Origin of the sequence: Duganella alba, assembly GCF_009674495.1 — a bacterium.
GTDB classification, from domain to species: domain Bacteria; phylum Pseudomonadota; class Gammaproteobacteria; order Burkholderiales; family Burkholderiaceae_D; genus Rugamonas; species Rugamonas alba.
In genome coordinates this window covers 1-56,948 of the sequence record NZ_WKJN01000027.1, presented here as the reverse complement: position 1 = coordinate 56,948, position 56,948 = coordinate 1, and the positions used below count along the sequence as shown (strand labels likewise).

Below are 56,948 nucleotides of genomic sequence, written 5' to 3'. Positions count from 1 at the left end.
CGCGTGCGATTGGCAACGTGCGCACCTTGTGCCAGCTGTTGAAGGGCAATCCGGCGCACGCCATCGCGCTGCGCAACTACGCGCGCAACATCCTGGCGTCGCGCCGCCACGCCAGCCTGTACACCGAGATCGGCGTGCTGTCGAACGACGGCTTCTTCAGCGAACTGAAAAGCCGCATCGCCTACCGCATCCTGCCACCGGCGCTGGGCAACGATTACCTGAGCGAGGCGCTCGACCAGATCGCCTACAAGCGCACCGACTACATCTGGATGGCGGCCGTGCCGCACGAGGACTGGCTGGCGCTGCTGGATGTGGTACTGCATGCCGAACAGCGCGCCGACGTCCAGCGCGGCGGCAATATCATGCTGCCAGGCCTGCTGGACGCGATCCGCACGCTGTCCTATCGCGTCTGCGCCATCGGCCTGGAGCCGCGCCTGACCAACTTCCATACCGAAATGGAGACCTACGAATCGCCCTTCATGGTGCAGAACTTCGAGGTCAACGCCTACCTGGACGCCTACCACCGCAAGCTGGCCGGCGCCGAAGTCGACATCGACGATGCGCGCCACCTGCTGGTGATGCTGGACCAGTGCGAAACCGTGATCGGCAAGATCCGCAAAAAGGCATTGAGCCAGGGCACCAGCATCGCCCTCACCTATTTGCTGGTGTCGCTGACGCAGAGCCTGGACCGCATGCGCAAGCTGCTGTTCCTGGTCGACGTGCACCTGCCCGGCGAGGAGCACGACAGCGCGCGCCGCCACGCCGCCATCGCGCTGGCGCTGGAACTGATCGCCGCGCACAACAACAAATACATGGTGCGCGATCTGCTGCGCGACAACATCAACCTGCTGGCGCGCAACGTCACCGAAAACGCCAGCCACACCGGCGAGCACTACGTGGCCGACACGCGCCGCGAGCTGGGCGGCATGTTCGTGCAGGCGGCCGGCGCCGGGCTGGTGATCGGTTTCATGGCGCTGTTCAAGATCCTGATGTCCTACCTGCGCGCCGCGCCGCTGGTGGAAGCCTTCCTGTTCAGCATGAACTACTCGATCGGCTTCATGTTCATCCACCTGCTGCACTTCACGGTGGCGACCAAGCAGCCGGCCATGACCGCCTCGCGCATCGCCTCCGGCCTGCAGTCGAAGGATGGCCGCAACATCGACATCGACAGCATGGCCGAGCTGTGCAACAAGGTGATCCGCACGCAGAACATGGCGGTGCTGGGCAACCTGGCGGTGGCGATCCCGACCGCGTGGCTGATCGCCATGGCGTGGCCGCACCTGACCGGCCATCACCTGGTGTCGCCGGACAAGGCCATGCACCTGCTGGCCGACATCGATCCGATCCACGCGCCGACCTTGATCTACGCGGCGATCGCCGGCGTCTGCCTGTTCGTCGCCGGCCTGATCTCGGGCTACTACGACAACAAGGCGCTGTACACGCGCTGGGCGCAGCGTATTGCACAACTGCGCGGCCTGCGCTGGCTGCTGGGCCAGGAACGGCTGGACCGGCTGGGCGTGTACATGGAGAACAATCTCGGCGGGCTGATGGGGAATTTCTTCTTCGGCATCCTGCTGGGCGTGATGCCATTCATCGGCTTCGTGCTGGGCATTCCACTGGATATCCGCCATGTGACGTTCTCGTCCGCCAACTTTGCGACAGCAATTGTTGGACTCGATCACAATGTCAGCTGGGAACTGGTTGTGACTTCTGTGGCAGGTTTTCTTTCCATTGGGACAGTCAATCTGCTGGTCAGCTTCGGGCTGGCCCTGTGGGTCGCATTGCGCTCGCGCCAGGTGCGCTTCAAGCACGGCTGGCAGTTGACGAAAGCGCTGGGCCGCCGGTTCCGGCAAGGGCCGATCTCGTTCCTGTTCGGCTCGTCGGATGATACGAAGTTAATCGAAAAGGCCTAAGATGAAAGCTCCGCGCATGCGTTTCTGGTTCCCCCTCGGCCTCATGTGCTGGGGCTTGCTGGGCGCCTGCGCATCGCTGCCGAATGTGACGGCGCTGGGCGACAAGCTGGAACCGTCGGCCACGCCCACGGTCAAGGGCACGCACGGCGACCTGAGCGACGCGCGCACCAAGGCGCTGCTGGCCAAGCGCTGGTCCAAGGGATCGCTGGATCTGCAGAGCCAGGCATCGCTGGAAGAAGCGGCCACCGGCGTGCCGCTGATCGCCGGCAACAAGACCACGCTGCTGTTCGACGGTCCGCAGACCATGACCGAGATGCTCAAGGCCATCAACGGCGCGCAGAACAACATCAATCTGGAAACCTATATCTTCGACCAGGACGAACTGGGCCTGAAGTTTGCCGATGCGCTGATCGCCAAGCAGCAGGCCGGCGTGACGGTCAATATTCTGTACGACAGCGTCGGCACCATCGGCGTGCCGGCCGAGTTCTTCAAGCGCATGCGCGACGGCGGCATCAAGCTGATCGAATTCAATCCGGTCAATCCGGCCAAGGTCAGCGGCAACGACTGGAAGCTCAACAACCGCGACCACCGCAAGGTGCTGATCGTCGACGGCAAGGCGGCCTTCACCGGCGGCATCAACATCAGCGCCACGTATGCCAAGAGCTCGCTGTTCCGCTCGGCCTCCAAGCCGACCAGCAAGTCCGATGTCGGCTGGCGCGATACCCACATCAAGGTCGAAGGGCCGGCGGTGCAGGCCTTCCAGTGGCTGTTCGTGCGCCAGTGGGCGTCGCAGGACAAGGACGACTTGCGCGAGGCCGACTACTTCCCGAAACCGGTGATCGCCGGCGACAAGGTGGTGCGCGTGCTGGGCAGCGATCCGGGCGGCCAGTTCGAAATCTACAAGGCCTATGCGCTGGCGTTCCAGGAAGCGAAGAAATCGATCCACATCACCTCGGCCTATTTCGTGCCGGACCGGCAGACGGTGGACGCGCTGATCGCCGCCGCAAGACGCGGCGTGGACGTCAAGATCGTGCTGCCGGGCGTCTCCGACAGCGGCCTGGTGTTCTACGCCGGTCATGCGTTCTATGACGACCTGCTGGCGGCCGGCGTGAAAATCTACCAGCTCAAACTGGCGGTGCTGCACGCCAAGACCGCCGTGATTGACGGCAACTGGTCGACGGTCGGCTCGACCAACATCGACACCCGCAGCTTCCTGCACAACAGCGAGCTGAACGTGATTGTCATGGGCGACGCCTTCGGCACCGAGATGGAAAAAGCCTTCCAGGAAGACATGCGCGACTCCAACCTCATCACACTGGAAGCCTGGCGCCACCGTCCCTGGGCCAACCGCATGAAAGAATGGGCGGCCCGCTTCATGGATTACTGGCTGTAAAACATCGGGCTTGGGTTTAGGATTCGGCGGCGAGCGACCAGACGTCGCCGCTGCGGCGGAAGCATTCGGTGTGGACGGATTCGAAGCTGCCCGTGCCTTCCACCCAGCTGTAGCGCTCCACCTGCACATCATCCGGCGCGATCCGCAGCACGTTGAACGCATTCGATTCGCCGCGCCCACGCGTCGATGTCGCAGTGCCGGCCTGCACCACCAGCGCCGCATAGCCGCTGATCTTGTAGCGCTGCGCACTGTTGCCGGCATGACTGGCATGCAGATGCCCGGCCAGCAGCACGTCGACGCCGGATTCGGAAAACGCCTGCATCGCCATCGGCGCTCGATCCACAAGGTCGTCCTTGTCGAAGGTGTCCGGCAAGTCGAAGGGATGGTGGGTGACGATGATGCGCGTATGGTCGGGACTGACAGCGCTCATGCGCTGCCGCATCTGCGCCAGCTGTTCCTTGTTGACGCGGCCATCCTTGAAGGTCAGCGAGCGCGCGGTGTTGATACCCAGTACGGCGATCTCTTCGTCCACGTATTCCGGCGCCAGGTCCAGCGTCACATAGCGCGTGTACTTGCGCAGCGGCGTCAGAAAGCGGCTGGCGACGTTGTACAGCGGGATGTCGTGATTGCCCGGCACCACGATCTGCGGCCCCGGCAGAGTGTCCAGCCACGCGCGCGCGGCCTTGAATTCCTCGGTCTTGGCGCGCTGGGTCAAATCGCCCGACACCACCACCACATCCGGCGCCAGCCGGGTGACCAGCTCCTGCAACGGCCGCAGCAGCGCCTGATCGACGCGGCCGAAATGCAGATCGGATAAATGAACAATGGTGCGCATGCTCTCTCCTAGACCGCCGGCACGATGACGTTCAGCGCCGAGGCCCTGGAACGGTAGCACAGCGGCGGTTTCATCAGCGTTACCTCGCCGTCGGTGGCGACGCGCAGGTGGTGGTGGCGTGTTTCGATCGTCAACGATGGCGCCGTCAGCACGTCAAAGTCGCGCGCCTCGTGCAGCTTGCCGAACAGCGCGTGGGCAGCGTAGCGCAGCAGACCGAGGCGGGTCGGCTTCTGCGCCACGTACAGGCACAGCTTGCCGGTGTCGAGCCGCTCGCGCGCGCCCATGGTCAGCCCTTGCAGGTATTCGTTGTTGCCGATGAAGACAAAGGGCGTGCGGCGCAGATGCTCATCGCCGTTGATCTTCAGCCGCACATTCATGAACGGAAAACGCCGCAGCGCGCCGAACAGCGCGCGGCCGAACGCCGGCCACTTGCCGCGGCCCAGATGGCGCTGCTGCTGCTCGCGGTCACGCACGATGTCGGGATAGATGCCGAGGCTGGAATTGTTGAGGAAGATGCGTCCGTTGACCTCACCCACGTCCACCTTGCCGGTGACGCCGTGCACGGCGTTGGCCACCGCTTCATCCAGCTCCAGCGGAATGTTCAGATCCTTGGCGAAATGGTTCAGTGTGCCCAAGGGCAGCACGCCGAGCCGCGTCTCGGTGCCGGCCAGCACCGACGCCACCGCGTTGATGGTGCCGTCGCCGCCGCCCGCCACCACCACCGGCGCACCCTCGGTCACCGCCCGTTCGGCGCGCGCGATCATCTCCTTGCCGCTTTGCGCCAGCGTGATGTCCGGCTCCACGCCCTGACTGCGGAACTTCTCTTCCAGCGCAGTGGTCCAGCCGCCGCAATATCCCAGCCCGGCGCTGGCGTTGACGATGACGACGATTTTATCCATATTGTTTATACTGTTTTACCCTCGCGCCGGCGGCGCAGCGTGGAGATGGCGGTGATGCAGACGGCCAACCAGGCGACGCTCTCCGCCATGGCCGCCAGCACATCGCTGACATAGTGCGCGCCCAGATAGACGCGGCTGAATGCCACCAACAATACCATCATCAGGCACCCTGCGACTGTTCCCAGGCGCACACTCCACGCCGGCCGGGCGATCACCAGGTAGCTGGCCAGCAGGCCGTAGAAGCAGGTGGCGGCCGTGGTGTGGCCGCTGGGGAAACTGTAGGTGGCCAGGGTCACCAGCGGTTCCTCGAACACCGGCCGCGCACGCTGAAAGAAGAATTTCAGCGCCACATTCAGCACCATCCCGCCCGGCACGGCGAAGGCCAGCGCCAGCAGCCAGTAGCGCGCCTGCGCCCGCCACAGATACCAGGCCAGGCCGCAGAACAGCACGATCATGCCCGCCACCGAGTGCACGGCCGAGATCGCATACATCAGGCTGGTGAGCGGTTCGACGGCGTGGGCGTTGAACCAGTGCGCCACCTGCACGTCCAGCACGGTGATGGCGTCCTGCCCCATCACCGCCTCCGCCAGTTCATGGAATACCAGCCCGGAAACCAGCAGCAGCGCCATGCCCACGGTCAAATGTAAACCGAACTCGTCGCCCGGAGACAGTCTTGCCTCCACGAAATTACGCAATTTGCTGAAAATTTGGTCCTCCGTGCCCGACCGCCGATGAAGTTGGCGTAAAAACTACGAAATAGCGAATTTACTGTTTATTTACACAGTACCTGTTTATTCATACAGTAGTTATGCTATTCTGAACTCCTCGTTAAACACATCTCCAACAAAGGAATTGTCATGAGCACTCTGAATAGCAGCTATGGTTCCCGTTTCGGCCTGGAATACCTCCCTACGTCCTTCATGGTCCGTATGGGCAAGCGCGAAATGATGGTGTGCCGTGACTTCCGCAAGCGCTTCTACGCGGTGAACCCGATCATGGAATGCGACACCGGCGTGCAGGCTGGCCATCTGGAAGTGCTGCTGTTCCGTCGCTGGCTGCTGATCCTGTCGAAGTCGAAGGCGCATTAATGGTTGCCGGTGCCAGTTGCCTCACCCAGTCGCACGACAGGCCGGCCGATGCCGCAGCCTCGTTGGCGCTCCTCACCTGGGTGTGGCAACTGGCGAGCCGACATCCCCATGATGGGACTGGGCTTCATGCCACAGCGTTACAAACAGAACCATCACCACCGGACCGATAAACAGTCCGATCAGGCCCAGGGTTTCCACCCCGCCCAGGATACCGAACAGTACGGCCAGGAACGGCAGCTGCGTCGCATTGCCGATGATGCCGGGCCGTACAAAGTGATCCGCCACGAACAGCACCGCCATGCCCCACCCCGCCACCGCAATGGCGGCTGGAATGGCGCCGCCGACGGCCAGCACAATGGCGGCGCTGACAAACGCCAGCGGTGCGCCGAAGGGAATGATGGCCAGGATGCCGGTCGCGGCCGCCCATAACGCGGCGGACTTCAGCCCGGTCAGCCAGTAGGCAATGCCGATCAACACGCCTTCCGCCAGACCAACCAGCACCAGGCCGTTGACGGTGGCGCGGATCGCGGTCGGAATTTTTTCCGAATACCGCGACCAGCGCTGCTCGCCGAACCAGCGGCTGCCGATGTTCATGATCTGGCGGTTCAGCACTTCGCCGTCCTTGTAAAAGAAGAACAGGCACAAAAACGCCAGACCGAAATCCACCAGCCGGTGCATGAAGCCGACGCCGGCCACCTTGATGATGTCGCTGGCCGAATGGAAGCCGTTGATTTCGCGGTCGGAGAACAAATGCGACAGACCGTGCGGCTGGCTCAGTGTCGCCTGCCACCATTCCGCGATCGAATCGCCGATGACCGGCAGGTGGGCGACAAAGTCCGGCACCGGAACGCCGTCGGTATTGGCGCTGACGATGTAGTTGGCCAGTTCCGGCGCCTGCCGCGCGGCCTGCGCCGCCCCCAGCAACACCGGCACGATGAAGATCGCCGCCACCAGCAAGGTCAGCAAGGCAGCGGACAGGATGCTGTGGCCGATGCGGGCGCGCAGCCGCAAGTACATCGGCCAGGTTGCCACGCATAAAATACCGGCCCACACCAGCGGCGGGAAGAAGCGCTGCATCACGAACGCCGCCAGGACGATCAGCGTCAGGGAAAAGATGGCGCTGAGGATATCGCGCTGGCTTTCGGTCATTTCTCTCTCCCGGTCATTTTTTATTAGCGCTATGGTAAGCGCATTTTGTCGCGGCGCAACCACACCGTAGGCTGATTTCAGGTGTCCTTAAGCTTTCTCGCACTGCGCGCGCAGGAAGTCGCGCAGTTGCAGGACCGTGGGCGTGATCTGTGCGCGGTGCATGCACAGCATGTTGAGCGGCGTCGGCTCGCCCAGCATGTCGGGCAGCAGCACCTGCAGCCGGCCGGCGCGGATGTCGTCGCTGAGGTCGAGCCGCGATTTGTAGGCGATGCCGACGCCAGCCACTGCCCAGCGCCGCACCACGTCGGCGTCATCGGCGCTGCGGTTGCCGTTGACGCGCACCACCTCCGGCGCCGCCTGGGCGTCGCGATAGAAACTCCAGCGGTCGTGAATCACGTCGTCCAGCATGAAGCGCAGGCAGTTGTGCTGCGCCAGGTCGTCCAGCGAAGCGAGCTTGCCGTGGCGCTTGATGTACTCCGGCGAAGCGACCAGCACGCGGCGGTTTTCCGGCGCCAGCGGCAGGGCGATCAGGCTGGAATCCTCCTGCGGGCCGTAGCGGATGGCGATGTCGATCGGCTGTCGGTACATGTCCGACACGCGGTCGCTGATGCCCAGTTGCAGCACCACCTTGGGATACTGCGCCTGGAACTGGTCCAGCCAGCCGACCACCATATTCCGGCCGAGGTCGGACGGCATGGAGATTTTCAGCGTGCCGCCCAGCGTTTCCTTACCCTGGATGAGCGCGTCATGCCCCTCCTTCAGCAGGCGCAGCGCTTCGCGCGCATGACGCAGATAATGCTCGCCCTCCTCCGTCAGGCGCAGCGAGCGCGTGGTGCGGGCAAACAGACGCAGCTTCAGTTCGCCTTCCAGCCGCTTGACGGCGGAACTGGCCAGGGCCGGCGAAATCTCCAGTTCGCGCGCGGCTGCCGACAAGCTGCCGTGGTCGGCAGTGCGGACAAACACGTTCAGATCGTCAAAACGCAGCAATTTTCGTCATTCCTTTGAAAGAGTTTCGCCCCAGGGCGCTTTTTTCGCGCCTGAAAACAAAATATGATACCTGCATCATAACCACACCGGAGCATTCCATGAAAGCCATTGCTTACCGTAAGTCTCTCCCTATCGAAGATGCCGAATCGCTGATCGACGTTGATCTGCCGGCGCCACAGGCCAGCGGCCGCGACCTGCTGGTGGAAGTGCGCGCCATTTCCGTCAATCCGGTGGACACCAAGATACGCCGCAATGTGGCGCCGGCCGACGGCCAGACCAAGGTGATCGGCTGGGATGCGGCGGGCGTGGTGAAAGCGGTCGGTCCTGACGTCACCCTGTTCAAGGTCGGCGATGAAGTCTGGTATGCGGGCGATCTGACCCGCGCCGGCACCAACAGCGAACTGCACCTGGTGGACGAACGCATTGTTGGCTTCAAGCCGAAAAACCTGGATTTCGCCCAGGCCGCCGCGCTGCCGCTGACCACCATCACCGCGTGGGAACTGCTGTTCGACCGTCTGGCGGTGAGCCGCGACGCCGGCGCCACCCAAGGCAAGTCGCTGCTGGTGATCGGCGCGGCTGGCGGCGTGGGATCGATTCTGGTGCAACTGGCGCGCCAGTTGACCGGCCTGACCATCATCGGCACCGCTTCGCGTCCGGAAACCGGCGAGTGGATCAAGCAGCTGGGGGCGCATCACGTGATCGACCACAGCAAGCCGCTGAATGAAGAGATCGCGCGCCTGGGCCTGCCGCCGGTGACCTACGTGGCATCGCTGAACCAGACCAATCACCATTGGCCGGCGATCAGCGAGCTGGTGGCGCCGCAGGGCAAGGTCGCGCTGATCGACGACCCGGCCGCCATCGACGTGCGCACGCTGAAGCGCAAGAGCGTGTCGCTGCACTGGGAATTCATGTACACGCGCTCGATGTTCCAGACCGACGACATGCAGCAACAGCATCAGCTGCTGAACGACGTGGCCACGCTGGTGGAAACCGGCGCGGTGAAGACCACGCTGGCGGAACGCTTCGGCAAGATCAACGCCGAGAACCTGAAGCGCGCGCATGCCCTGCTGGAAAGCAATCGCGCCAAAGGCAAGATTGTTTTGGAAGGCTTCTAAGCCCTTGCTGCATGGGCCGTGGCGGCATCCGCCTGGGCCCGCAGCAGCGCCAGCACCGCGTCGTCGTGGCGCGTCAACGCTTCCTGCATGCGGCTGGCCGAGGCGCAGGAAGCGTCCAGAATTTCCATGAACGCGGTCTGGCGCCGCTTCAGCGCGGCCGAGTCATAGCCCAGCTGGTCGAACATGCGGCCGATGTCCTCGCAATAATCGCGCAGTTCCAGCATCGTGCCCTTGGTGTATTCAATATCGGTGCGCATGCTGCGGTCCAGGTCCAGCATCTCCATCTTTTCCTGCGCCACCGGCGACGCTGCGCAGATGGCCGGTCCCCAACGGTCGAACTTGCCGCGTATGCGTTTGATGCGCGCGATTTTCTGATCCAGCATGCGACAGTAATGCCAACTCAGCCACCACACCGGCAGGCGCGCGACAAAGCGCGGCAGGCCCGCCGTATTCAGATTGCGCTCAAGTTTTTGGACAGCGGCGACCAGGCGGCGCGCGCTGGCTCCGGTGGGAAGGTGGGACATGACGGTAGCTCCTCTGAGGGTCCAGTGAGCTACAGTAGCCGCCGCATCAAACACGGGATTTGATGCGGCTTAAACTGGATGCGGATTTTTATGTCGAAGTTTTACGCAACATTGCCTTGATGCCACGCAAACCCTGGCGGATGCGGGCTTCGTTCTCGATCAGGGCAAAGCGCACGTACTCGTCGCCATACTCGCCGAAGCCGATGCCCGGCGAGACGCAGACCTTGGCCTCGGCCAGCAGCAGCTTGGCGAATTCCAGCGACCCCAGATGGCGATACGCGTCCGGAATGCGCGCCCAGATGTACATCGAGGCTTTCGGCTTGTCGACCGGCCAGCCGGCTTCGACCAAGCCTTTGTGCAGCACATCGCGCCGGCTCTGGTATTGCGCGCAGATCTCGCTGACGCAGCTCTGGTCACCCTCCAGCGCGGCGATCGCCGCCACCTGCACCGGCGTGAAGCTGCCGTAGTCGTGATAGCTCTTGATGCGCGCCAGCGCCGCCACCAGTTCCTTGTTGCCGACCATGAAGCCGACGCGCCAGCCGGCCATGTTGTAGCTCTTGGACAGCGTGAAGAACTCCACCGCGACGTCGCGCGCGCCCGGCACCTGCATGATGGACGGCGCTTTCCAGCCGTCGAACACGATGTCGGCATAGGCCAGGTCGTGCACTACCAGGATGTTGTGCTGCCGCGCCAGCGCTACCACGCGCTCGAAGAATTCCAGCTCCACGCACTGCGCGGTGGGGTTCGATGGGAAGCCGAGGATCATCATCTTCGGCTTCGGATAGCTTTCGCGCACCGCACGTTCCAGCTCGTCGAAAAAATCGACGCCGGGCGTCATGCGCACCGAGCGGATATTCGCGCCGGCGATCACCGCGCCCCAGATGTGGATCGGGTAGCTGGGATTGGGCACCAGCACGGTATCGCCCTGGTCCAGCGTGGCCAGCATCAGGTGTGCCAGGCCTTCCTTGGAGCCGATGGTGACGATGGCTTCCGAGTCCGGATCGAACTCGACGTCGTAGCGCGTCTTGTACCAGCGCGAGATGGCGCGGCGCAGGCGCGGAATGCCTTTGGAGGCCGAGTAGCCGTGGGTGTCGGGCCGTTGCACGGTGTCGACCAGCTTGCTGACGATGTGCGGCGGCGTGGCGCCGTCCGGATTGCCCATCGACATATCGATGATGTCTTCGCCGCGACGGCGCGCCGCGAGCTTGAGCTCGGCGGTGACATTGAAAACGTAGGGAGGCAGGCGATCGATGCGCGCAAAGCTGCGCGGAGTTTGGGTGTCAGTCATGGATATCTCACGTAAGCGCCCGGAACCGTCCGAGCGACGTCGATGCAGATGCATCGGGATCGATACTAGACGATCCCGTCCATGTCTGGCAAGGGGCTTACCTCAACTTCAGGCGGCGGCTTGTTTTTCCTGTTCGCTGAACCACTCGAACAAAATCAGGCCGATGATGGACGCCACCGGCATGAACAGTATCGAGATGACGACCCACAGCACCGGCGAACGATCAAGCCGCTTGGCTGCCATGGCGATGAAGAACAAATGCAGCACCAGGCAGACGAAAATTCCCATGCCGGCGGCGATGATCAGCAGCAGTGACTGGCTGGTGTACTTGAACATCGGCGGCAGGAACGACGCCACGCTGATCATCCACAGTACCAGCGTGACGGTGGCAGCGGCGATCGGTTGTTGAGCACGAGCGACTTGCATAGCACCTCCATAAAGAAGCGCTTATGCTGCCATGAACTCGTTGCAAAAGCAATAAGTCTGCTATTTGTAGGCGGGAACCTGGACGACAATCGGCGTCGGCGGAGCCGGCGGCGCTTTGGGTACGGCGTTGTTCAGTACAAAAGTCATGACAGTGATCGCCGCGACGGCCGAGCCGAAAATCATGCCGACCACCCATTTGATGATGGTCGCGCTCATCTCTGCCAGATCAGCCTTGGTGACCATATTGGCCTCAATGTGATCCAGCCGCGTTTCTATCTTCGACAAACGTTCGATAACGTTGACGAACATTTCGTCGTGCTTGTCAAGGCGGGCTTCGATATCCATGACGATTCATCCTACGCCGCGTCCGGCGGCTCAGGCAAGCTGAACCGGTTTGAGTTAGCGCAAGGATGTGAGCGCGGAGGCGGTAACGATGGCGGCGATGGCCAGCCATTGCGTCAGTGTCAGTTGCTCGCCCAGCACCACCATGCCGGCCAGCGCACTGAGCGCCGGTGCGGCGCTGCTGAACATGCTGAAGGTGCGCGACGACAGCGTGCGCATCGACACCATTTCCAGCGTGTATGGCACCGCGCTGGACATCAACGCAATCGCCACACCAACCAGCAGAAGCGAAGGCGTCAGCAACAGCGCGCCGGCATGCGCCACGCCAATCGGCACAATGAACAGCGACGCCGCCAGCATGCCCCACGCCACCGACTGCCCGCCCGACATGGCCGACACGCGCTTGCCGTAGACGATGTACAAGGCCCAGCACACCGCCGCCGCTGCCGCATAGGCGACACCCACCGGGTCCAGCTGATCGACGTGGCCATGAATCGGCAGCAGGAAATACAAGCCCACCGCTGCCAGGCCCACCGCCACCAGATCGCGCGGACGATGCGAGGACAGCACCGCCACCGTCAGTGGCCCCGCCACCTCGATCGCCACCGCCACACCCATCGGAATCCGGCTGAAGGCGCGATAAATCATCAGGTTCATCAGCCCGATCACCGAGCCGTAGATGGCGACGTTGACCACCTGCTTGACGGTCAGCGGCGTGCGCCACGGACGGAAGATCAGCAGCATCACCAGCGCCGAAATGCCGACGCGATACGCCGTCACACCCTCCACGCCGATTCTCGGGAACAGATGCTTGGCGATCGCCGCCCCGACGTTCAGCGACAGCTGGCTGCATAGCAGCGCCAGCCCCGCCAACAGGGGATTGCCGGCGGGATGCTTATCCGATTCGGTCATCTTATTTCGCCGCCAGTTCCAGCTTCACGGCGACCGGCTTGCCGGCTTCGCTCTCCGCCGCGACCGGCGCGGCCGCCGTCGCCGCGGCGCCAGCTTCCTTCAGCACTGCGACGATTGCTGCGGCACGTTGCGCGCCCAGTTGCGGCAACGCGTCCTTGGCCAGCGGCTGATTCTTCTCCAGGCGCGCCTGCAGGTCGCCATAAAACGCCGTCGCGTCCGCCACCTGCGGCTCGCCCTGCACCATCTTGCCCAGACGTTGCAGCACCGGCAGCTTCTTCTGCGCGGCGCCCGCGTCGGCAGCGCCGTTGGCGGTTTCGGCGGCCTTCTTCAGCTTGTCCAGTTCCGGCGCGCCGAAGCGTTCAGCGTACAGGTCACGCAATGCGGTGCGCACCTTGCGCTGACCGATATCCAGCGGACCTGGCTGCTCGCCGGCAGCCAGCTTGATGTCGGCCTTGGCCAGCACCGCTCGGCGCAGCGCTTGCTGACGCAGGGCCGCGCCATCATTGGCCTCGCTGTACAGGCCCGGTACGGACAGCTTCAGCTCCGGTTTCTTCTGCAAAATCTTGGCGACCTGCGCCAGCTTCTCACGCTCCGGCGGCAGCACGATATCGCTGCCGGCATCGAACTCCACCGCTTCCAGCTTGTCGCCGCTGACGCCGAACAGATTGCCCAGCGCGCGGAACGGCGACGTCACGATCCTGGTCATGATGTTGCCGATCGCCTTCCACACCACCGCGCCATAGCTGAACGACGGATCGTTCATATTGCCCGACACAGGCACGCCCAGGTCGATACGGCCGTTGCTGTCCTTGAGGATGGCCAGCGCCAGTTCCAGCGGCAGCTTGAGCGCATCCGGGCTATCGATGCGTTCGCCCAGCGTCAGGTTGTCGAGCACCACCTGATTGTTGCCTTCCAGCTGGTTGTTGCGTACCTTGTATTGCAAGTCCAGCGAGATCTTGCCTTCGGCGATTTTGTAGCCGGCAAACTTCATGCTGTATGGCGAAGCGGACACCATGTCGATATTCTTGAACACCACGTTCAGATCGGTGTTGTCGGCTGGCGCAAACGGATTCAGCTGGCCGCGCACGCGCGCCAGGCCGTAATCGTCGACACGACCATCAAGCTCGATCTGGCTGCGCGCATCGCGCTTGGATGACAGGCCGGTGATCACGCCGTTCAGCTCATAAATCTTGGCGCCGAATTGCGGACGCAGGCTCAAGTCGGTGAAGTCCAGCTTGGCATCCTGCAAGCGCACGCGGCGCACACGGACCGGGAACGGTTCGCTGGCCGTCGCAGCCGTTTGCGCGCCAGGAGCCGATGGCGCGGCCGGCTGTTCCACCAGCAGGCGCTGGGCATTGAAGCTGCGGTCGTTTTCGATCATCAGAATCGCATTCGGCTGCACCACGCGCAGCTCGGCCACATCCAGCAGGTCCGGTTTCAGGCTCAAGACCAGCTTGTCGGCGCCTACCGATTTCCAGTGGGCGAAGCGGTCGTTGTCCAGTTCGTTCAGCGACAGTTCGGCCACTTCGAACGAGCCGTCGTAGCGCAGCGATGGATCGTTCTTGCTGCCGCCGGCGCCGGTGCGCAAGCGGCCTTGCGCGTTGATGGCGCCATCGGCGATCTTCAGCTTGACGTATTTGCCCAGCAGCGGTTGCACCGGCGCCAGCGCCAGCTTGGTCAGTTTCAGGTCGGTGTCCACCGCGCCGCTGGCCGGCACCACTTTGCCCTTGGCGACCAGTTGGCCGCCTTCACGCAGGCCGACGCCGCCTTCGAACGCCAGCGGCTTTTTCAGGTCGGTGCCGGCGTCGCGCACTTTCAGGTTGAAGTCCTGCAGATTGATCTTGATGCCGGTGCTGGCATCGTCAAAGCGCGCGCCGAACTTGTTCAATTCGACAGACTTGACGTTTGCGCTCCACGCCGGCGTGTCGGTGCTCGCCGAAGCCGGGGCGGCCGCGTTGCTGCCCGACTTCGGCAGTGCGTTCAGGAACAGGAACTTGCCCTTGGCGTCGCGCGACAGATCCAGCTGGCCGCCATCCGCATACAGGCGTCCGACGCTGGCCTTGCGCGCGTCCAGATCCAGCGTCGCCTCCTCGAAGCCGATACGCGACAGCTTCAACGGCGCTTGCGAACCGCTGTTCAGCGACAGGTTATCCATCGAAAAATCGGCATCGGCGATATTCAGTTTCGCGCCATCCAGCTGCAAGGCCAGTTTCAGCTTGGCGTTGTCGGTACTGACCTTGAGTGCCGGACTGACCGTCTGATCGAAATAGCTGACAGCCACCGCATCCAGGCCAATCTGCTTGAATTGCAGCTTCCAGCCGCCATCCTTGGCCGGCGCAGGCTTGGCCGCAGCGGGCGCAGCCGGCGTCGGCAGCATCAGATTGGCGACATCCAGCTCTCCCACCGCATCACGCCGCACCGCCAGCGCGCCGCCGTTCAGTTGCAGGCTGCCGACCAGCACCGACTGCTTCAGCAAGTCCACGCCCACGTCGCCGACGATCAGCTGCTTCAGCTTCACAAACGGCGCATCGTCGCCACGTTTCAGCGACAAATCGCTCAAGGTCAGGCCGGCGCCGCTCAGGTTCGCATTCAGCTTGCCATCCTTGTAGCCGAACTGGTACGGCAGATTGGCCGACAGCTTGCCATCCGCCACCACGATGCGCGAAAACGACTTCAGATATGTCGCAATGCCCGGCAAGGCCACCTTGTCCAGCGTCAGCACGCCGCTGCCGCTGATCGGATTGACCGCAGCGACACCTTTCCAGTGCAGCTTGCCGCCGAGTCCGGCATCCGCACTCAACGTGTAGTCGCCGTTCTCGTCCGGTAGCGTGCTCAGGTTATTTAGCGCAAAGGTGATGGGCGTAAAAGTATCGTCGTAACCGGCGTGCTTGTCGTGCATGGCGACCTTGCCGCCGTCGAGTGCGAAATGCTCGATGATCAGGCGCGGCATGCCGCTATCCTTGTCGTCCTTCTTGTGCTTGTCCAGCGTCGCCAAAAACTCGGCGATATTGAACTTGCCATCCTTGGCAATCGCCAGCTGCACCGCTGGCTGCGTGATGCGGATCTCGGCAAAACTGAAGGCGCGGCGGAACAGCGAACGCCATTGCATCTCCACCGCCAGGCCGCCGACCGCGAACAACGGCGCGCCATCGGCCTCGGTCAGGCGCACATCCTGCGCTTCCAATCGCAGCGTGAAAGGATTGAAGCTGAGCTGACCGATGCTGGCCTTGCGCTCCAGTTCGGTCTCGGCATACTTGGGCAGCTGGCTTTTGATCACGCTCGGCAACAGCCAGGCCCCCGCCAATGCATACACACCGACGGCGCTCGCCGCACCTATGCCCCACCGTTTCCAACGTATTGCCATACCCAGCCAGCCTTCACTATTTTTATGTAACAAGCAACAGTATAATCGATGCCATGAAAGCCGAACTCGAACCCTTCCACGCCATCGCCATCAGCAAACAGGCTCACGCCCTGAAAGCCGAGGGGCGCTCGATCATCCACATGGAATTTGGCCAGCCGTCCACCGGCGCGCCGAAGACCGCCATCGCCAGGGCGCACGCCGTGCTGGACGCCGAAAGCATGGGCTACTGGGAAAGCGCGCCGCTGAAACAGCGGCTGGCGCAATTCTACGACGAACGCTACGGCGTAAAAGTCGATGCCGACCGCTTCATCCTGACCTGCGGCGCCTCGCCGGCGCTGGTGCTGGCGCTCAGTTCGATGTTCTCGCCGGGCGATCGCATCGCCATGGCGCGTCCCGGCTACGTGGCCTACCGCAACACGCTGAAGGCGCTGCACATGCAGCCGGTGGAAATCGCCTGCGGCGCCGAGGTCGGCTTTCAGCTGACCGCCGCCGCCCTGGCCGCCGTCGAGCCGGCGCCGCAAGGCGTCATCATCGCCTCGCCCGCCAATCCGACCGGCACACTGATCAAGGCCGACGAGCTGAAGGCCATCACCGAAGTCTGTCGCGCACGCGGCATCCGCATCATTTCCGACGAGATTTACCACGGCCTGAGCTACGTCGAGCCGGCGCAAACCATCCTCGCCCACGAACCGCAGGCGCTGGTGGTCAGCAGCTTCTCGAAATATTTCAGCATGGCCGGCTGGCGCCTGGGCTGGCTGCTGGCGCCGCAAGAGCATGTCGAACGCGCGCAAGCCTATTGCGGCAACCTGTTCCTGACCGCGCCGTCATTAAGCCAGCACGCCGGCCTGGCCGCCTTCGACGCGCTCGATGAACTGGACGGCCACATCAGCGTCTACCGCGAAAACCGCCGCCTGCTGCTGGCCGCGCTGCCCGAGCTGGGCCTGACCACGGTGGCGCCGCCCGATGGCGCGTTCTACATCTACGCCAGCATCGCCCACCTGACCGACGACAGCCTGGCCTTCTGCAAGCGCCTGCTGCAAGACACGGGCATCGCCAGCGCACCCGGCATCGATTTCGACCCGGTCGACGGTAAATATTTCATCCGATTCAGCTTTGCCGTCTCCACGGCGGAAATCGAAGAAGCCATCCGCCGCCTGAAACCCTGGTTCGCGGCCCAATCCAGAAAGGTCTGACCATGCGCCTCTCCTCCCTGCCCCGCTACGCTGCTTTGATTGCCGTTGTGATGCTTGGAGGATGCGCTACCCAGCCGCCGGCCGAGCAGGCGCTAGACGCCGAAATGCAGCGCCTGATGAGCGCCGCCAAAGTCCCTGGCCTGGCCGTGGCCGTCATCAAGGACGGCAAGGTCAGCTACACCCAGGCCTACGGCTACGCCAACGTCGAAAAGCAGCAACCGCTGCGCACCGACACCATCATGTACGCCGCCTCGCTCACCAAGGCCGTGTTCGCCTACACGGTGATGCAGCTGGTGGACGAAGGCGTCCTATCGCTGGATGCGCCGCTGCCCACGCTGCTGAACAAGCCGCTGCCCGATTATCCGAAATATGCCGACCTGAAGGACGATCCGCGCTGGCAGCTACTGACGCCACGCATGCTGCTGTCCCACACCAGCGGCCTGCTCAACTGGCGCTACATCAACGATAACGGCAAGCTTGATTTCAAGTATCCGCCCGGCAGCCGCTACGTCTATTCCGGCGAAGGCCTGAACATCCTGCAAATCGCGGTGGAAGAACGCACCGGCATCGCGCTGGAAACGCTGATGCAACAGCGCGTGTTCGACCGCTTCGGCATGCGCGACACCAGCATGGTCTGGCGCGACGATTGGGCCGGACGCGAAACCACCCACTACGGCAAGGACGGCACCGTTATCCCGCACAAGCGCCGCAGCGATGCGCGCGCGGCCGGCTCCATGGACACCACCATCGGCGACTATGCCGCCTTCATGGCCGGCGTGCTGCGCGGCGAAGGCTTGTCGCCGGCCTCGTACAAGGAAATGCTGTCGCCGCAGATGGCCATCGTCTCGCTGCAACAGTTCCCTTCGCACTGGCCGGGCGACACCGACTTGTGGCGCGGCATCGGCTTGTCGATCGGCCTGGGCTGGCCGCTGTACAACTCGCCGATGGGACCGGCGTTCTTCAAGGAGGGAGCGGACGATGGCACCAACAACTTCGCGCTGGGCTTCCGTCAGCAGCGTGACGGCATCGTGTTGTTGAGCAACAGCTCGAATGGGAACAGCATGTTCCTCCCCGCCGTAGAGTATGTCTACGGCAAGACTTGCCTGCCGTGGTTCTGGATGAACTACATCCCCTACGACAAGCCGGAACTGATGGGTTTGAACATGCGGAAACACCCGGTGCTGAGCGCCGGGTGTGGCCGTTGAGTCAGGCTATTGCTCGGTCATGCCGCGCAGGTTTTCGATATCGGCCACCGCATGTCGCCAGGCGATTTCCGGATCGTAGACCGGCGCTGACTGCAGACCCAGCTGTATATCCTTGAGCACTTTGTTGCCCAGGGATATCTTGTAGCGCAGCGCCGTGTACTCCACGTCGTAGGTCTGTTTCAGACCTTGCTTACGGGTATAAGTTTCGTGAGAAGCAGGCATATATCCTCCTTGTTCAAAACGTCTGAACAGGATAGCACCAACTCACACTTCCGGCATTTTTGCGATCAGCTTATCGAGCGTGATCGGATAATCGCGCACCCGCACGCCGGTGGCGTTGTAGACCGCGTTGGCCACCGCCGCCCCCACGCCGCAAATACCCAGCTCACCCACGCCCTTGGCTTTCATCGGTGAAGAGATCGGATCGGTCTCGTCGAGGAACACCACTTCCTGGTGCGGAATGTCGGCATGCACCGGCACTTCATAGCCAGCCAGGTCGTGATTGACGAAGAAACCGGCGCGATGGTCAACCACCAGATCTTCCATCAGCGCCGCGCCGACGCCCATGGTCATGGCGCCGATTACCTGACTTCGCGCCGATTTCGGATTCAGGATACGGCCCGAGGCGCACACCGCCAGCATGCGCCGCACGCGAATCTCGCCGGTGGCCGCATCGACGCCGACTTCGACAAAGTGCGCGCCGAAGGTCGATTGCTGGTATTTCTTGTCCAGATCGCCGTACTCCATCGTATCCTCGCCCACCAGCTCGCCGTTGGCGGCGGCCTGCGTCAGCGGGAAGGAACGGCCATCGGCACGCACCGCGTTGTTGGCAAATTCGGCTTGCACCGGGTCCAGCCCCAGCTTCTGCGCCGCCAGTTCGCGCAGCTTGACGCAGGCCGCGTACACGCCGGCGGTCGAACTGTTGCCACCCCACTGCCCGCCCGAACCGGCCGAGACCGGGAAATCCGAATCGCCAAGCTTGACCACCACCTTGTTCAGCGGCACGCCCATCATCTCCGCAGCGGTCTGGGCGATGATGGTGTAGCTGCCGGTGCCGATATCGGTCATGTCGGTCTCCACCGTCACCACACCCTGATTATCCAGCCGTACGCGCGCGCCGGACTTCTGCACCATGTTGTTGCGGAAGGCCGAGGCCATGCCGATGCCGACCAGCCAGCGACCATCGCGCATCTTGCCCGGCTGCGGATTGCGCTTGTCCCAGCCGAAGCGCTGCGCCCCGAGACGCAGGCAATCGACAAAGCGCCGCGTCGAGAACTTGCGCTCGCGCTTGGCCGGATCGACCGTGGTGTCGTTGATGATGCGGAAGGTGACCGGGTCCATCTTCAGCTTTTCGGCCATCTCGTCCATGGCGATTTCCAGCGCCATCAGGCCCGGCGCTTCGCCGGGCGCGCGCATGGCGTTGCCCTCGGGTAGGTCGAGCACGGCCAGGCGCATCTTGGTCATGCGATTCGGGCCGGCGTACAGCAGCTGCGTTTGCTGCACGGCGGTTTCCGGTTTGCCGTCCGGCAGATCGCCGGACCAGCTTTCGTGAGCAATGGCGCTGATCTTGCCCTCGCGCGTGGCGCCGATGCGCAGCCGCTGGATGGTGGCCGGCCGGTGCGTGGTGTTGTTCATCATTAGCGGACGCTGCAAGGCCACCTTGACCGGCCGCTGCACGGCCTTGGCGCCCAGCGCCGCCAGCAACGATTCGGCGCGCAGGAACAGCTTGCCACCAAAGCCGCCGCCGATGTATGGCGATACCAGGCGCACGTTTTCCTTGGGAATGCCTAGCGTCTTTGCCATGTCGCCACGGCCCCAGGCGATCATCTGGTTGGCGGTCCACAGCGTCAGCTTGTCGCCTTTCCAGCTGGCGATGGACGCGTGCGGCTCCATCATCGCGTGCGACTGATCGGGCGTGGTGTAGGTGGCGTCCAGCTTGACCGGCGCGGCGGTGAAAGCGCCGTTGAAGTCGCCGACTTTCTTGTCCTTGGCGTCCTTGTCGTCCGGCTCCTTGGCCTTGTCTTTCACCTTGGCCAGGTCGTAAGAGCCCTGCTCCTTGCTGTACTTGACGTTGACCAGCTGCGCGGCGGCGCGCGCCTGCTCGAAGGTCTCGGCCACCACCAGCGCAATCGCCTGGTGGTAGTGCTGGATCTCCGGTCCGCCCAGCAGCTTGGCGGTGTTGAAATCGCCCTTGGTCAGCTTGCCCGCATTGTCGGCGGTGACGATGGCCAGCACGCCCGGTGCGCGCTTGGCGGCGCCGGTGTCGATGGACGTGATGCGGCCCTTGGCAATGCCGGCGCCAACCACGTAGCCGTAAGCGACATTGTCGAACTTGTGCTCGTAGGCGTAAGGCGCGGTGCCGGTGGTTTTGTGCGGTCCATCGATGCGGTCGGTGGCGTGGCCGATGATCTTCAGCTGATCGATGGGATTGGTGGTGGCGGGAGTGGCAAATTTCATGTTGTTAGCCTTTCTTCACATCAGCCAGCACCGAGGCCAGCGTGCGCTGCACCAGCGGCACCTTGAACGCGCTTTCGGCGCTCGGCTTGGCGCCGGCCAGCAATTGTTCGGCAACGGCCTTGGCGCCTTGCGGCATGCTGGCATCGGCGGCCGGCACGCGCCACGGCTTATGGGCGACGCCGCCCAGGGCCACGCGGCCGCTGCCGTCCGGCAGTACCACGGCGGCTACCGAGATCAGCGCGAAGGCATACGAGGCACGGTCGCGCACCTTGCGGTAGACGTGCACGCCGCCCAGCGGCTTGGGCAGGACGACGCCGGTGATCAGCTCGCCCGGCATCAGGGCGTTCTCCACGTTGGGCGTGCTGCCTGGCAGCCGGTGGAAGTCGGCAATCGGAATGGTGCGCGTGGCGCCGTCGGGCTTGACGGTCTCCACGGTGGCGTCCAGCAGCTGCATGGCGACCGCCATGTCGCTCGGATGCGTGGCGATGCAGGCGTCGCTGGCGCCGAGGATGGCGTGGTTGCGGCTGTAGCCGCCGATGGCAGAACAGCCGCTGCCCGGCTGCCGCTTGTTGCACGGCTGGTTGGTGTCGTAGAAATACGGGCAGCGCGTGCGTTGCAGCAGGTTGCCGGCGGTGGTGGCCTTATTGCGCAGCTGGGCCGAGGCGCCGGCCAGCAAGGCGCGCGACAGCACGGCGTAATCGCGGCGGACGCGCTGGTCGGCCGCCAGGTCGGTGTTGCGCACCAGCGCGCCGATGCGCAGGCCGCCGCCGGAAATGGCTTCGATCTTGTCGAGCGCCAGGCCGTTCACGTCAATCAGATGTTGCGGAGTTTCAATCTCCAGCTTCATCAGGTCCAGCAGATTGGTGCCGCCGGCGATGAACTTGGCGCCGGGCGTGCGCTGTGCCGCTGCGGCGGCCTCGGCGGGCGACTGTGCGCGCTGATAGGTAAAGGCTCTCATGCCGTTCTCCCCGCCACCTCGGTGATCGCATCGATGATGTTGGAGTAGGCGCCACATCGGCAGATGTTGCCGCTCATGCGTTCGCGCAGTTCGGCTTCGTTCAGCAGCGGCTTGGCGTTCAGGTCGACGCTGACATGGCTCGGGATGCCTTGCTTGATTTCGTCCAGCACGGCGACGGCGGAACAGATCTGTCCCGGCGTACAGTAGCCGCATTGGTAGCCGTCGTGCTTGACGAAGGCGGCCTGCATCGCGTGCAGGTTGTCGGGCGTGCCGAGGCCTTCGATGGTGGTGACTTTGCCGCCTTCGTGCATGACGGCCAGCGTCAGGCACGAATTGATGCGACGGCCATCGACCATCACCGTGCAGGCGCCGCACTGGCCGTGGTCGCAGCCTTTTTTGGTGCCGGTGAGATGCAGATGTTCACGCAAGGCATCGAGCAGCGTGGTGCGCGTGTCGACTTCCAGTGTCTGCTGTTTGCCGTTGACCTGGAAAGTGAATTTGGTGATGGAAGGTGGTGGCGTGGTTGCAGGTGGGGCTGTTGCGGACTGGGCTTCCGCCGCTCGCAGCGGCATCGCTGTTGTCGTTGCGGATAGCGCACCTGCAATCAATAAATTACGCCGAGAAACACTGATATCGCTAAGATCGTTCATGTCGTCGCATCCTCTTGCCTGTAGGGGTAGACCTTATAGTAAAGGCGTTACGACTTCAGGTTAAACACGATTGACACGCTCGGCGCGGAGCGCAAAATGACTAAATGGGAACCTACATCAACGCCAGGCTGGAAGCGGCGATCGAGAGAATGAACGGCGAAGCCCGCGCGCACCAAATCGCAACGGACGCCCGCTTGAAGGAACTCAACCAAACAATCGAGCACGGCCTGTCGTCAATGAATACCCGAATCACCCAAGCGGAAAATAATTTCCAGCATGGTTTGCAGTCCGTTCGGGAAGAAGTCAACACCAAGCTCGCGCAAATGGAAACCAACTTCCACCGCAGCCTGAACGACGCCATTAAATGGATGATCGGCACAATGGTTGGCTTGACGGCAATCTCGGTCACCGTCACGTCAGTCCTATTTCTTCGCCTCGCACCGAAAGACGATGTTACTGCGCGCCCAACCGCACAATTTGTCGCAAAAATTGACAAACCTAATCACATTAGGAAATAATCATGCCATATTAGTTTATGGTTAGATTATGCCCCGAATTGGATTAACGCCCGACCAGCTGGTCGATGCGGCAGCCGCGCTGGCCGATGAGATCGGCTTTAGCGCGCTGACGCTCACGGAACTGGCGCGACGCTTCGACGTCAAGGTCGCCAGCCTGTATGCGCACATCAAGAACGCCGACGACCTCAACACGCGCGTCGCCCTGCTGGCCCTGAACAAACTGGCCGACCGCGCCGACGAAGCCGCCGCCGGCCGCGCCGGCAAGGACGCGCTGGTCGCCGTCGCCAACGTCCACCGCGACTTCGCCCGCGCCCATCCCGGCCTGTTCGAAGCCGCCCGCTACCGCCTGCAAGCGCCGCTGCCGGAGAACAACGGCGGCATCCGCATCTCCCGCGTCACCCGCGCCATCCTGCGCGGCTACGCCCTCAACGACACCGAAGCCACCGATGCCATGCGCCTGCTCGGCAGCGTCTTCCTCGGCTACCCGATGCTGGAACTGGCCGGCAGCTTCAGCCACAGCCAGCCCGATGCCCAACACTCCTGGCTGCGCAGCCTCGACGCGCTCGACGCCATCCTCAAGAACTGGCCCAAGGACACCCAATGATCCACCACAACCTCATCCACGGCGCAGTCGACATCGAACAAACCGCAGACGGCCTGCTGCCCTACCGCCTGCCCGCATGGGCTCGCGCGCAATGCCCGGACCCGCAACTGGCGATGGCCGCCGCCCAGCCATCCGGCGTGCGCCTGGTGTTTCAAACGACAGCGACAAGCATCGAACTCGACACGCTGCCCACCAAGCGCGCCTACGCCGGCATGGCGGCACGGCCGGACGGCGTGTACGACCTGTACATCGACGGCAAACTGTTCCGCCAGGTCAGCGCAGCCACCGGCAAGACCATGCACATCAACATGGCCACCGGCGCCTCCACTATCACGCCGGGCACGCCGCAGACACTGCACTTCAGCGATCTGCCCACCGGCGACAAAACCATCGAGATCTGGCTGCCGCACGACGAAACCACCGAACTGGTGGACCTGCGCGCCAACGCCGCCATCACGCCAACCACCTCCGGCAAGCGCCGCTGGCTGCATCACGGCAGTTCGATCAGCCAAGGCTCGAATGCGGCCAGCCCTTCCGGCATCTGGCCAGCCGTCGCGGCGCGCCAGGCCGGCATCGACCTGATGAATCTCGGTTTCGGCGGCAACGCCCTGCTCGATCCGTTCACCGCGCGCACCATGCGCGACCTGCCGGCCGACCTCATCAGCGTAAAAATGGGGATCAATCTGGTCAACACGGACCTGCTGCGCCTGCGCGCCTTCGTTCCTGCGGTGCACGGCTTCCTGGACACCATCCGCGACGGCCATCCGACCACACCGCTGCTGCTGATCTCGCCGGTGTATTGCCCGATCCACGAAGACACGCCCGGCCCCTGCCTGTTCGACCTGCCGGCGTTGAGCGAAGGCCGCCTGCTGTTCCGCGCCGCCGGCAGCCGCAGCGACATCCGCCAGGGCAAGCTGACGTTGCGCATCATCCGCGAGCAACTGCAAGCCATCGTCAAGCAGCGACAGGCGAACGATCCCAAGCTGCACTACCTGGACGGCACTGAACTCTACGGCGCGGCCGACAACGCCCGCCTGCCGCTGCCGGACGAACTGCATCCGGACGCGGCCACGCATCAGCTCATCGGCGAGCGCTTCAACCAGCTGGCCTTCGCATCCGGTGCATTTGTCAGGAACGCTTGCTGATGCCGCCGCCCATCGCCACGATCGACTTCAGCAGCGCGTCTTCCACGTCGCGCAGCGTGACCGGCTTGGTCAGGTGATGGTCCATGCCGGCGTCGCGGCTGCGCGCACGGTCCTCCTCCATGCCCCAGCCGCTTAAGGCGATGAGATAGGTATCGCGTAGCGCCGGCTCGGCCCGTAACAAACGCGCAAGATCGAAGCCGTTGAGATGCGGCATGCCCAGGTCCAGCACCGCGATCTCGGGCAGGAACGCAAGCGCCGCCGCCATCGCCTTCGGCGCCTCGGTCACCACGCTGGTCACGTGGCCCAGCTCCTGCAACAGCAGCGACAGCGTTTCGGCGGCATCCTCGTTATCATCGACAATCAGGATGCGCAGCGCGCGCGCTTTCGCCGGCGCGCCATCGCTACCGTCGTCCTCCGCCACGTTCGTCGTGGACGCCATGATCGGCAGCCGCAGCGTGAACACGGCGCCCGGCTTGCCGCCGGCACTTTCGACCTCGACGCTGCCGTCGTGCATCTCCGCCAGCCGTTTCGCCAGCGCCAGGCCGACGCCAAGGCCGCCCTTGGAGCGTTCGGCCGAGCCATCCACCTGCGTGAACAATTCGAAGATGCGCGGCAGCATGGCCGCCGGAATGCCGATGCCGCTATCGATCACGCGCACCACCACCTCATCGCCAATCACCTCCGCGACCAGTTCGATATCGCCGCCCGGCGGCGTGTACTTGGCCGCGTTGTTGAGCAGGTTGCTGATGATCTGCGCCACGCGGGTCATGTCGGCATTCAGCCAGACCGCCGTGCCGGGCAGCGTGATGGTGAAACGGTGATTGGCCGCGCTGATCAGCGGCCGGCTGGTTTCCACCGCGCTGTCGATCACCGCGCTCAGCTGCACCCGCGCACGCTTCAAGTTCACCATGCCGCGCGAAATGCGGGATACGTCAAGCAGGTCGTCGATCAGGTGCACCATGTGATGCAGCTGGCGCTCCATCATCGGCAACACGCGCTGCGCCTGCTCGGGCTTGCCGATCTTCAGCACCGCCAGGCCGTTGCGGATCGGCGCCAGCGGATTGCGCAACTCGTGCGCCAGCGTGGCCAGGAATTCATCCTTGTAGCGGTCCGCCTCCACCAGCTTGCGCGCGTGGTGCTGCAAGGCTTCGGCGGCGGAATTGCGCTCGATCAGGTCGGCCGCCTGGCGCGCCACGATATCGATCAGGCGCAGGTCGCGCTCCTGCGGCTCATGGCTGCGCGTCCAGTGCGTGGTGATCATGCCGACCAGGCGGCCGCTGCGCGTCAGCAACGGCGTCGACTGCGCCGCGCGCACGCCGGCGGCGCGGAAGGCGATCAGATCGTCGCTGCCGGAGATGTCGCCCCAGGACTCGAAATCCGGCACCACCACCCGCTGCGACTTCAGCAGCGCGTGGCCGCAGGTGGTGGCGCGGCCGGGATGCACCCATTGCCAATAGCTGACCGCTTCATCGTTCAGGCCGCGCGTGGCGATCAGTTGCAGCTCGCCGCGCGCTTCGTCGTAGCGCTGGATGCTGCCGAAATCGGAACGCATGATCAGCGTGGCGGCATCCACCAGTTTCTGGAACAGCTCGCCGACATTGTGCTCGTCCACCAGCATGGCGCTGATGCCGTGCAGCAGGCGCGCGTCTTCCAGCTCGGCTTCCAGTTGCAGCTGGATCTCGTCGCGCATGCGCAAGGCGTGTTCCAGCTCGCGCTTCTGCGCCTCCACCACGGCCAGCGCCTGGCTCAGTTCAGCGGTACGTTCATCGACGCGCTGTTGCAGCGCAGAGTCAGGGCGATCCTGGTTTCCGGTATGTTGGGCGTCCATATTCTTCAGTATTGCGATTCGTTGTACGGTTCTCAAGCCCTATTATGCATCATGCATTTGCTGCGACATGTTCTGTCGCAACGCCTTGGACAATGCTCTCCTCACCAAGGAGAACAGATGACGCAATGTCTTACCGAATCGCCTTCCCTGACCGATCTGTGGCTGCTGCGCATCCTTGTACCGCTGGGCGGTCATAAGGCGCTGCTTGCCCGTAACGCTTTTTCCAACGAGGCCGTGGCGCGCGCGGCCGGCCTGGGCCGGTGGCTCGATGACGACGAATGCGATTTCGATGCCGCCGCCATCCGCGACCAATTGCGGCAGGCGCATCGCGCGGCCGAAGCGCGGCGCGACGGCGCGACCACGCCGGCGGTCCTGACGGCCAACATGACGCGGCTGGCGGCCCTGGTCGACCTGTCGCCCAGCGACTGCCGCATCCTTGAATTCGCCATCCTGCTGCACAGCGACCGCATTCTCGACGACTGCGCCGACACGCTTGGCGCGGTCGATCCGCTGCGGGTGGCCGACACGCTGGCCCACCTGCTGGCGCTGGAAGCGGACGACGTGCACGCCTCGCTCAGCCCACAGGGCGTGCTGGCCAAGTCCGGCCTGCTGGCGCTCGACGCCAACGCCGGCTTTCACCTGGGCCAGCGGCTCGACCTGCCGACCAGCCATTTCGCCAACCATATCGTGGCCTACGACGCCCATCCGCTGACGCTGCTGCGCGACACCATCGGCCTCAGCGATCCGCCACGGCTGACGCTGGCCGACTTTGGCCACCTCCAGCAGGCGCTGGCCATTTTGCGGCCCTATCTTGCGCAGGCGCTGGCGGCCGCGCGCGCCGGCGTCAACGTGTTCATCCACGGCGCGCCGGGCACCGGCAAGACCGAACTGGCGCGCGCCCTCGCCGCCGACATCGGCTGCGAGCTGTTCGAAGTGGCCAGCGCCGACGCCGAAGGCGATCCCGTCAACGGCGAACGGCGCCTGCGCGCCCACCGCGCCGCACAGCATTTCTTTGGCCGGCGCAACGCCCTGATCCTGTTCGACGAAGCGGAAGACGTGTTCAACAACGGCGACGGCATGGGCGGCCGCAAAAGCATCGCCCAGCGCCGCAAGGCATGGCTGAACCGCACGCTGGAACACAACAAGGTGCCGACGCTGTGGCTGTCGAACGCGATCGACGGCGTCGACCCGGCCTTCCTGCGCCGCTTCGACATGGTGATCGAAATGCCGATCGCGCCGCGCGCCCAGCGCGAGCGCATCGTGCGCGCCGTGTGCGCCGACCTGCTCGACGAGCGCGCCATCGCCCACGTCGCGGCCGCCACGACGCTGGCGCCGGCCGTGGTGAGCCGGGCCGCCGAAGTGGTGCGCAGCCTCGGCGACAAGCTCGACCAGCCGGGCGCCAGCCGCGCGGTGCAATGGCTGATCGATCAATCGCTGCAGGCGCAGGGCCAGGCGCCACTGCGCCTTGGCGACGCCAGCCGCCTGCCGGCCGAATACGACGCCGCGCTGCTCAACGCCGACACCGACCTGCCGCAACTGGCCGACGGCCTGCTGCACAGCCGCTCCGCCCGGCTGTGCCTGTATGGCCCGCCCGGCACCGGCAAGACCGCCTACGCGCGCTGGCTGGCCCAGCACCTGGACCAGCCGCTGATGCTTTACAGCGCCTCGGACCTGATGTCGAAGTGGGCCGGCGACAGCGAAAAGAAAATCGCCGCCGCGTTCCGCGATGCCGAGCGCGAGAACGCCGTGCTGCTGATCGACGAAGTCGACAGCTTCCTGCAGGACCGCGCCCGGGCCCGGCAGTCGTGGGAAATCACGCTGGTCAACGAAATGCTGACCCGCATGGAAGCCTACAGCGGATTGTTCATCGCCTCGACCAACCTGATGGACCACCTCGATCCGGCCGCGCTGCGCCGCTTCGACCTGAAAATCTGCTTCCACTATCTGCGGCCCGAGCAGGCGCAGGCCTTGCTGGAACGCTACTGCGCCAACCTGTTCCTGACCGCCCCGGCGGCCGACGCCGTCGCCCTGCTGCGCCGCCTGCATGCGGTCACACCGGGCGACTTCAGCGCGGTGGCGCGGCAACACCGCTTCCGCCCCCTCGCCGGTGCAACGGCGTTTGTGCAGGCGCTGGCGCAGGAATGCAAGCTCAAGGAAAAGACGGCGGCGGCGATCGGCTTCCTGACCTGAACCGGCCGGGGTGTCATGCGATGTCGCAAAAAAAATTCCAACCAGAAAGATAATCGCTATAATTAATGGATCAATCAAGGCAGGGCACTTCATGCAAAAGTACGATGGCGCTATTGTGTATTCCCCGACCGACCTGACGACCTACGTCGGCAGCCCTTTCGCCAGCTGGATGACGCGCTTTGCGCTGGAACATCCGGACCGCGTGCCGCCGGCCGATGCGCCGGACGGACTGATGACCCTGCTCGCGGAGCGCGGCATCGCGCATGAAACCGCCAAGCTCGCGGCGTTCCGCGCCAGGGGCGACAGCATCGCCGAAATTCCCACCCGCGGGCCGCGCGCGGACCGCGCCGCCGCCACCCTCGCCGCCCTGCGCGGCGGCGCGGACATCATTTATCAGGCCTACCTGGAGTTGCCGCCCTTTGCCGGCGTGGCCGATTTCCTGGTGAAGACGCCGGGCGCCTCGGCGCTGGGCGGCTGGCATTACGAGATCTGGGACACCAAGCTGGCGTCGAAAGTCAAGCCGGATTACCTGCTGCAAATGTGCTGCTACGCCGAGATGCTGGAGACCATCCAGCAGCGCCTGCCCGCCACGCTGACGGTGGCGCTGGGCAGCGCCGAGGACGTGCCGTTCCGCACCGAAAACTACCTGGCTTACTACCAGTGCATCAAGGCCGATTTCCTTGCCGCGCAGGCGCGCTTCGACAGCGCGGCGCAGCCTGACCCGGCCGACTCCGACGACTGGGGCCGCTGGTCCGAGTACGCCGCCGGCCTGTTGCTCGACCGCGATCACTTGGGCCGGGTGGCGACAATACGCAAGAGCCAGATCGGCAAGCTCAAGGCGGCCGGCGTGACCACCCTGCGGCAACTGGCGGAACTGCCGGACGGCTTCGCAGTCAAGGGACTCGACACGGAAACGCTGGCCAGGCTGCGGGCCCAGGCCAGCCTGCAACACCGCAGCGCCGGACAAGCCGTGCCGCTGTATCAGCTGTTGACTACCGAAGGTCAGGGCTTGTGGCTGCTGCCGCCGGCCTCGCCGCAGGATATTTTCTTCGACATCGAAGGTTTTCCGCTGGACAAAGACGGCCTCGAATACCTGTGGGGCAGCACCTATTTCGACGCCGACGGGCAACGCCAGTTCATCGACTTCTGGGCCCACGACGCGGCGCAGGAAAAGCAGTGTTTTGCCGACTTCATCCACTGGGCTTACGCGCGCTGGCAGCGCGATCCCGCCATGCACATCTACCACTATGCGAGCTATGAGATTACCGCCTGCCGGAAACTGATGGGGCGTTACGGCATCTGCGAAATGGAGGTGGACCAGCTGCTGCGGCACAACGTGTTTGTCGACCTGTACAAGGTCGTCAAGGGTGCGCTGCTGGTCGGCGAGCCGCGTTATTCGATCAAGAATGTCGAACACCTGTATCGTCCCAAGCGCAACACGGAAGTGGCCAACGGCGGCGATTCCGTGGTGGTGTACGACGCCTGGCGCAGCCAGTTCGCGCACGACCACGGCGGCCGGCCGCCCACGCCGGATGCCTGGAAAACCGAACCGGTCCTGGCCGACATCCGCGCCTACAACAAGGACGATTGCGACTCCACCCAGGAACTGGTGGACTGGCTGCGCCAACAGCAGCAGGCCAGCGGCATCGTCTTCGCCAACCAGGGCGGCGACGAGGCCGATGCCCCGCAGGCGCCGCCGCCCGTCTCGCCGCTGCGCGCCGCCTTGCAGGCGCGCGCCGCGGCCGACCCGGTGGCGGCAACGCTGGCATGGCTGCTCGAATTCCATCGGCGCGAAAACAAGCCGATGTTCTGGCGCCTGTTCGACCGCCTCGGCAATACCGACAGCGAACTGTTCGACGACCTCGACTGCATCGCCGGCTGCCAGCGCACCGAACGCGCGCCGTTCAAGGGCAAAGCCAGCGAGCGCAATCTCACCTACGAATACCGCTTCGATCCCAACCAGGAATGCAAGGGCCTGACGGGCGACTACTTCGTGCTGGACGCGGCCCAGAGCAAGGTCACGGTGTCCAGCGTCGACACCACGGCCGGACTGCTGCTGCTCAAGGCCAAAGCCGAACCGGCGCCGCGCATCACCTTGATTCCGAATGAGTACATCAATCCGGAACCGATTCCCGGCGCCATCGAACGCGTCGCCCAGCGCTACCTGGCCCACGACGCCGCCGGCGACACCGCCATCCTCGACTTCCTGCGGCGCCAGCCGCCGCGCATCGCCGGCCGCGCGCCCGGCGCCGCCGTGGTCAGCGGCAGCGGCGCCGGGCGCATGGCCGGCATCATCGCGGCGATCTCCGGCCTGCAATCGTCCTGCCTCACGCTGCAGGGACCGCCGGGCACCGGCAAGACCTATACCGCCTCGCACGTGATCGCCGCGCTGATGCGGCAAGGAAAAAAGTCGGCATCAGCAGCAACAGCCATAAGGCCATCAACAACCTGCTGATCCGCAGCGCCGAAGTGTGCCGCGACCAGGGCATCGACGCCGCCTTCGCCTGCACCAAGCCCACCGACGAGGCGCTGGCCGGGCTCGGCGTGCAGGTACTCGCCAACCAGGGACTGGCGGAATGGGTCCAGCCCGGCTGCGTGGTGGGGACCACCGCATGGGGCTTCTGCCGCGCCGACCTGGAGCGGCAGTTCGACTACCTGTTCGTCGACGAGGCCGGCCAGGTCAGCGTCGCCAATCTGGTCGGCATGAGCGGCGCCGCCCACAATCTGGTGCTGATCGGCGACCAGATGCAGCTGGGCCAGCCGACCCAGGGGACGCACCCGGGCGAGAGCGGCCTGTCGACGCTGGATTACCTGATGGGCGAACAGGCCACCATCGCCCCCGAGCGCGGCATTTTCCTGGACACCACGGCGCGCATGCATCCGGCCGTCAACCAGTTTATTTCCGCCGCGGTCTACGAGGGCCGCCTGCAAGCGGCTGCCGGCACCGAGCGCCAGGTGGTGCGCGTGCCGGCCGGCTATGCCGGGCCGCTGGACCGCGAGGCCGGCATCGTCATCGTGCCGGTCGCACACCAGGGCAACAGCCAGGCCAGCGACGAGGAGGTGGAAGCGATCGCCGGGCTGGCGGCCGAACTGCTGGGCCGCACCGTGGTCGACAAGCACGGCGCCGAGCGCCTGGGCGGCTGGGACGACATGCTGTTTGTCGCGCCCTACAATTTCCAGGTCAACAAATTGAAGGCGCGCCTGGCGCGCCTGCCCGGCGGCGCCAGCGCCAAGGTCGGCAGCGTGGACCGGTTCCAGGGTCAGGAAGCGGCGATCGTGTTCGTGTCGATGTGCAGCAGCGACGCCAACGATGCGCCGCACGGCCTGGACTTCTTGTTCGACACGCGCCGTCTCAACGTCGCGGTATCGCGCGCCCAAAGCCTGGCCGTGGTGGTGATGCACCCGGGCCTGGCCAGCACCAGGGTCAGTACTCCCGAGCAGATGGGCAAAGTGAATCTGCTGTCCCGCCTGTATCGCGGGCGCTAGGCGGCGCGGTAGGCCTGCGCCATGTTGTCGATGGTGGCGCGCATCTGCGCGCGCAGCTCGGCCGGCCCGCGCACTTCCACGCCGTCGCCGAAGCCAAGCAGCCACCACAGCAGCGCCTTGGTGCTCGGCACGCTGGCCACCAGGCGCAGGCGGCCGTCCGGCAACGCCGTGAGGGTCTGCTGCGCGCTCAGCGGCGTCTCGTACAAATGCTTGCCCGCCACCGCCGAGAACACCGCGTCGAGCTCGATCGGCGCGCCCGTCACCACCCCCATCTGCCCCTGCGCGATGTAGTCGTCGATGTCGAAGGTCGGACTCTTGCGCGCCGGTTCGTACAGCATCTCCGCCGCCACCACGCGGTGCAGCGCAATGGTGCGCACGTCGGCATAGTCGGCGAACAGGCAGACCAGATACATCAGCGGACCGCGCTGGACGATGGCCAGCGGATGCACCACCGGATAGGTGCTTGGCTCGGCCGCATCCTGCTTGCGATAGCGCAGCGCCAGCTGGCGTTCCTGCATCAGCGCCTCGTACACGGTGCGCTGGCAGACCGGGTCCATGTCCGGCGCCAGCAGCGGCTGCATCGGCTGCACGGTGCGGATCTTGTCGAGCCAGGAGCGCGACGGCGCCGGCCCCTGCGGCGCCGACAGCGCCCGCGCGGCCGACTGGAAGTGCGGCTGCAAGTCGTCGAGCGTGGCCGGCGGCAGCACATGCCGCAGGTGCTGCTCGACCAGCGCCAGCGTCAGCGCCTCCGGCGTGCTCAGGCCGGGCAGATCGAAACTGGCGGCGTCACGCTGCCAGCTCCAGCCGAACGGCTTGTCGCGCGTGTCCACGCACAGCGGGAAGACTTGCGCCAGCTCGTTGAGGTCGCGCTGCACGCTGCGCTCGTGGACATCGAATTCGGCGCGCTGCAGACGGTCCCGCAACTCGCGTGCGGTAATCTTTGCCGGCGCGCGCGGCACCATGCGCAGCATGTGCCATTGGCGCAGCAGGGAGTGTTGGTTGATGGCCATCGGTGTCTGATCCGGGTGAGCGCTGTGTAATCGCATTCTATTGGGAAACAACAGAAAACGGAAGGCTGGCCGGCGCCTCGTTGGCGACGCCATACGGCACATGGCCGGTGGCGACGTGGACGCGCGCGGAATCGCAATGGCCCTGCTGGTCGTCGAAGAAAATATCGGCGCCGAAGGCCTTGAGGAACGGCCCTTTCGGCATGCCGCCCAGGAACAGCGCTTCGTCGATGTTGATGTTCCAGGCGCGCAGGGTGCGGATGGCGCGTTCGTGCGACGGCGCCGAGCGCGCCGTGATGAGGGCGGTGCGCAGCGGCGCCGCGTCCTGCGGAAAATCGGCCTGGATGCGATGCAGCGCCGCCAGGAATTCCTTGAACGGACCGCCCGGCAGCGGCGTGCCGGCTTCGGCCAGTTCGTTGGCGGCGAAGGCGGCCAGGCCGCGTTGCTTGTAGATGCGCTCGGACACATCGGAGAACAGCACCGCGTCGCCATCGAAGGCGATGCGCAGCTGGCCGCCGGCGCCCTCGCCCTGCCCCGACGACGGCAGGATGGTGGCGGCGGCATAGCCGGCGTCGATGGCGGCGCGCACATCGCCGGCGTCGGCCGACAGGAACAGGTGGGCGCCGAACGCGGCCAGGTAGCGCTGCGAACTGGCGCCGCCGGTGAAGGCGGCGCGCACGATATCGAGGCCGCTGTGGCGGATCGAATTGAATATGCGCAGGCCGGTGTCGGCGCTGTTGCGCGACACCAGTATCACTTCCACGCGAGGCCGCTGCGGATCGGGCGTGTTCAGCGCCAGCAGCTTTTGCACCAGCGGAAACGCCACGCCCGGCGCCAGCGGCACGCTTTCATGCGCGCGCTGGTGGGCGCAATAGGCGGCCAGGCCGTCGGTTTCGTAAATATGGTGGCTCTCGTCGAGATCGAACAGGGCACGCGAGGAAATCGCGATCACCAGCTTGTCAGGTACTTGTTGCGTCATGTTTTCTCCGGTGGCGCCGGCACCGCGCCGACAGTCACCACGATACGCGCCCCTGCGACAGATTATGTCGCAGGAGGCAGCCGCGCCAGAAAACCGGCGAACAGCGGCGCGATCGCCGGCAAGGCGTCATTGAGGCGATGATCGCCGTCGAGCAGGTGCAGACTGCAGCGGTGTTGGCGCGCGTAGCGGATGCTGTGTTCCGGCGGCACCACGTCATCTCCCCAGCCATGCACCAGCGCGGTGTGGCCGGCATGCGGCGCGGGCGCCGGCTCGGCGTAGGCGTCAAGAAAAAAAGCCGGCGCCAGCAGGAACAGGCCGGCCGGCCGCAAGGTGGCGCTGGCCCGCGCCGACACATAGCCGCCCATGCTCGAGCCCACCAGCACCAGCGGACGCCCCGCCGCCACCGGATGGGCCAGCAGCTGCGCCACACGGCGCTCACACTCGGCGTGAAAGGTGCCGGACTGCGGCGACGGCAGCCGATAATCGACGCTGAACACTTCCGCGCCCCAGTCCGAAGCCAGCGCGGCCAGCGCCTGGATTTTGCGGCCCCACGGTCCGGACTCCTTGCCATGCGAGAAAATCACGAGCGGCTTCATGCGGTACTCCCTTCGGTGAACACCTGCACGCCAAACAGGCCGTGATGGCGCAAAAAGGCCGAGACGCCCGCCGTCGCCGCCGGACCGGTCAGCGCCGCATCGACCAGAATCTGCTGCAGGCACAGGCCGGGCGTTTCACCTTGCGCGCGCAACGGCAGCGACACATACGGCACCAGCGCGTTCGCGGCAAGCGCGTACTGCACATTGTCGTTGGCGCGCTCCGACAACGGCCGCAGGTCAAGCAGGGTCGCCACCCATTCCTGCTCGGCGGCGCGTTCCGGGTCGCGGTACAGCACCACCAGTTCCATGGCGACCTGGAGAAACGCATCCCAGCATGTGGCCAAAAAACTGTCATGCCGCTCGGCGCCGAACAAGGCCAATGCGTCGACATAGCTGTCTTCGCACGCCGCGCACCAGCGCTCCAGCAAGGACTGCTGTTGCGCGCGGCTGTAAATCGCCCGGGCCAGCCGCAGCGCGCCGCCCGCCGCGCTGGCGTCGCCGCGCACCTCCAGACTGGCGGTGGACAGGCCGAGACGATAACCGGCGGCATTGGCGACTCCCGCATGCAGGCGCAATACAAAGCTTTCGTAACCGGTGGCATTCCCAAGCGCGATGCGCTGCAGATAGGCCAGCACTTCTTCGCAAAAGAAGCGCCGTCCCGCATCGGTGTGGCGGGCCAGGCGGTCCGTGACGAAGGAGCGCAGCCGCGCCATGCCGGCATCGATCTCGGCGTGCATGCTGCTCATGCCGGACAGCACCGCCGGCAACGCGCGTCCGGCGATGACGCCGCGCAGGCCGGCCGCGTCGGTGCTGTAAAACAGCGTTGGCGGCACCTGCGCCGCATCGTCGGCGCGCTGGTCGGCAACAAAGGCGGCGCGCTGCAGCGCCAGACTACCGCGCACCTCATGGAAAATCCCGGAATGAAACAATACTGGCTCCTCGGTCGACAGTGAAGCCGGCATGGTACGGCCGCGTTGCGACGAGCCGCGTCGCAGCGCGCTGCGACATGATGTGTCGCCAGCATCCGGAGAATATCTGTTCCCTTGACCACATGGAGATCAAATGACTTTCGCCCTGTACGGTTTGCTGTACCTGAGCTGTGTGCTGCTGACCTTGGGCATCATGGTGGTGATCGGCTGGTGGCTGCGCTACGCGGTGCTGGTTGGCTACCTGCTGCTGCCGGGCATGATGGTGCTGTGGGGAATCTGGGGGTTTTTCGTGGCCATTCCCATGGGCCTGCTGTTCGACGGCAGCGCTGCCGAACAGCGCATCGTGCGCATTTCGCACTGGCTCAACGATCAGTGCCTGGCCGTGCTGTGGTTCGCCCTGACGCTGCCGTTCAAGGCGTTGAAGCTGGCGGTGGACCTGGCGAGCTGGCTGCTCGGCTAGGACGAAAACGACCCGGCCGGCCAGGGCCGGGTCGCCAGGCTCAGGCTAGAGCCATTTGAAGTACGCAAAGACGCCAACGTAATTCACGCTCTGGTTGGGATAGACGTTCGCCGTCGTGCCATCGCCATACAGGCTTTCACCAGACCAGGTCCAATCGTTGGAACGCCACCGGTCGTAAACGTACTGCACCTTGACGCCCATATTGGGGCGGTAGGCATAGTCGCCGGTCAACTTCAGGCTGGCGTGGCGGTTGGTGATGGTAGGCGCCGAGGTGACGCCGTTGCCCTGCATGCCGAACTCGTTGCGGTCGAGCGACAGCTGGTATTCGGCGCTCAACCGCAGTTTCTCCGACGCCTTGACATTCGCGCCCACGCCGATCGACTTGCCGAGATTGCCGAGATTCGCCGACCACGGCGACTGCGCGACGTTGCCGACATAGCCCATATTGGTTTTCTGGCGCATGTGGGTGTCGTCCTGCGAAATCCAGGCGGTCAGGTTGCTGTCCTCCGACAAGGCGTAGCTGGCGTCGGCCGACAGCAGCACCGCCCGGCCCCGGTCATTGCCAACCGGCGAGCCATTGTAGGCGCCGTATCGGTCCCAGGCGGACTGCGCTATAAATTGCACCGACAGCGCTTCCAGCGGCGTCCAGTCCAGGTTGGCCTTGACCTTGTCGCGCTTGCGGTCCGCCCAGTGAATCGGGTTGATGAAGCTTGGCGTCAGCGTATTGGCCGCACCGCTGTAAAAATCGCTGAAGCCTTTCGCGTACGTGGTGGTGGGCGCATAGACGTCGCCGGTGCGGTTGCTGTGGACGACGCTGACGCTGCCGTTCAGGTTGTCCGCCAGCGAGCGGCGCAGTCCCAGCCGCGCCGACCATTCATCGGTGCTGCGGTGCCAGTCAAGCGATCTGGCGACCGGCAAGGTGCGGTCCACCTGCGTCCAGTCCAAGCCGCCGACAACGCTGAACAGCATGGGCAGGCGATATGTGCCGTCCAGCTTGGCCGAGACGTTGCGGCGCGAGGTGTCGTTGTTGTAGCCGCTGCCGGTGTAGCTCGGCGTCCCGGTGAAATAGCGCAGCAGCGGCGTCTTGTCCTGCCGGTCTTCGTAGCGCAAGTTGGCGTTCAGCGCCAGGCGGGAACTCGGATTGCTCGACAGTCCCATTGTCACCGCCGTGGTGTCCACCCGTCCTTGCAGCGAGGTGGCCGGCAGCCCGGCCCGCAGCGGCGAATAGAAATCGTTGTTCTGCAAACCGCGCGTATAGGAAACCTTGAACAAGCCGCGCGTGGTCGGCGTAAACCTGTAGTTGCCCGACACGAAAACATTGTGCGCCTCATTATCCGGCGCCAGCGACATATTCGGATCGATCGACGCGGAATAGGCGCCGACGTGGCCGGTCACATTGTAATGGTCGCTGTCGTTGGTGAAAAACGAGCCGAGGTAGCCGGCCGACAGCAGCAGGTTCTGCCCCGCGTAGTTGATGGTGGCCTCGATTTCCCGGGTTTTCTGGTTCAGCGGCTCAGTCAGGAACGACAGATGCGAGCCGACATCATAGAAGCCCGTGTTGCGGCTGCCCTGCTTGTCCTCGTTGCGCAAGCGCACCTGCACGCTCAAGCCCTTGTCCAGCACCTTGTCGAAGCCCAGCTTGGTGTTTTTGCGGGTGATCTGCGAGTCATACAGGGTGGTGGGACTGGTCACCGTGTTGACGGTTTGCTGGTAGGTGCCGGCGCCGCCCAACGCCGTGCTGAAGGTCATGGGATCGTAATGCGTCAGCTCCCCGTATTCGAGGAACACGGCCAGATCGCCCTGCTTCTCGTATTCGACGCGGATCTCGCGGTTGTCCAGGCCGAGGTTGCGTGCGTTGAGACGCCACCAGGTGCCGCTGGCATCGTCGCGCGTCTTGATGTCGGCGTCGCCGATGAAATAGCCGCCGCTGGTGTTCTGGCCGGTGTACTCGCCGAAGCGGCGGGCGGTGCCATTGACGTTCGCGGCGCCCACGCTGACGCTGCTTTCAGGACGGATCAGTTTGGCCACCTCGTCGGCATCCTGGGCGGACGCCGGGCCAAACGCCAGCAGCAAGCCGGCGGCCACTGCGGTCAATGGAAGATTGAATGCATAGTTGGTTTTCATGATGTGCGGTCCTTTAGTGCGTCAACGAGCGAACCATGCTGCTGTTCGCGGGGCTGTTGCCACCGTGGATGGTGGTGTGGCAGTTCACACAGGACCGCCCGCCCGTGGCTTCGCGCTGAATCAGCGGCGCTTTCGGGTCCACCGACGCGGCCAGGCCTTGATGGGAGCCAGGCTCATGGCATTCCTGGCAGAGGAACGGCATGCGTTGCTTGAGCATCTTCGGCGTGGTCGAGCCATGCGGGTTATGGCAGATGCTGCAATCCTCGTTGACCGGCTGGTGGCTCCAGAGGAAGGGGCCGCGCTTGTCGGCGTGGCAGGTGTAGCAGGTGTCGACCACGGTGTCGCGCACCATCAGCTTGGTGCCGGCCGAGCCATGCGGGTTGTGGCAATCGGAGCAGGTGACCTTGCCTTCCTTGACGGCGTGACGCGATGGGCGATTGACTTCGGCCCGCTTATCCTTGTGGCAGGTAAAGCATTTTTCCTGCTGGGTGACGCGGTCGCGCACCTTGTCGTGCGCCGTGTGGATCTGGTGGCAGGAAGTGCAGGCCACCGCCTGCTGGTCGTGGATGCTGCCGGGCCAGAACATGCGGTTGCTGCCGCTATGGCAGGCCAGACAGGCGGCATTGCGTTCGCTGGCGGGGGTTTTGGTTTTTTCGCCGAAGACCACACTCGGCTTCGGACGGTTGGAACTGCCGCCTTTGTTGTTCACATGCTCATCGCTGGCGCCGTGGCAGCTGGTGCAGGTCGGCGTCCGGCCATCGGCCTTGGTGCCGTGCTTGGTTTTGCCGATGGAGAGCAGTTTCGGGCTGTCGCTCTCGTCGTGGCATTGCGTGCACCTGGCATCGCCCCTGAGCACCAGGTCTTTGTCCGTACCGAGTGTGGGCGTGTCAGCCGCGTAGGCCGGCATGATCGCCGCCAAGCCGGCGACGACTGCCAATTTAATAAGGACTTGCTTCAACAAATTCATTTCTACTCCTTCTGATGTTGCTTCAATCCAGCCTTGTTTAATCCGGCAAAACAGGAATTCGCACGAAAGAGATCAATACATCGTGCCGGATCAAACAGCTGGTGCTTTCTTACGTGCTCTGGCGTGAAACCGTCTTGGACAAATACGCGGTTTAACTTTGTTATTAATTCACGCGCAGTACAGCAAGCAACATGCCATCAGGGAGGAAAACGGACGTTAAAGAAGTAGCCTTACGGAGAGTAGGCGAAGGAAGTATTTTTTGAACGTGGAGATTCTTACCATTAATGAGAAAATGGCAAAGCCAATCTTATTTCAGAGAATTTTTTATTAAAGAGAATAGAACTTTTTATTAGAAATTTTCATTCTATTTTTTATTATCGGAATGATTTTAATAAATGGAAAAGAACACGCGAACTTCGGCGCTAGATGCCCCCATCGAACTCACCGTTTCCGTCCAAAAATGCAAAAACCGCCCAATGGGCGGCTTTTGCATTTTTTTGGCGCAAGCGGTGTAATGCACACCACTACCATCCATGCTGGCTTCAAGGTCAGCACCACAATTCGTACCTACTTTCGCACCCACATCCAAAATACCACGCCCACCGGCCACCGTGGCCTCGTCTTCAGGCGGCGGAATCGACCCCGCATTAAATGAGCAATCATGCGGCCTATGAGGACCGCACTGGCATGAAGATGACATTCTTGCTCGAATTGCTTGCACGATAATGGCGTCTGCCCTGCAAGTTCGTGTAAATGTTAGGCACACACATCCGATACTGGATCAGCTAACACGCGTTTCTTCTATGATTTTTCCATACTGATCGTAAACACGTCTGGACACGCCTCCATAATTGCGCAGGTCTATATCCCTCGCCGGGTGCAACTCCACTATGAGTGTTCCAAGCGACTCTCCTGGAATGCGCCCTGTGATTTGCATAGTTACTGAAACCTCGTATTTTTGTTTTTGAACAGCATAGACCCCAGATAGCCACTCAGAGACGGGCTGCGCGCAGTGCGAAAAAATAAAGAGGTTGCGAGCCAGCTCCTCCGGCGATAAATCATGAAGCGATACGCGGTCACTTCTGTCGTGCATGCAAAACACTGGTTCGGTCAGCCCTATCGAAACAGGCCATTCGTTATCGCTCTCCCTCTTAAGAGCATTGGCCAACCGAACAAATTTAGCTTGCAGTGCTGCCGGTACCTCCTTTATTTTAGGGCCGTATTCTTTCCAGTGGTCCTTCGCGATCTCACCGATTAGCGCTTTAAAATAGACCGTAGCTACAGCTCCGCCGATAATCTTCCACCCTGGGATATCAGCAATGATCTGCACCAAATCGTTCGGTCCAGCCAACCCAAAAACGTTTGATCGACCGATTTTTTGCTCGGTGAATTCAGATAGAGCAACCTCAACTTCTGAATGATTGCCGTGCACTATACCTAGCGAAATTTGCGGAACAGTTTGTGCCATAATTGCATCCTCATGAAGTTGACTGTATAACATTACTCGATATCTTCAATATATGCAATTTAGCAACTAGAACTAATGATGCAGCAGTTTCCCTATGAACGCGTTGAACATTTCTTAGAAGTTACGCCGAAGGTATGCCTCGCGTAGCGCTATAGATCGGGCTCAATCACCGCCGGGCGCACTTGGTTTACCCTCTACTTTCGGAGATACCAAATGCACGAACAGTCATGCACGAACACGAACATGGCGAACATGGGGTCACACGAACATCGGGTCACGAACATGGCGAACATGGGGTCACGAACATGGGGTCAGGTCCCTCATTTCTACACGGACTGAGCTATTGGCGAATGAATATTAGGTGGGAAACGCACGCCCTCGGCGCGCGGGGCTGGGCGCTGGGCGCCCAGCAGTTGGGCGATTCGGAGCGGGATGGCCCGGTAGGGCCATGCCCTTCGAATCTCACACGCAGGGTGCGCAGGCACCCTGCTCGCTTCCGCCAAGAAACAAAAAACCGCCTCGTGGGCGGTTATTTTGTTTCTTGGCGGAAGCGGTGAGATTCGAACTCACGAACGGCGCAAACCGTCGGCAGTTTTCAAGACTGCTGCCTTCAACCACTCGGCCACGCTTCCTAAGTGTGCAGCATTATACAGATTTCTACAGCCAAAACCACCTAGGCCGCACGGTAGGCGCTATCTGGCAGCCAATTTTCCCTCAGCGCGCGTTCGAAGGCGTCCGCTTCCAGCGGCTTGGAGAACAGGTAGCCCTGCACTTCGTCACAGCCGGAATTCTTCAGGAACGCCAACTGCTCCACCGTCTCCACGCCTTCGGCAATCACTTTGTGCTTGAGCTGCTGGGCGATGCTGATGATGGTGTTGGCGATCGCGCAGTCGTTGGTATCGGATGGAATGCCGATGGTGAACGAGCGGTCGATCTTCAAGGTGTCGATCGGGAAGCGCTTCAGGTAGGACAGCGATGAATAGCCGGTGCCGAAATCGTCCAGCGACAAGGTCACGCCCATGGCCGTGATGCGGTCCATGATGCCGATCACGCGGTCGATGTTGTGCATCAGCGTGCTTTCGGTGATTTCCAGCTCTAGCCACGACGGTTCCAGCCCGTAGCGCTTCAGCGTCTCGCTGACGCGCCCCGGCAAGGCCGCCGTGAATTCGCGCGCCGAAACATTCACCGCCAGGCGGATCGGCGGCAGGCCGGCATCCTTCCACACCTGCGCCTGCGCGCAGGCCGTTTCCAGCACCCATTCGCCGACCTGCACCACCAGTCCGGTTGCTTCCGCCAGCGGAATAAACTCGGACGGCGGCACCAGGCCGCGCACCGGATGGCGCCAGCGCACCAGCGCTTCGGCGCCGATGATCTTGCCGTCTTGGATGGAGTACTTGGGCTGGTAGTGCAGCAGCAGTTCGCCGTTGCCGAGCGCGTTGCGCAGGCCGGTTTCGATGCGCATGCGTTCCTGCATGCCCTGGTTCATGTCCTGGCTGTAGAAGGCCACGTGGTCGCCGTCCGCCCCGCCCTCCTGCTTGGCGCGGTACATGGCGATGTCGGCCAGCCGCAACAGGGTTTCGGCGTCGGCGCCGTCCTGCGGGTAGACGCTGATGCCGATGCTGCCGCCGACGCGCAGGTCGTGACCGTCGATCAGCATCGGCGCGTTCAGCGTGGCCAGCAGCTTTTGCGCCACCATGCTCGCTTCGAAGTGCTGGCCAATGTCGAACAGGCCGACAGCGAATTCGTCGCCGCCCAGCCGCGCCACCAGGTCCTGGTCGCGCAGCACCGAGCGGAAGCGGTGCGCCACTTCCACCAGCAGCGCGTCGCCGATGTTGCGGCCCAGCGTGTCGTTGATCAGTTTAAAACGGTTGAGGTCGATGAACAGCACGCAGCCGTGCGCCTTGTTGCGCTGCGCGACCATCAGCGCCTGGTCGACCAGCTTGGTCAGCAGGGTGCGGTTCGGCAGCCCGGTCAGCGCGTCGTAATAGGCCAGGTGGTGGATGCGTTCCTCGGCGGTCTTGCGTTCGGTGATGTCGGTCAGGTAGGCGATCAGGCCGATCGAGCGGTCGTGGATGTCGCACAGCGGCGACAGCGACAGGCTGGCCCAGAACACCTCGCCGTTCTTCTTTTTGCGGCGCACCTCCATCAGGCGCCCGCCCGATTCCAGGAAGTCGTCGTGGAAGCCGATGTCTTCGTCATCGTAGAGGAACAGGATGTTGCGCCCCACCGCTTCCACCGAGGTGTAGCCGAACAGCCGTTCGGCGCCCTTGTTCCAGCTGATGATGAAGCCGTTCATGTCCATCGTCAGCACCGACTCGTGAATCTGGTCGAGGATCTGCGCCTGGTGCTGCAGTTGCGCTTCCACCTGCACGTAGGCGTGGGTGGTGCGCTGCGCCACCGAGTGCACCTGCAGCACGCTGGCCGCCAGGCTGGCCAGGCTGGCCAGGTGCTGGCGGTCCTGCGCGCTGTAGTCGGCGCGGCCGGACACCACGAAACGGCCGAAATAATGCTGGTCGAAGTAGATGTCCTGGCTCAGGCTGGGCACGGCGTCGTCGTTGGCGGCCTGTACCGCTTCAAGCGGCGCACGCAGCAGCAGCGAGGCGGAGTCGGCCGGCAGGTATTCGCCCAGCGGACTGTTGAGCACGGCGCGCACGATGCGCCCCAGTTCCTCGCTCAGTGCGGTGCCGCGCAAGCGCAACACCGCGTCGCATAGCGCCGCGCTGTTGGTCAGGAAATCGGAGCCGGTTTGCGCGAGCATGGGTTAGATGTTCCTGCTCACCTGAATCGCCCAGTGGTAAGCCTGCAACTGCGCTTCCCAATAGGTTTCGCGGGAGATGCCGGCCTGTTCCAGGTCGGCGCCGTTTGGCTGCTCCACCAGCTTGAGCAGGTCGCCCAGCGGGCCGGCGCGGTCCAGCAGCGCCATCACCACGTCGAGGTCGAGGCTGAGGGCGGCGACGATTTCGGTCATCGGCATCGCCAGCAGCACGTCCAGCAGCGAGAACACGCCGGCCACGAAGGCCATGTCCTGCTGGTCGCGGTCCCAGCCCAGCTGCTTGGCCAGGCCTTCCATCATCGAGGCCCGCACCGCCGCCAGCGGCAACAGCGGATTGGCCAGGCCGTCGTCCTGCTGGCGCGCGTACAGCAGCAGTTGCAGCCAGCGCTGCAACTGTCGGCGGCCCAGCACGTTGATGGCCTGGCCGAAGCTGTGGATCGGCGAACTGAGCGCAAAAGCCGCCGAGTTCACCAGTTTCAATAAGTGATAAGCCAGCGCCGGGTCCTGCTTCAGCAGCACTTCGAGCTCGCGCGAGTCGGCGTCGCGCGCCAGCAGGCCCAGCAGCGCCAGCAGGCGCTTGCGCGAGGTGCCGTCGCCGATGTTGCTGTCCTGCGAGGGATGCCGGGCGAAGTCGCCGGTAAACCAGCTGAAGCCGGCCTTGGCGCAGTCGGCGATGCGCTCTTCGCTGCCCATGCCGGTCGCCAGGTGCGGACCGGGCTGGGCCACCAGCGCCAGCACCGGCGGCAGCGTCAGCGACGCGTCCACCATCAGCGCGCGGGCGCTGCACATGGTGGCGGCCGAGCCTTCGGCCACGCCTTCCACCATGATGCGGTAGCCCGCTTCGGCATAGTTGGCCAGCTTGCGCTGCACCGCCGCGTCGCCGCAGGCGCCGGACGGTACGCGCAGGATGATGCGGTTGGGCGGCAGGTCTTCCAGCTGGGACTGTTCGAGCAGATGCGGTTGCGGCACGGGCAGGATGCACTCCAGCGGCGCCAGGGCGGCAAACACGTCCGGCGTTTTCAGCAGGGTCAGTGTTGCCTGGAAAGGGTCGCCCGCGTCAGGCGCGAGCTCAAAAATCAGTGCCACCCACTCGTTATGAGCGTTGGATACTGCTTGTAATTCCACCAGTGGAAACAGGCTGATTTCAGGCGCAGACATCAATATCTCATAAGGGTTATGCGCGCCATCTTAGTGCAACACTTAACTTATGGCAACCATATACCAGAAGCAGAGCAGTGCAGTTATCAATACGACCAGTATAAGACCAATCTGGCGCGCCAAACGTAATATTTTACACAATAGCAATATTTCAGCGATCGGTGCAGAAATATATCAGATATTGCTGTACAAACACGTTCTGTTGAAACTTGCTTAATACTATCGACGTGCGCCGTCGGCTTTTCCCCACACTTTACTGGGCGTTTTGCACCGCGAAGCGGATCAGTTCGGCCTGCCCTTCGATGCCGAGCTTGCGCTTGATGTTGAGGCGGTGGGTTTCCACCGTGCGCACGCTCAGGTCGAGCGCGCGGGCGATCTGCTTGTTCGACTCGCCGTGGGCGATGTGGCGCAGCACCTCGTGCTCGCGCGAGGTCAGCTGGTTGTCCTGGTTCTGCGGCTGCGCCAGCTGGCGCGCCAGCGCGGCGCTGTAATAGATGCCGCCGGACATCACGGTTTCGATGGCGACCACGATGTCCTTGCCGGGCGCGTCCTTGAGCACATAGCCGCGCGCGCCGGCCTGGATCGCCTGCGACACGTATTCCAGCTTGTCGTGCATCGACAGGATCAGCACGGCGATCTGCGGGAAGGCCTGCTTGAACTGGGCGGTGGCCTCGATGCCGTTGGTGCCGCGCATATTGATGTCCATCAGCACCAGGTCGGCCGGATGGCGCGCGGCCTGTTCCAGCGCCTCGGCCGCGCCGCCGGCCTCGGCCACCACTTCAAACTGCGGCATGGCTTCCAGCCGCGCGCGCAGGCCGTCGCGCACCAGGGGGTGGTCGTCGACCAGCAGGATTTTGATTGTCTTCGTCATAGCATTTCACTGTTGTTGGCGGCATAGGCCGTTACCACGGTCCCGTCGGTCGAGGAACGGATCTCGAAGCGGCCGCCGATGGCGTCCATCCGCTCCATCATATTGCGCAAGCCGATGCCGCGCTGCGGATGCAGGGCGATGCCTTCGGCGTCGAAGCCATGGCCGTCGTCGCGGATGCGCAGCGTGACGCCAAGCGCCTCGCCGGCCAGCGTGATGTCGATGCGGCTGGCGCCGGCGTGGCGCTCGATATTGGTCAGCGCCTCCTGCGCCAGCCGGAACAGCACGGTGTTGGCGACGTCCGGCAAGGCGTCGGTGCAGCCGGATGCTTCGAAGTGTACCGGAGTGCCGCTGCTATGGGTGTACTCCTGCCCCAGATGGTGGAGGGCGGCGGCCAGGCCGATGTCGTCCAGGATGGCCGGCCGCAGGTTGTGCGAGATGCGGCGCACCTCGGCCATCACGTTGCTGAGCTGGTCGGCGGCGTGCTCGAACACCGCCTGCGCCGCCTGCTGCTGCTCCGGTTTGCCGGAGGACAGCCGGATCATGCCGGCCTCGATCTGCAGCTTGATCGACACCAGCCACTGGCTGATGCCGTCGTGCAGGTCGCGCGACAGCCGCGCCCGCTCTTCCTCCTGGGACTCCACCACGCGCTGCGCCAGCACCTTGAGCTTGGCGTCGGCCACGCGCAGCTCGCTGATGTTGAGCGCCAGGCCGGAGCTGGCCACGGCCACGGCGGCGGCGATCGCGATGCCGGCGATCCACAGCATGGTGTTGTGGATGTTGCCGGACTGCTGGACGTCGATCTGCGCCAGCGCCTGGTCGACGTCGTCGAGATAGATGCCGGTGCCCATCATCCAGCCCCACTTCGGCATGGCGATCACATAGCCCAGCTTGGCCACCGGTTTATGGGTGGACGGCTTGACCCACATATACCGCTCCAGTCCGCCGCCGGCGCGGGCGCGCTGGATCAGGTTCTGGATGGTCAGCTGGCCGTTCTCGTCGCGCAGCCCGAACAGGTTCTGGCCGACCAGCTCCGGCTGGCGTGGATGCATCAGCGTGTTGCCCTGCATGTCGTACAGGAAGAAATAGCCGTCGTCGCCGTAACTGAGCGACGCCAGGATGCGCATCGCCTCCTGGCGCGTGGCCTCGTCGTCGCGGCCGGATTCGTACAGGTGCGAAATCGAATGCGAGGCCAGCGCCACGTAGTGCTTCAGTTCGGCCTCCTTGCTGCTCAGGTAAGCGTGCTGGATGGTGTCGCGCTGCTGCTGGGCCAGCAGCACGGACTGGTGCCGGACCGCCAGCGCGATCGCGCACAGCGCCAGGATCAGCGGCGTGATGGCCAGGAAAATCACTTTTTGCCGCAACTTCATACGCCGCGCCTCCCTCTCTTCTTGTAGCCGCGATTTTACGCTGCCGCGCGCCCGCCATCCTACGTAGTTGTACGCACCAGCCATGCGTAGTGCTGCGCTTGCGGCTGATATCACAATCCTGAATACTGATCATAAGTAACTCCGGGGTCAGGTCCCCCATTTCTACACGGTCTCTGCCGTAGTGCGCTACGGCAGAGACCGTGTAGAAATGGGGGACCTGACCCCGGAGGTAAAAAAGAGAACCTTGGAGGAAGCATGAACACCTTACCGAACACCCTGGCCAGCAAGCTCGGCTGGGCTGCGCTGGCCTTGGCCGGCGCGTCGGCGCTGGGCGTGGTCGCCCTGCACCGCGGCGAATCGATCAGCGCGATCTGGATCGTCATCGCCGCGGTCTGCGTCTATTTGATCGCCTACCGTTTCTACAGCCTGTATATCGCCGACAAAGTGCTGGGCCTCGACGCCCGCCGCATGACGCCGGCCAACAAACTCAACGATGGCCTCGACCACGTGCCGACCAATAAGTACGTGCTGTTCGGCCACCACTTCGCCGCGATCGCCGGCGCCGGTCCGCTGGTCGGCCCGGTGCTGGCCGCGCAGATGGGCTACCTGCCCGGCATGCTGTGGATCCTGGCCGGCGTCGTGTTTGCCGGCGCGGTGCAGGACTTCATCGTGCTGTTCATTTCGATGCGCCGCGACGGCCGCTCGCTGGGCGACCTGATCAAGTCCGAGCTGGGCCCGATTCCCGGCAACATCGCGCTGCTGGGCACCTTCATGATCATGGTCATCATCCTGGCGGTGCTGGCGCTGATCGTGGTGAAAGCCCTGACCGGCTCGCCATGGGGCAGCTTCACCGTGATGGCGACGATCCCGATCGCGCTGTTCATGGGCGTGTACACCCGCTTCATCCGCGTCGGCCGCATCGGCGAGGTGTCGATCATCGGCTTCATCCTGCTGATGGGCGCCATCTTCGGCGGCCAGTATGTGCAGGAAAATCCGGCCCTGGCGCCGATGTTCACCTTCACCGGCACCGAGCTGACCTGGATGCTGATCGGCTACGGCTTCGTCGCATCGGTGCTGCCGGTGTGGCTGCTGCTGGCGCCGCGCGACTACCTGTCGACCTTCCTGAAGATCGGCACCATCGTCGGCCTGGCGCTGGGCATCCTGGTGGTGGCGCCGCATCTGCAGATGCCGGCCTTCACCAAGTTCATCGACGGCACCGGTCCGGTATGGTCGGGTTCGCTGTTCCCCTTCCTGTTCATCACCATCGCCTGCGGCGCCGTGTCCGGCTTCCACGCGCTGATTTCGTCCGGCACCACGCCGAAGATGATCGAGAACGAAACCCACGCCCGCTTCATCGGCTACGGCGCCATGCTGATGGAATCGTTCGTCGCCGTCATGGCGCTGGTCGCCGCTTCGACCATTGACCCGGGCGTCTACTTCGCCATGAACTCGCCGGCCGCGCTGCTGGGTACCACGGCCGAGTCCGCCGCACATGCGGTGTCGCAGATGGGCTTCTTCATCACGCCGGAAATGCTGGTGCAGACCGCCAAGGATGTTGGCGAGCACAGCATCATTTCGCGTGCCGGCGGCGCGCCGACGCTGGCGGTGGGCATGGCCCACATCCTGTCCGGCGTACTGGGCGGGAAAGAGATGATGGCCTTCTGGTATCACTTCGCCATCCTGTTCGAGGCGCTGTTCATCCTCACCGCGGTCGATGCCGGCACCCGCGCCGGCCGCTTCATGCTGCAGGATCTGCTGGGCGCCTTCGTGCCGGCCATGAAGAAAACCGAGAACACCTTCGCCAACCTGATCGCCACCGGCCTGTGCGTGGCGGCCTGGGGCTACTTCCTGTACCAGGGCGTGGTCGATCCGCTGGGCGGCATCAACACGCTGTGGCCGCTGTTCGGCATCGCCAACCAGATGCTGGCCGCCATCGCGCTGATCCTCGGCACCTGCGTGCTGTACAAGATGAAGCGCGGCCAGTACGCCTGGGTCACCATCGTGCCGACCATCTGGCTGCTGCTGTGCACGCTGACCGCCGGCTGGCAGAAGATCTTCGACGCCAATCCGAAAGTCGGCTTCCTGGCCCACGCCGCCAAGTACCAGGCGGCGCTCGATGAAGGCAAGATCCTGGCCCCGGCCAAGTCGATCACGCAGATGCAGCAGGTGATCTTCAACGATTACCTGGACGCCTCGCTGGCCGGCTTCTTCGTGATCGTGGTGTTGAGCGTGCTGATCTTCGGCGCCCGCACCGTGATGGCGGCGCGCGCCAACAGCAAGCCGACCGCCAACGAAAGCCCGATGATCCTGTCCACCGCCAAGGTGCAATGATGCTGGGCGAAATCGCCAAGGCCGGCCGCTACCTCGGGCAAAGCATGCGCCTGATGATGGGCCTGCCTGACTACGACGTCTACGTCACGCACCGGGAAACCACCCATCCGGGCGAGCCGTACATGACGTATGAGGAATTCTTCCGCGAACGCCAGGAAGCCCGCTACGGCGGCGCAGGCAAGCGCGGCGGTTGCTGCTGATGAAGACCGGCTCCCAGTGAGCCGGTTTTTTTTCATCCTCTGCGGAACTTTTTACGTGCCCATGCGTCCAACCCCATAAAACGGGAGACGCATGACACATCAATTCAACTACCAACAGGCTTTTGCGCGCAACATCGGCTGGGTCACGCCGGCCGAACAGGCGACGCTGCGTACCAAGCGCATTGCCATCGCCGGCATGGGCGGCGTCGGCGGCGTGCATTTGCTGACACTGGCGCGGCTGGGCATCGGCGCTTTCCATATCGCCGATTTCGACACCTTCGACATCGCCAACTTCAACCGCCAGGTCGGCGCCACCATGTCGTCGCTGGGCCAGCCCAAGGTCGACGTGCTGGCCGAACTGGCGCTCGACATCAATCCGGAACTCAAGCTGGTGCGCTTCCCCGACGGCGTCAACCAGGACAATCTGGCCCGGTTTTTCGACGGTGTAGACTTGTACGTCGACGGTCTGGATTTCTTCGCCTTCGGCGCGCGGCAGGCCACCTTTGCCGCCTGCGCCCGGCTCGGCATTCCAGCCGTGACGGCGGCGCCGCTGGGCATGGGCACGGCCGTGATGAACTTCCTGCCCGGCCACATGACGTTCGAGGAATACTTCGGCTGGGGCGACAAGCCGGACATGGAAAAAGCCCTGCGCTTCCTGGTCGGGCTGGCGCCGGCCGGGCTGCATGGCGGCTACCTGGTCGATCCGTCGGCCATCAATTTGCAGGAACAGCGCGGCCCGTCTACCATCATGGGCTGCGAGCTGTGCGCGGGCGCGGCCGCCACCGAGGCGCTGAAGATCCTGCTGCAACGCGGCGACGTGCTGGCGGCCCCGCGCGGCTACCAGTTCGACGCCTTTCGTAACAAGCTGGTGCGCACCTGGCGTCCCGGCGGCAACCGCCATCCGCTGCAACGGCTGGCGATGATGCTGGCCAAGCGGCGCCGGCCCGGAGAGAGCACATGAACACGATGCAGCAGCTGGACACGACGCTGGAACAAATCCTCGAACTGGCGCGCTGGGCGCCGAGCGGCGACAACACGCAGCCATGGCGCTTCGAAATCCTCGACGAGCGCCGGCTGGTGGTGCACGGCCACGACACGCGCGACCACTGCGTCTACGACCTCGACGGCCATCCGAGCCAGATCTCGCTTGGCGCGCTGCTGGAAACCATGGCCATCGCCGCCAGCACCTTCGGTCTGACGCTGCGCAGCATGCGCCACACCGACACGCCCGACAACCGCCCCACCTTCAGCATCGAATTGCTGCCCGCGCCGGGCATGGAGGCCGATCCGCTGGCCGACGCCATCCTGCCGCGCGCGGTGCAGCGCCGCGCCCTCAGCCGCCGGCCGCTGACGGTGGTGGAAAAAGCCACGCTGGCCGCCGCGCTGCCGGAGGGCTACCAGGTCCGCTGGCTGGAAGGCAGCCGGCGCATGGCCGCCGCGCGCCTGATGTTCCGCAACGCCAAGCTGCGCCTGACCATGCCGGAAGCGCACCGCGTGCACAAGTCCATCATCGAGTGGAACGCCTGTTACAGCGAGGACCGCATTCCCGACCAGGCGCTGGGCGCGGACGGCATGACGACCAAACTGATGCGCTGGGTGATGCAGGACTGGAACCGCGTACATTTCTTCAACACCTGGCTGGCCGGCACGCTGGCGCCGCGCCTGCAGATGGACCTGATTCCATCGCTGGCCTGCGCCGCGCATTTCGTGCTGACCGCATCGCCCAGGCCGCAACGCATCGACGACTATGTCGCCGCCGGCCGCGCCATGCAGCGCTTCTGGCTGACCGCCACCTCGCTTGGCTTGCAGATGCAGCCGGAGATGACGCCGCTGATCTTCTCGCGCTACGTGCGCGAGGGGCGTATCTTCTCCAGCACGCCGGGCATGCAGGAGCGCGCGGCGGAATTGTCGCGTCAAGGCGCGGCCCTGGTCGGCCAGCAGGACTGGGACGCGGCGGTGTTCATGGGCCGCATCGGCGCCGGCGAGCCGGCGTCGGCGCGCTCCTTGCGGCGTCCGCTGCGCGAACTGCTGGTGCCGGGCAATGGAGGCCGCTGATGCGCGCCATCAAGTTCTGCCAGGTGGCGGTGTTCCTGTGGCTGCTGATGCTGATCCTGCTGCTGGCCATCGGCACCACCGCGCTGGTGGTCGACCGCTTGCCGCTCGGTGACTTTCGCGGCGTCACGCTGGTGCTGGCCGCTGTCGTGCTGCTCTACCTGTATGCGTTTCTGGTCTACCGTTTGTTCCTGCTGGCGCTGCCGTTGCGCGAAGGCGAAGTGGCCGAGCATTCGCGTCATGAACTGGTGGCCAACGTCAACATCCTGTTCTACCTGCTGTTGTTCAATTCGCTGATCCGCACCCACTTCATTCCGGTGCCGATCCAGCGGCTGATTTACCTGGCGCTGGGCGCCCGGCTGGGCGCCAACACCTACAGCGCCGGCGCGCTGCTCGATCCGCCGCTGACGCACATCGGCAGCAACACCATCATCGGCCACGACGCGGTGATTTTCGCGCATGTGATCGAAGGGCCGAAGCTGGAACTGAAGGCGGTCCACATCGGCAACACCGTCACCATCGGCGCCAAAGCGGTGGTGATGGCCGGCGTGCAAATCGGCGACAACGCCATCGTCTCGACCGGCGCGGTGGTCACCAAGGACACGCAGATTGCCGCCGGCGAAATCTGGGGCGGCATTCCGGCGCGTCGCCTCAAGGCCGCGCCCGGCCAGGCCTGACGGATTTTTTTACACTTGCCGGCGCCACCGCGCCAACGGCGCGCGCAAGTGTTTGATTTCACAGGAATCACCAGCACTGGCAAGGGTTTTGCTCTTTCAGCGATACGGCCTCGATCCCCGTGGCCCTTTTCGAGGAGCACACATGAAAACCTACCAACCCGCGCTGGCCGTCGCCATGCTGGCAGCCGCGCTGGCGGCGCCGCTGACCGCCAGCGCCGGCCCTACGCTGGGCCTGGACCCTACCGGCACCGGTACCTATAGCACCTACGCTGACCTGTGGACCAATGTCACCGATACCGGCCTGGCGACTGGCTTCATCCCCGGCAACATCGTCGGCCCTGGCGCCGGCGCCCCTTACCTGACCGAACTGCGTTCGCAGATGGTGGTTGGCACTATGTCCAACAGCAATATCCCGGCCATCGTCACACCAGCCGGACTCAACAGCACTTTTGAAATCAGCAAAGTGGTGCGCTTCCAGGAGCTGGTCACCGCGCAAACGGCAACCACCGTCAACTTCGGTTTGCCGCCCACCCAGTCGGCCGCGATGGACGTCGATCCGCTGCACGCCGGCGTGCAGAACATGGCGATCTACCTGGACAACATCACCGACGGCAGCAAAGCCGTGCCGGGCAACGGCGCCAACACCGTGCGCTGCTATGGCGAAGGCGTGACCTCGGCGGGGTGCGGCGCTGGCGGCGTGGATGGCGATGGTGTGCTGATCCTGTCGGGCCATCTGGTATTCAATGAGGCGAGCTTCAGCGCTTCCGGCGCTGTCGGCACCGGCTCGTTCGATTCGCGCTTCATGATCGACTATGTGGACCCGCTGTATCTGGACGTGGTGACTGGTTCGATCTTCATCGACAAATTTACCGGCACCACCAATGTGCCGTCGTTCTTCACTCCAACCATGATGTGGGATGGTTCTACCCCCACCACAGTGCCATTCCTGAAGGTGGACTCGTCGCAGAGCTTCGCCACCATTCCGGAGCCTGCCACGCTGGCACTGATCGGATTGGGCTTTGCGGGTCTCGCGCTGGGCACGCGCCGCAAGGTGCAGTCCTGACCGCAGCAGCAGCGGGTTAATAGCGGACCCTGCGGTCCGCTTTTTTTTACCCCTGACGAAAGGGTCTGACCCAGGGTCAGGGATAGGGGCTGCGCCCCGCCGGCCCATGGGCCGGCCCCTGGCCGCAGCGGTGTGCGGGTTGCGCAGGTGCCGTCAGCTTCAAGGCCCTGCTATTTGCGCCAACAGATACGCCAGCCGCGCCCCCGCGTTGTAGCGCTGGAACTGCTGCGCGACACGGCCTGCGGCGGCGCGTGGTTCGGGGCGCGTCAGCAACTGCAACGCCGTCGCGCGCAAGCTTTCTTCCGATAGCCGATCTGAACGCAGCAAGGAACCGGCGCCGGTACGCACCACCCCATCCATATTCAAATACTGATCCAGATTGCCCGCGATGCCCAGCACCGGCACCCCGGCCGCCAGCGCCTGCTGGCTGGTCGGACTGCCGCCATTGCAAATCACCAGCCGCGACCGCTGCGCCGCCTGCTCACCCGGCAGATAGCTGGCCACCCTGGCATTATCCGGCAACAGCCCGGCATCGACATTGCCGGCGGTGGCGGCAATCACCGTCAATGGCAACGGCGCCAGCGCCTGTAACACCTGCGGCAGCAAAGCGCCCTGCCCCGAACTGCCCAGCGTCACGTAGACGATGTCCCGCGCAACCGGCAAGCTGTCCCACCACGACGGCAGTTCCGTCGGCGGCGACCACGTCACCGGCCCAAGATAGGAATGCGACAGCGGCAACTCATGCGCCGGAAACATCTCCGGAATATCCGAATACAACACGTAATCCGCATCGGTGTAGATACGCCGCAGATCACGCCCCAGCGACGGCAGGTGGTGGTCGCGCCGCACGCGGTTCAACGGCCGGCTGTGCAAGGCAAACGCCAACGGCCGCACCAGGTTGAACAGCCGGTCAGCCAGCACAACCGGCAGCACGCGTGACAGCGCGATCGCCGGCACCTGGTAATGCTGTTCCACATACGGACTCCAGTAGGCGTTGATCAAGCCCACATACGGCACCTGCGCCACCCGCGCGCTGACCGACAGCGACAGGCGGAAATCGCCAATCACCACATCCGGCTTCAACGCCTGCAACAGCCGCAGATCGTCCGCCACGTACCGCGACAAGGTGGCCGCGTCATATACCGGCTTGCCTGCCGCCAGCGCCGCCAGGAAGCGCGCGCTGGAGATGCTGTTCAAGACCCAACTGGTGACCTCGCTGCCTTTAAAAAACATGTCATACCCCGGCGCGCAGGCGAAGTGCACGTCGTAGTGTTGCCGGTCCAGCGTTTGCGCCAGCGCCAGCGGACGGCCCACATGCGCCAGCGTCACCGCCTCGGCCACGAACAAGATTTTTTTGCGTTCCATGCTAGCAGCTTGCAACGTTTAATCGACCATCGTTTGAGCAAGCGCAAACGTGCAGTCTTAGATAAAAATCAATGCCGAGCCTGCCTGATCCATATATTTTTCTTATTGGAATCAACGGATGGGAGAATGCAATGTTCAACTTTGAACGCTCCGGTCTGAGCCAGAAGCTCACGATCATGTCCGTGTTGTCCACCGGCAGCGCGTTGCTGCTGGTGTTCGTCGCGTTTGCCGCCACCTCGGTGCTCAGTCACAGCGAGGATGCGCGCCAGCAGCTGTCTTCGCTGGCGGGCGTCATCGGCAGCAACAGCAAGACCGCGCTGCTGTACGCCGACCGCCGCCAGGCCAGCCAGACGCTGGCCACGCTGGCGGTCGAACAGGACATCCTGCAAGCGGCGCTCTACGACAGCGCCGGCAAGCTGCTGGCGCGCTACACCACGCCGCGCCTGCCGCAGGGCCAGAACGGACCGGACGAACTGAACGCACCGGTCATCGCCACCGACGTCACCACCGAACGCAGCGGCCCGCCGTGGGCGCCCGCCCTGCGCGTCTACCGCGTGCTGCGCCAGGACGACGACGCCATCGGCGTGGTGATGGTGGAAAGCTCGCAACTGCGCATGTGGCTGGACATCCTGAAAAACCTCGGCGCCGCCATCGCCGCCGCCGCGCTGTCATTCATGATGGCGCTGCTGACGGCGGCGCGCTTCAAGGGCAGCATCGCCGAGCCGGTCAGCCAGCTGATCGCGGCGGCGCAGCAGGTCAGCCGCGGCCACGCCACGCCGCGCATCGCCCACCAGCGCAGCGACGAGCTGGGCGCGCTGATCGACAGCTTCAACGACATGCTGGCGCAAGTCGAAGGCCGCGACGCCGCGCTGGCCGAGTACCGCGACCAGCTGGAACGCCAGGTCAGTGTGCGCACCGAGCAACTGGAAAAAGCCAAGAACGCCGCCGAAGCCGCCAGCCAGGCCAAGAGCGCCTTCCTCGCCACCATGAGCCACGAGATCCGCACGCCGATGAACGGCGTGCTCGGCATGACGGAGCTGCTGCTGGCCACGCGCCTGAGCGAGCAGCAGCGCCACTACACCAGCATGGTCAAGCGCTCCGGCGAGCATCTGCTGGTGATCATCAACGACATCCTGGATTTCTCCAAGATCGAAGCCGGCAAGCTGACGGTGGAATACATCCACTTCAATTTCCGCGACCTGCTCGACGACATCGACAACGTGTTCTCGCCGCAGGCCCAGGCCAAGGGATTGCGGCTGGAGCTCGACATCGCCTACAACATCCCGCTCGGCGTCTGCGGCGATCCCAACCGCCTGCGCCAGGTGATCTTCAACCTGCTCGGCAACGCCATCAAATTCACCGACGCCGGCCAGATCACCGTCAGGGTGATGGTGGCGCGCGAGGATGCGCAATCGGTCGGCCTGCGCTTCGAGGTGCACGACACCGGCATCGGCGTCTCGGCCGAGGCGCGCGCGCGCATCTTCGATTCGTTCTCGCAGGCCGACGGCACCACCACCCGCAAGCACGGCGGCACCGGGCTGGGCCTGGCGATCTCGAAACAGCTGGTGGAGCTGATGGGCGGCGCGATAGGCGTCGAACATGCGCTAACTCAAGGTTCAATCTTTTGGTTTGCCGTAAATTTCGACAAACGCCGCGTCGATATCGACGATCCATCCACCGCAACACAGGGAATCCGCGCTTTGATTGTCGATCAACATCCCGCCAGCCGCGCCGCGCTGGAGCGGCAACTGGCGGCCTGGCGCATCACCTGCGCCTACGCCAGCGCCACCGACACGCTGCCCGTGCTGCGGCAGGCGGCAGCGAACGGCCGCGCCTTCGACGTGGTGCTGCTCGACATGGAACAGCCCCGCACCTCGGGCCTGGCGCTGGCAGCCGCCATCCGCGCCGACACCACGCTGGCGCCGCCGCGCCTGGTGCTGCTGAGTACCGAGCGCAACGCCGCCGATGGCGTGCAGCGGCGTGAAGCCGGCGTCGCCTTCCAGCTCATCAAACCGCCGCGCGAATGCGACCTGTTCGACGCCATCGTGGCCCCGCTGCGCGGCCGCGAGACACGGCCGGCCGCGGCGCCGCC

At 64.1% G+C, this 56,948-nt stretch carries 48 protein-coding genes and 1 tRNA gene (1 of these 49 running past the window's edge); 20 read left to right on the top strand and 29 right to left on the bottom strand.

Annotation, left to right across the window (positions count from 1 at the left end; translation table 11 throughout):
* On the top strand, window positions 1-1,913 hold the 3' portion of the coding sequence (locus GJ695_RS22500; protein ID WP_154368723.1) for a site-specific recombinase. The gene continues 100 nt to the left of window position 1, outside the view; 1,913 of the gene's 2,013 nt are visible here — the last part of the coding sequence; the start codon falls outside the window, past its left edge; its stop codon occupies window positions 1,911-1,913.
* A 1-nt stretch (window position 1,914) separates the two neighbouring features.
* Window positions 1,915-3,306 carry a cardiolipin synthase gene (cls, locus tag GJ695_RS22495; protein ID WP_154368721.1) on the top strand — a complete coding sequence of 464 codons (1,392 nt, stop codon included), beginning with the start codon at window positions 1,915-1,917 and terminating at the stop codon, window positions 3,304-3,306.
* A 16-nt stretch (window positions 3,307-3,322) separates the two neighbouring features.
* Here cls and GJ695_RS22490 read toward each other — a convergent pair whose 3' ends face one another.
* The 3 genes from GJ695_RS22490 to GJ695_RS22480 are packed head-to-tail and all read right to left on the bottom strand — an operon-like array spanning window position 3,323 to window position 5,669.
* Window positions 3,323-4,141, bottom strand: coding sequence for a metallophosphoesterase family protein (locus tag GJ695_RS22490; protein WP_154368719.1), 819 nt, complete (start codon window positions 4,139-4,141; stop codon window positions 3,323-3,325).
* A gap of 8 nt (window positions 4,142-4,149) precedes the next feature.
* Entirely contained in the window at window positions 4,150-5,040 is an 891-nt protein-coding gene (locus GJ695_RS22485) for a diacylglycerol/lipid kinase family protein (protein WP_154368717.1), read from the bottom strand.
* 5 nt (window positions 5,041-5,045) lie between these two features.
* Complete coding sequence (locus GJ695_RS22480; protein ID WP_154368715.1) at window positions 5,046-5,669, bottom strand: phosphatase PAP2 family protein; 624 nt, start codon at window positions 5,667-5,669, stop codon at window positions 5,046-5,048.
* Between the two features lie 228 nt (window positions 5,670-5,897).
* On the opposite strand from GJ695_RS22480, the gene GJ695_RS22475 reads away from it, so the two are divergent.
* Window positions 5,898-6,128 carry a hypothetical protein gene (locus GJ695_RS22475; RefSeq protein ID WP_090192292.1) on the top strand — a complete coding sequence of 77 codons (231 nt, stop codon included), beginning with the start codon at window positions 5,898-5,900 and terminating at the stop codon, window positions 6,126-6,128.
* 72 nt (window positions 6,129-6,200) lie between these two features.
* On the opposite strand, the gene GJ695_RS22470 is transcribed toward GJ695_RS22475, so the two are convergent.
* Both GJ695_RS22470 and GJ695_RS22465 read right to left on the bottom strand, forming a co-directional pair.
* Window positions 6,201-7,277: an AI-2E family transporter gene (locus GJ695_RS22470; protein ID WP_154368713.1), complete on the bottom strand. Its 1,077-nt coding sequence runs from the start codon at window positions 7,275-7,277 to the stop codon at window positions 6,201-6,203.
* Window positions 7,278-7,364: 87 nt separating this feature from the next.
* Entirely contained in the window at window positions 7,365-8,264 is a 900-nt protein-coding gene (locus GJ695_RS22465; protein WP_154368711.1) for a LysR family transcriptional regulator, read from the bottom strand.
* A gap of 98 nt (window positions 8,265-8,362) precedes the next feature.
* Between GJ695_RS22465 and GJ695_RS22460 the strand changes: the two genes are divergently transcribed.
* Complete coding sequence (locus tag GJ695_RS22460; protein ID WP_154368709.1) at window positions 8,363-9,379, top strand: zinc-binding alcohol dehydrogenase family protein; 1,017 nt, start codon at window positions 8,363-8,365, stop codon at window positions 9,377-9,379.
* Here GJ695_RS22460 and GJ695_RS22455 read toward each other — a convergent pair.
* From GJ695_RS22455 to GJ695_RS22430, 6 genes are all read right to left on the bottom strand, one after another.
* Window positions 9,376-9,903 carry a hypothetical protein gene (locus tag GJ695_RS22455; RefSeq protein WP_154368707.1) on the bottom strand — a complete coding sequence of 176 codons (528 nt, stop codon included), beginning with the start codon at window positions 9,901-9,903 and terminating at the stop codon, window positions 9,376-9,378. The genes GJ695_RS22460 and GJ695_RS22455 overlap by 4 nt on opposite strands.
* A gap of 88 nt (window positions 9,904-9,991) precedes the next feature.
* Window positions 9,992-11,191 carry an alanine transaminase gene (gene alaC / locus GJ695_RS22450; RefSeq protein WP_154368705.1) on the bottom strand — a complete coding sequence of 400 codons (1,200 nt, stop codon included), beginning with the start codon at window positions 11,189-11,191 and terminating at the stop codon, window positions 9,992-9,994.
* Between the two features lie 108 nt (window positions 11,192-11,299).
* On the bottom strand, window positions 11,300-11,617 hold the full coding sequence (locus GJ695_RS22445; protein ID WP_154368703.1) for a hypothetical protein: 318 nt from the start codon (window positions 11,615-11,617) through the stop codon (window positions 11,300-11,302).
* A gap of 60 nt (window positions 11,618-11,677) precedes the next feature.
* Window positions 11,678-11,962: a hypothetical protein gene (locus GJ695_RS22440; protein ID WP_154368701.1), complete on the bottom strand. Its 285-nt coding sequence runs from the start codon at window positions 11,960-11,962 to the stop codon at window positions 11,678-11,680.
* Window positions 11,963-12,016: 54 nt separating this feature from the next.
* The gene (locus tag GJ695_RS22435; RefSeq protein WP_154368700.1) at window positions 12,017-12,871 is read right to left on the bottom strand and encodes an EamA family transporter; all 855 of its coding nucleotides are present in this window, start codon (window positions 12,869-12,871) and stop codon (window positions 12,017-12,019) included.
* A 1-nt stretch (window position 12,872) separates the two neighbouring features.
* Window positions 12,873-16,235, bottom strand: a complete 3,363-nt coding sequence (locus tag GJ695_RS22430; protein ID WP_154368697.1) for a DUF748 domain-containing protein — start codon at window positions 16,233-16,235, stop codon at window positions 12,873-12,875.
* A 53-nt stretch (window positions 16,236-16,288) separates the two neighbouring features.
* Between GJ695_RS22430 and GJ695_RS22425 the strand changes: the two genes are divergently transcribed.
* Window positions 16,289-17,428, top strand: coding sequence for a pyridoxal phosphate-dependent aminotransferase (locus GJ695_RS22425; protein WP_154368695.1), 1,140 nt, complete (start codon window positions 16,289-16,291; stop codon window positions 17,426-17,428).
* Between the two features lie 2 nt (window positions 17,429-17,430).
* Complete coding sequence (locus GJ695_RS22420; RefSeq protein WP_154368693.1) at window positions 17,431-18,633, top strand: serine hydrolase domain-containing protein; 1,203 nt, start codon at window positions 17,431-17,433, stop codon at window positions 18,631-18,633.
* A 6-nt stretch (window positions 18,634-18,639) separates the two neighbouring features.
* On the opposite strand, the gene GJ695_RS22415 is transcribed toward GJ695_RS22420, so the two are convergent.
* From GJ695_RS22415 to paoA, 4 genes are read right to left on the bottom strand one after another with little or no spacing between them, the layout of a single operon-like run.
* Entirely contained in the window at window positions 18,640-18,855 is a 216-nt protein-coding gene (locus GJ695_RS22415) for a hypothetical protein (RefSeq protein WP_154360008.1), read from the bottom strand.
* A gap of 42 nt (window positions 18,856-18,897) precedes the next feature.
* Complete coding sequence (gene paoC / locus GJ695_RS22410) at window positions 18,898-21,090, bottom strand: aldehyde oxidoreductase molybdenum-binding subunit PaoC (protein WP_154368691.1); 2,193 nt, start codon at window positions 21,088-21,090, stop codon at window positions 18,898-18,900.
* Window positions 21,091-21,094: 4 nt separating this feature from the next.
* Window positions 21,095-22,048: an FAD binding domain-containing protein gene (locus tag GJ695_RS22405; RefSeq protein ID WP_154368688.1), complete on the bottom strand. Its 954-nt coding sequence runs from the start codon at window positions 22,046-22,048 to the stop codon at window positions 21,095-21,097.
* Window positions 22,045-22,698 (bottom strand): aldehyde dehydrogenase iron-sulfur subunit PaoA, encoded by a 654-nt coding sequence (gene paoA / locus GJ695_RS22400; protein WP_154368686.1) that lies wholly within the window; start codon window positions 22,696-22,698, stop codon window positions 22,045-22,047. Before paoA ends, GJ695_RS22405 begins: the two co-directional genes overlap by 4 nt.
* Window positions 22,699-22,802: 104 nt before the next feature.
* On the opposite strand from paoA, the gene GJ695_RS22395 reads away from it, so the two are divergent.
* Genes GJ695_RS22395 through GJ695_RS22385 form a run of 3 tightly spaced genes read left to right on the top strand, consistent with a single transcriptional unit; the run spans window position 22,803 to window position 24,965 of the window.
* Entirely contained in the window at window positions 22,803-23,216 is a 414-nt protein-coding gene (locus GJ695_RS22395) for a hypothetical protein (RefSeq protein ID WP_154368684.1), read from the top strand.
* 28 nt (window positions 23,217-23,244) lie between these two features.
* Entirely contained in the window at window positions 23,245-23,820 is a 576-nt protein-coding gene (locus tag GJ695_RS22390; RefSeq protein WP_154368682.1) for a TetR/AcrR family transcriptional regulator, read from the top strand.
* Entirely contained in the window at window positions 23,817-24,965 is a 1,149-nt protein-coding gene (locus tag GJ695_RS22385; RefSeq protein WP_154368680.1) for an SGNH/GDSL hydrolase family protein, read from the top strand. Before GJ695_RS22390 ends, GJ695_RS22385 begins: the two co-directional genes overlap by 4 nt.
* Here GJ695_RS22385 and GJ695_RS22380 read toward each other — a convergent pair.
* Window positions 24,949-26,793, bottom strand: a complete 1,845-nt coding sequence (locus GJ695_RS22380; RefSeq protein ID WP_154368678.1) for a hybrid sensor histidine kinase/response regulator — start codon at window positions 26,791-26,793, stop codon at window positions 24,949-24,951. The genes GJ695_RS22385 and GJ695_RS22380 overlap by 17 nt on opposite strands.
* Before the next feature lie 117 nt (window positions 26,794-26,910).
* Between GJ695_RS22380 and GJ695_RS22375 the strand changes: the two genes are divergently transcribed.
* The 3 genes from GJ695_RS22375 (at window position 26,911) to GJ695_RS29855 (ending at window position 32,469) form a co-directional block, all read left to right on the top strand.
* Entirely contained in the window at window positions 26,911-28,983 is a 2,073-nt protein-coding gene (locus tag GJ695_RS22375) for an ATP-binding protein (RefSeq protein ID WP_154368676.1), read from the top strand.
* A 91-nt stretch (window positions 28,984-29,074) separates the two neighbouring features.
* On the top strand, window positions 29,075-31,438 hold the full coding sequence (locus GJ695_RS22370) for a TM0106 family RecB-like putative nuclease (protein WP_208023398.1): 2,364 nt from the start codon (window positions 29,075-29,077) through the stop codon (window positions 31,436-31,438).
* A 14-nt stretch (window positions 31,439-31,452) separates the two neighbouring features.
* The gene (locus GJ695_RS29855) at window positions 31,453-32,469 is read left to right on the top strand and encodes a DEAD/DEAH box helicase (RefSeq protein ID WP_208023399.1); all 1,017 of its coding nucleotides are present in this window, start codon (window positions 31,453-31,455) and stop codon (window positions 32,467-32,469) included.
* Here GJ695_RS29855 and GJ695_RS22365 read toward each other — a convergent pair.
* The 4 genes from GJ695_RS22365 to GJ695_RS22350 all read right to left on the bottom strand — a co-directional run bounded on the left by GJ695_RS22365 (window position 32,466) and on the right by GJ695_RS22350 (window position 36,013).
* Entirely contained in the window at window positions 32,466-33,479 is a 1,014-nt protein-coding gene (locus tag GJ695_RS22365; protein WP_154368675.1) for a helix-turn-helix transcriptional regulator, read from the bottom strand. The genes GJ695_RS29855 and GJ695_RS22365 overlap by 4 nt on opposite strands.
* A 37-nt stretch (window positions 33,480-33,516) precedes the next feature.
* Window positions 33,517-34,455, bottom strand: coding sequence for a 5'-nucleotidase (locus GJ695_RS22360; RefSeq protein WP_154368673.1), 939 nt, complete (start codon window positions 34,453-34,455; stop codon window positions 33,517-33,519).
* A 62-nt stretch (window positions 34,456-34,517) separates the two neighbouring features.
* Window positions 34,518-35,051, bottom strand: coding sequence for an alpha/beta hydrolase family protein (locus GJ695_RS22355; RefSeq protein ID WP_154368671.1), 534 nt, complete (start codon window positions 35,049-35,051; stop codon window positions 34,518-34,520).
* Complete coding sequence (locus GJ695_RS22350) at window positions 35,048-36,013, bottom strand: hypothetical protein (protein WP_154368669.1); 966 nt, start codon at window positions 36,011-36,013, stop codon at window positions 35,048-35,050. The genes GJ695_RS22355 and GJ695_RS22350 overlap by 4 nt, the downstream gene beginning before the upstream one ends.
* Before the next feature lie 100 nt (window positions 36,014-36,113).
* On the opposite strand from GJ695_RS22350, the gene GJ695_RS22345 reads away from it, so the two are divergent.
* Window positions 36,114-36,440, top strand: coding sequence for a hypothetical protein (locus tag GJ695_RS22345; RefSeq protein WP_154368667.1), 327 nt, complete (start codon window positions 36,114-36,116; stop codon window positions 36,438-36,440).
* Window positions 36,441-36,485: 45 nt separating this feature from the next.
* Here GJ695_RS22345 and GJ695_RS22340 read toward each other — a convergent pair whose 3' ends face one another.
* The 8 genes from GJ695_RS22340 to GJ695_RS22305 form a co-directional block, all read right to left on the bottom strand.
* The gene (locus GJ695_RS22340; RefSeq protein WP_154368665.1) at window positions 36,486-38,564 is read right to left on the bottom strand and encodes an MtrB/PioB family decaheme-associated outer membrane protein; all 2,079 of its coding nucleotides are present in this window, start codon (window positions 38,562-38,564) and stop codon (window positions 36,486-36,488) included.
* A gap of 13 nt (window positions 38,565-38,577) precedes the next feature.
* Window positions 38,578-39,531, bottom strand: coding sequence for a DmsE family decaheme c-type cytochrome (locus tag GJ695_RS22335; RefSeq protein WP_154368663.1), 954 nt, complete (start codon window positions 39,529-39,531; stop codon window positions 38,578-38,580).
* Window positions 39,532-40,312: 781 nt separating this feature from the next.
* Window positions 40,313-40,999 (bottom strand): hypothetical protein, encoded by a 687-nt coding sequence (locus GJ695_RS22330; protein ID WP_154368661.1) that lies wholly within the window; start codon window positions 40,997-40,999, stop codon window positions 40,313-40,315.
* Window positions 41,000-41,541: 542 nt separating this feature from the next.
* Window positions 41,542-41,631: transfer RNA gene (locus tag GJ695_RS22325), tRNA-Ser, on the bottom strand.
* A 41-nt stretch (window positions 41,632-41,672) separates the two neighbouring features.
* Complete coding sequence (locus tag GJ695_RS22320; protein WP_154368659.1) at window positions 41,673-43,757, bottom strand: putative bifunctional diguanylate cyclase/phosphodiesterase; 2,085 nt, start codon at window positions 43,755-43,757, stop codon at window positions 41,673-41,675.
* A 3-nt stretch (window positions 43,758-43,760) separates the two neighbouring features.
* A complete protein-coding gene (locus GJ695_RS22315) occupies window positions 43,761-44,930 on the bottom strand; it encodes an EAL and HDOD domain-containing protein (RefSeq protein WP_154368657.1) in 1,170 nt (389 codons plus the stop codon).
* Between the two features lie 253 nt (window positions 44,931-45,183).
* Window positions 45,184-45,801: a response regulator gene (locus GJ695_RS22310; protein ID WP_154368655.1), complete on the bottom strand. Its 618-nt coding sequence runs from the start codon at window positions 45,799-45,801 to the stop codon at window positions 45,184-45,186.
* The gene (locus GJ695_RS22305) at window positions 45,798-47,168 is read right to left on the bottom strand and encodes a cache domain-containing protein (protein ID WP_154368653.1); all 1,371 of its coding nucleotides are present in this window, start codon (window positions 47,166-47,168) and stop codon (window positions 45,798-45,800) included. Before GJ695_RS22305 ends, GJ695_RS22310 begins: the two co-directional genes overlap by 4 nt.
* 255 nt (window positions 47,169-47,423) lie before the next feature.
* Between GJ695_RS22305 and GJ695_RS22300 the strand changes: the two genes are divergently transcribed.
* From GJ695_RS22300 to GJ695_RS22275, 6 genes are all read left to right on the top strand, one after another.
* Window positions 47,424-49,499, top strand: a complete 2,076-nt coding sequence (locus GJ695_RS22300; RefSeq protein WP_154368650.1) for a carbon starvation CstA family protein — start codon at window positions 47,424-47,426, stop codon at window positions 49,497-49,499.
* On the top strand, window positions 49,499-49,699 hold the full coding sequence (locus GJ695_RS22295) for a YbdD/YjiX family protein (protein ID WP_154360081.1): 201 nt from the start codon (window positions 49,499-49,501) through the stop codon (window positions 49,697-49,699). Before GJ695_RS22300 ends, GJ695_RS22295 begins: the two co-directional genes overlap by 1 nt.
* 91 nt (window positions 49,700-49,790) lie before the next feature.
* Window positions 49,791-50,660, top strand: a complete 870-nt coding sequence (locus GJ695_RS22290) for a ThiF family adenylyltransferase (protein ID WP_154368648.1) — start codon at window positions 49,791-49,793, stop codon at window positions 50,658-50,660.
* Entirely contained in the window at window positions 50,657-51,754 is a 1,098-nt protein-coding gene (locus tag GJ695_RS22285) for a nitroreductase family protein (RefSeq protein WP_154368646.1), read from the top strand. Before GJ695_RS22290 ends, GJ695_RS22285 begins: the two co-directional genes overlap by 4 nt.
* Entirely contained in the window at window positions 51,754-52,428 is a 675-nt protein-coding gene (locus GJ695_RS22280; protein ID WP_154368644.1) for an acyltransferase, read from the top strand. The genes GJ695_RS22285 and GJ695_RS22280 overlap by 1 nt, the downstream gene beginning before the upstream one ends.
* Window positions 52,429-52,570: 142 nt before the next feature.
* Window positions 52,571-53,491: a PEP-CTERM sorting domain-containing protein gene (locus tag GJ695_RS22275; protein ID WP_154368642.1), complete on the top strand. Its 921-nt coding sequence runs from the start codon at window positions 52,571-52,573 to the stop codon at window positions 53,489-53,491.
* A gap of 159 nt (window positions 53,492-53,650) precedes the next feature.
* On the opposite strand, the gene GJ695_RS22270 is transcribed toward GJ695_RS22275, so the two are convergent.
* Window positions 53,651-54,856: a glycosyltransferase gene (locus GJ695_RS22270; RefSeq protein WP_154368640.1), complete on the bottom strand. Its 1,206-nt coding sequence runs from the start codon at window positions 54,854-54,856 to the stop codon at window positions 53,651-53,653.
* 131 nt (window positions 54,857-54,987) lie between these two features.
* Here GJ695_RS22270 and GJ695_RS22265 point away from each other — a divergent pair.
* The coding region (locus GJ695_RS22265) for a hybrid sensor histidine kinase/response regulator (protein ID WP_154368638.1) at window positions 54,988-56,948 on the top strand (1,961 nt) is incomplete at its 3' end.

What these genes read in the sequence shown, in the direction of transcription:
- GJ695_RS22440 (WP_154368701.1), bottom strand. Translation starts at nt 11,962, where the DNA reads ATGGATATCGAAGCCCGCCTTGACAAGCACGACGAAATGTTCGTCAAC.
- GJ695_RS22430 (WP_154368697.1), bottom strand. Translation starts at nt 16,235, where the DNA reads ATGGCAATACGTTGGAAACGGTGGGGCATAGGTGCGGCGAGCGCCGTC.
- GJ695_RS22340 (WP_154368665.1), bottom strand. Translation starts at nt 38,564, where the DNA reads ATGAAAACCAACTATGCATTCAATCTTCCATTGACCGCAGTGGCCGCC.
- GJ695_RS22270 (WP_154368640.1), bottom strand. Translation starts at nt 54,856, where the DNA reads ATGGAACGCAAAAAAATCTTGTTCGTGGCCGAGGCGGTGACGCTGGCG.
- paoC (WP_154368691.1), bottom strand. Translation starts at nt 21,090, where the DNA reads ATGAAATTTGCCACTCCCGCCACCACCAATCCCATCGATCAGCTGAAG.
- GJ695_RS22290 (WP_154368648.1), top strand. Translation starts at nt 49,791, where the DNA reads ATGACACATCAATTCAACTACCAACAGGCTTTTGCGCGCAACATCGGC.
- GJ695_RS22375 (WP_154368676.1), top strand. Translation starts at nt 26,911, where the DNA reads ATGACGCAATGTCTTACCGAATCGCCTTCCCTGACCGATCTGTGGCTG.
- GJ695_RS22445 (WP_154368703.1), bottom strand. Translation starts at nt 11,617, where the DNA reads ATGCAAGTCGCTCGTGCTCAACAACCGATCGCCGCTGCCACCGTCACG.
- GJ695_RS22365 (WP_154368675.1), bottom strand. Translation starts at nt 33,479, where the DNA reads ATGGCCATCAACCAACACTCCCTGCTGCGCCAATGGCACATGCTGCGC.
- GJ695_RS22395 (WP_154368684.1), top strand. Translation starts at nt 22,803, where the DNA reads ATGGGAACCTACATCAACGCCAGGCTGGAAGCGGCGATCGAGAGAATG.
- GJ695_RS22330 (WP_154368661.1), bottom strand. Translation starts at nt 40,999, where the DNA reads ATGGCACAAACTGTTCCGCAAATTTCGCTAGGTATAGTGCACGGCAAT.
- GJ695_RS22305 (WP_154368653.1), bottom strand. Translation starts at nt 47,168, where the DNA reads ATGAAGTTGCGGCAAAAAGTGATTTTCCTGGCCATCACGCCGCTGATC.
- GJ695_RS22300 (WP_154368650.1), top strand. Translation starts at nt 47,424, where the DNA reads ATGAACACCTTACCGAACACCCTGGCCAGCAAGCTCGGCTGGGCTGCG.
- GJ695_RS22425 (WP_154368695.1), top strand. Translation starts at nt 16,289, where the DNA reads ATGAAAGCCGAACTCGAACCCTTCCACGCCATCGCCATCAGCAAACAG.
- alaC (WP_154368705.1), bottom strand. Translation starts at nt 11,191, where the DNA reads ATGACTGACACCCAAACTCCGCGCAGCTTTGCGCGCATCGATCGCCTG.
- GJ695_RS22370 (WP_208023398.1), top strand. Translation starts at nt 29,075, where the DNA reads ATGCAAAAGTACGATGGCGCTATTGTGTATTCCCCGACCGACCTGACG.
- GJ695_RS22280 (WP_154368644.1), top strand. Translation starts at nt 51,754, where the DNA reads ATGCGCGCCATCAAGTTCTGCCAGGTGGCGGTGTTCCTGTGGCTGCTG.
- GJ695_RS22275 (WP_154368642.1), top strand. Translation starts at nt 52,571, where the DNA reads ATGAAAACCTACCAACCCGCGCTGGCCGTCGCCATGCTGGCAGCCGCG.
- GJ695_RS22355 (WP_154368671.1), bottom strand. Translation starts at nt 35,051, where the DNA reads ATGAAGCCGCTCGTGATTTTCTCGCATGGCAAGGAGTCCGGACCGTGG.
- GJ695_RS22490 (WP_154368719.1), bottom strand. Translation starts at nt 4,141, where the DNA reads ATGCGCACCATTGTTCATTTATCCGATCTGCATTTCGGCCGCGTCGAT.
- GJ695_RS22475 (WP_090192292.1), top strand. Translation starts at nt 5,898, where the DNA reads ATGAGCACTCTGAATAGCAGCTATGGTTCCCGTTTCGGCCTGGAATAC.
- GJ695_RS22285 (WP_154368646.1), top strand. Translation starts at nt 50,657, where the DNA reads ATGAACACGATGCAGCAGCTGGACACGACGCTGGAACAAATCCTCGAA.
- GJ695_RS22360 (WP_154368673.1), bottom strand. Translation starts at nt 34,455, where the DNA reads ATGACGCAACAAGTACCTGACAAGCTGGTGATCGCGATTTCCTCGCGT.
- GJ695_RS22380 (WP_154368678.1), bottom strand. Translation starts at nt 26,793, where the DNA reads ATGGACGCCCAACATACCGGAAACCAGGATCGCCCTGACTCTGCGCTG.
- paoA (WP_154368686.1), bottom strand. Translation starts at nt 22,698, where the DNA reads ATGAACGATCTTAGCGATATCAGTGTTTCTCGGCGTAATTTATTGATT.
- GJ695_RS22335 (WP_154368663.1), bottom strand. Translation starts at nt 39,531, where the DNA reads ATGAATTTGTTGAAGCAAGTCCTTATTAAATTGGCAGTCGTCGCCGGC.
- GJ695_RS22435 (WP_154368700.1), bottom strand. Translation starts at nt 12,871, where the DNA reads ATGACCGAATCGGATAAGCATCCCGCCGGCAATCCCCTGTTGGCGGGG.
- GJ695_RS22415 (WP_154360008.1), bottom strand. Translation starts at nt 18,855, where the DNA reads ATGCCTGCTTCTCACGAAACTTATACCCGTAAGCAAGGTCTGAAACAG.
- GJ695_RS22310 (WP_154368655.1), bottom strand. Translation starts at nt 45,801, where the DNA reads ATGACGAAGACAATCAAAATCCTGCTGGTCGACGACCACCCCCTGGTG.
- GJ695_RS22455 (WP_154368707.1), bottom strand. Translation starts at nt 9,903, where the DNA reads ATGTCCCACCTTCCCACCGGAGCCAGCGCGCGCCGCCTGGTCGCCGCT.
- GJ695_RS22345 (WP_154368667.1), top strand. Translation starts at nt 36,114, where the DNA reads ATGACTTTCGCCCTGTACGGTTTGCTGTACCTGAGCTGTGTGCTGCTG.
- GJ695_RS22385 (WP_154368680.1), top strand. Translation starts at nt 23,817, where the DNA reads ATGATCCACCACAACCTCATCCACGGCGCAGTCGACATCGAACAAACC.
- GJ695_RS22405 (WP_154368688.1), bottom strand. Translation starts at nt 22,048, where the DNA reads ATGAGAGCCTTTACCTATCAGCGCGCACAGTCGCCCGCCGAGGCCGCC.
- GJ695_RS22485 (WP_154368717.1), bottom strand. Translation starts at nt 5,040, where the DNA reads ATGGATAAAATCGTCGTCATCGTCAACGCCAGCGCCGGGCTGGGATAT.
- GJ695_RS22480 (WP_154368715.1), bottom strand. Translation starts at nt 5,669, where the DNA reads ATGGCGCTGCTGCTGGTTTCCGGGCTGGTATTCCATGAACTGGCGGAG.
- GJ695_RS22420 (WP_154368693.1), top strand. Translation starts at nt 17,431, where the DNA reads ATGCGCCTCTCCTCCCTGCCCCGCTACGCTGCTTTGATTGCCGTTGTG.
- GJ695_RS22320 (WP_154368659.1), bottom strand. Translation starts at nt 43,757, where the DNA reads ATGCTCGCGCAAACCGGCTCCGATTTCCTGACCAACAGCGCGGCGCTA.
- GJ695_RS22295 (WP_154360081.1), top strand. Translation starts at nt 49,499, where the DNA reads ATGCTGGGCGAAATCGCCAAGGCCGGCCGCTACCTCGGGCAAAGCATG.
- GJ695_RS22390 (WP_154368682.1), top strand. Translation starts at nt 23,245, where the DNA reads ATGCCCCGAATTGGATTAACGCCCGACCAGCTGGTCGATGCGGCAGCC.
- GJ695_RS22470 (WP_154368713.1), bottom strand. Translation starts at nt 7,277, where the DNA reads ATGACCGAAAGCCAGCGCGATATCCTCAGCGCCATCTTTTCCCTGACG.
- cls (WP_154368721.1), top strand. Translation starts at nt 1,915, where the DNA reads ATGAAAGCTCCGCGCATGCGTTTCTGGTTCCCCCTCGGCCTCATGTGC.
- GJ695_RS22460 (WP_154368709.1), top strand. Translation starts at nt 8,363, where the DNA reads ATGAAAGCCATTGCTTACCGTAAGTCTCTCCCTATCGAAGATGCCGAA.
- GJ695_RS22350 (WP_154368669.1), bottom strand. Translation starts at nt 36,013, where the DNA reads ATGCCGGCTTCACTGTCGACCGAGGAGCCAGTATTGTTTCATTCCGGG.
- GJ695_RS22315 (WP_154368657.1), bottom strand. Translation starts at nt 44,930, where the DNA reads ATGTCTGCGCCTGAAATCAGCCTGTTTCCACTGGTGGAATTACAAGCA.